We start from the raw sequence: 57671 nt of genomic DNA, 5'->3' as shown, positions 1-57671 counted from the left end.
CTGGTCGAGCCGCCCGCGCCACCAGCGCCGCCCGCGCCGCCAGAACCACCGACGCCGGTGCTCGCGCTGCTCGTGCTGCTGCTCGCGCTGCTTGAGCTGCTGCTCGTGCTGCTCGCGCTGCTTGAGCTGCCCCCCACGACCTTGAACGTGAACTTCTGGTTGTCGCCGTTCGCCCAGCTGTACTGCTGGAGGCCGGCGCCATCTGCGGTCGACCGCCCGACGACGTCGAGCGCCTTGTTGCTGTTTCGGGCCGTGATCCGCTGGGCGTTGTTGCCGACATCCACGAACGAGAATTGCTGGCTCGTGGCGTTGCCGCAGCTGGATTGGACGACGGTGGCACCGTTCGCCGTCGATCCACCGTTGATCCCGAGGCAGAGACCGCTGTTCACGTTCTTCAGCCGGAAGTATCCGCCCCCCGCGGACTCCGCCCGGAACTGCTGTCGCGTGGAGCCATTGCACGTCGCGATCTGCGCAGCTGCCGAGCTCGCCGTGCTGCCCCCGCGTATCTCGACGCACTTGTTGCTCTGCACGCCGACGAGCGTGTAGACCGCGTTCGGATCGATCGTAAGGCTCTCCCCGAGCGCGTCGCCTTCCTCGCTGCCGGTGTCGTCCAGACCAGCGATGCATGAGACGGCGAGAAGGCTCGTCGCGGAGGCAAGCAAGGCGCTCCTTGATGCGAATCTCATGTTGTTCTCCTCTGTCAAGTAAGAATACGGTCTATCTACAGCTCGACGCTGCCCTTGCGCTGGTCAGGGGCTCTCGACACGCGATGCGCGATGGAGGCTCCGGAGGGACGGCCGCGGTGGTCATCGGTCATCGTCCCGCCACGGGATCTCGATCACGAGGTGCGGAGCTGGAGGACTCGTTCGACAGGCGGTCAGGCACCGCTAAGAGGATTACTCTTGTCGCGTATCGGGTTGCGAGTCAAGCCAATCATGCGTCCCGTCGCGTCATTTGCACGTTCGTTTGCATGGTAGTTCGCGTGAACGTTCACATGATCGCTTGCGCGGTCGCTCGCATGAGCGTTCACACGATCGTTTGCGTGGTCGTTTATAAGTCCGCGCAAACACACACAAATCTGCGCTTCTCTGCGCCGGTCTACCGCCGCCGACTCTCTTCACTTTGCCGCGCATCTGTCCATCTCGTCCAATTTGCCGGCATTTATGAACGACTATTTACGAAGCCACGACAACGGCAGTTGCTGGCCAATAGCCTGTGCCGCGATGTCCTACATCGACCGAGACATTTGGCTTCTCGCGCCCTTTTCGCCCGTGTCACTGAACGGGTCGAGTCTCGCCTGAACGAGAGTCGCCGCGGCTCCCTTGGATCATCGGATGACCAGGGCTTCGCCGTGCGTCGATTCCTGCACAAATCCAGGCAGGTCGCTCCCCCGAGGCGGTACCCGGGAGGGGCACGGGGCGAATCGCCGCGAGGCCAGGGCGAGGAGAAGGTCTCGGGCGATGGTCAACATTGACAAGTTCAGAACAATTTGTCAAGTTCAGGCCTTGACGGTCTGCACGCCGATCGCAAAGCTCGTCCGGTGCGTGAGCGAGCCACCCTGGCCGAGCGCGCGCGCCGCCAGGCGGAGCCCACGCCTCCTCCGGCGACCGGGCCGCAGGATGGTCGCCTTCAAGGTCGTGTTCTGTCTCGCCAGGCACCGCGCCTGGCAGGAGGTCGTCCTCTCATGAACGATTCACGGCGTCGCAAAGGGCTGCGGCTCGAGCGGGCGCGCGCTTCAGCTCAGTTCAAGGACGGCAAGTTCGAGAACCCTTCGGGCGCCGGCCCCACCATGACCAAGGGCTCGACGCTTCCCGTGCTCGGCGAGTTCTTCTTCCGCCGCGGCCGGCGGGAGCCGCCCGCGCCGCTGCCCGTCGTGAGGCCCCACGAGACCTGGGCCCGGCAGAGCGACACCGGCCTGCGGGTCACCTGGCTCGGCCACAGCACCGTCCTCCTCGAGCTCGATGGCCGCCGGGTCCTCACCGATCCGGTGTTCGGCGAGCGCGCCTCGCCGGTCTCCTTTGCCGGGCCGCTGCGCTTCCACCCGGTCCCGGCCGCGCTCGACGAGCTGCCGCCGCTCGACGCGGTCCTGCTCTCCCACGACCACTTCGATCACCTCTGCGCTCCGACGATCGAGGCGCTGGCCCGCACGCGCGTCCCCATCGTCACGCCCCTCGGCGTGGGCGCGCTCCTCGAGGCGCTCGGCGTCGACCCGGCGCGGATCACCGAGCTCGACTGGCACGAGCGCGCGGAGATCGGCGGCGTCCGCTTCACCGCGACGCCCTCTCAGCGTGGATTTCGCGCCCAGGGGGGCACGAGCGAGCCGAAGGCGCCGTGCGAGCGGCGCTCGGCCAAGCGCGTGCGGTTTAAACTACAATTGGCTGACGCCCAGAGCGTCACGAAGGCGCACGCCCCCCTTACCCCCCACGATCATTTCGGCTGGTTTCATTTTCAATTGAGCCAGCGGGCGAGCTGCGAGCACGTCGGCACGTGCAGGGTCGTGCCCCGACCCGACCGGGCCAACCTTCCCGGAACGAGGATCAGCGCGCGGCGCAGCCACGGCGTTCGCCAGCTCGCCAGGTGCGGAACGTGCTCCAGCACATAGCGGCGCATCAGGTTGGCCGTCAGCAGCTTCAGCAGCAGCGCGGCATGATTGGCGTTGAAGCAGTGGCTCGGCACGCGACCGCATCCCCACCCGTGCTTGAGCTCGCCAATGAGCGGCTCGATGCCCGCGCGCAGGTCATACCGCGCCGCGACGTCTTCCGGCGCTTCGACCGGCTCGTTGGTCAAAAAGACCTGCACCGTGTAGTCGAGCCCCTCCCAAAGGTTGATCTGCTTGCCATTCTCCCGGTCGCGTGTGCGTACGGCGATGACGCGGACCCCATCGGGCCAATCGCGGCGCCGGAAGAGCACCTCGGTCACCTGCCGTCGAGGACGACCGTCGGCATCTCGGTCGATGGTCCGCCATCCGGTGGCGTACGCGATCCTGCCCACCAGATCGGGGCTCATCCGCGCCTTGGTCAGGAAAAAGCATCCCTTCGCAGCAACGGCGTGCATCAAGGCGCTGCAATCCCCAGCGCCATCGATCCGTACGTAGATGGCTGCACTCGGAGCTGCGGCGCGCGCGCGATCAATGCACTTCTCGACGAAGGGCACATCGGCTTCGCCGAAGCTCGTGTCGCCCGGTCGCAGCTTGGCCCCGACGATGGCGTCAACCTCGGCGATCCGCGCCAGGATCGGATGATAGCTCGGCCGGCCGTGGTAGCGCGGGTTCGGGCCCGGCCGCGCCCCCTCCTGCATTCCGAAGAGCGGCTCCACGGTGGTGTCGACGTCGATATGCACGAATCGGTGCTTTCGGCGAGCAACCAGGGCAAGCCCGTGATCGACGACCATGCTGTGCAGCGCCTCGAGCGCATCGTCGTCGAAGCGGCACAGGTCCCGGTAGACGGTGTCGATGCTCGGGACGACCCCGCCGGCGAGGCGTACGAAGAGCGGATCGACGGCGAGCGCCTCGATGCCGAAGACGCGCTCCTCGCCGGCGAGCGCGCCGTCCATCAGCAGGCGCATCTGCGCGGCCATCGGGTAGATAACCGAGCGACCCGACTTCAGCCGGAAGAACCTGCGGCTCAAGGCCGCGTCGACGCCAAGCTCCCGGATGAAGGCGCCGAATGGGGCAAGCCCTGCGATGCCCGTCAGATTCTTCTCCGTGGGCGCGATGTGAATCATGGCAGGGTTTGGCCGCCGGATTCGCTCCTGGTGCCGCCCGTCGCCTTTCCTCTTGAACCCGAGTTCGCGCCGGCGCACCTTGGAGGTGCTCGGCGTGTGCCTTCGTTTGGTCATAGCAACCCGGACGGGTCGCCACGCCGAGCCTTTCTTTCAAGGCGTTCCTTTTACAGCGCCGGATTTCTCACGCCCCGGATCGGATTTCTGGGCGCGAAATCCACGATTAGTACGCCTATCTACAATAAATCGCCACGCTCACCTCCTTTGCTTGCGCGTGGCGACGCGCGGCGCCAGAGAGTCAACACTGCTCGCGCGCAGCGCGGAGCGACCGCGCAGGGCGGGCCGTGTAGCTGCCCATGGAGCGATTCGTCCGCAGTCTTCGGAAATTCGTCACCCCGGAGGTGATCTTCGGCATCGACGCCCGTCTGCTCGCCGGCCGGTACTGCAAGCACCTCGGCGCGAAGCACGTGCTCCTGGTCACGGATCCCGGCGTGCTCGCTGCCGGATGGGCGACCGACGTCGCCGAGTCGCTGGAGAAGGCGGGCGTCGCGTACTCCATGTTCTCGGACATCCGCGCGAACCCGACCATCGAGGAGGTGATCGCTGGGACCGAGCTTTACCAGGCCCGCGGCTGCGACATCATCGTGGCGGTCGGCGGTGGCAGCCCGACCGACTGCGCCAAGGGCATCGGTCTCGTCAGCTCCAACCATCAGCATATCCTCGAGTTCGTCGGCGCCGATCGGGTCTCCACCCCGATGCCGCCGCTCGTCGCGATCCCCACCACGGCGGGCGCCGCCTCCGATGTCTCTCAGCGTGGATTTCGCGCCCAGAAATCCGATCCGGGGCGTGAGAAATCCGGCGCTGTAAAAGGAACGCCTTGAAAGAAAGGCTCGGCGTGGCGACCCGTCCGGGTTGCTATGACCAAACGAAGGCACACGCCGAGCACCTCCAAGGTGCGCCGGCGCGAACTCGGGTTCAAGAGGAAAGGCGACGGGCGGCACCAGGAGCGAATCCGGCGGCCAAACCCTGCCATGATTCACATCGCGCCTACGGAGAAGAATCTGACGGGCATCGCAGGGCTTGCCCCATTCGGCGCCTTCATCCGGGAGCTTGGCGTCGACGCGGCCTTGAGCCGCAGGTTCTTCCGGCTGAAGTCGGGTCGCTCGGTTATCTACCCGATGGCCGCGCAGATGCGCCTGCTGATGGACGGCGCGCTCGCCGGCGAGGAGCGCGTCTTCGGCATCGAGGCGCTCGCCGTCGATCCGCTCTTCGTACGCCTCGCCGGCGGGGTCGTCCCGAGCATCGACACCGTCTACCGGGACCTGTGCCGCTTCGACGACGATGCGCTCGAGGCGCTGCACAGCATGGTCGTCGATCACGGGCTTGCCCTGGTTGCTCGCCGAAAGCACCGATTCGTGCATATCGACGTCGACACCACCGTGGAGCCGCTCTTCGGAATGCAGGAGGGGGCGCGGCCGGGCCCGAACCCGCGCTACCACGGCCGGCCGAGCTATCATCCGATCCTGGCGCGGATCGCCGAGGTTGACGCCATCGTCGGGGCCAAGCTGCGACCGGGCGACACGAGCTTCGGCGAAGCCGATGTGCCCTTCGTCGAGAAGTGCATTGATCGCGCGCGCGCCGCAGCTCCGAGTGCAGCCATCTACGTACGGATCGATGGCGCTGGGGATTGCAGCGCCTTGATGCACGCCGTTGCTGCGAAGGGATGCTTTTTCCTGACCAAGGCGCGGATGAGCCCCGATCTGGTGGGCAGGATCGCGTACGCCACCGGATGGCGGACCATCGACCGAGATGCCGACGGTCGTCCTCGACGGCAGGTGACCGAGGTGCTCTTCCGGCGCCGCGATTGGCCCGATGGGGTCCGCGTCATCGCCGTACGCACACGCGACCGGGAGAATGGCAAGCAGATCAACCTTTGGGAGGGGCTCGACTACACGGTGCAGGTCTTTTTGACCAACGAGCCGGTCGAAGCGCCGGAAGACGTCGCGGCGCGGTATGACCTGCGCGCGGGCATCGAGCCGCTCATTGGCGAGCTCAAGCACGGGTGGGGATGCGGTCGCGTGCCGAGCCACTGCTTCAACGCCAATCATGCCGCGCTGCTGCTGAAGCTGCTGACGGCCAACCTGATGCGCCGCTATGTGCTGGAGCACGTTCCGCACCTGGCGAGCTGGCGAACGCCGTGGCTGCGCCGCGCGCTGATCCTCGTTCCGGGAAGGTTGGCCCGGTCGGGTCGGGGCACGACCCTGCACGTGCCGACGTGCTCGCAGCTCGCCCGCTGGCTCAATTGAAAATGAAACCAGCCGAAATGATCGTGGGGGGTAAGGGGGGCGTGCGCCTTCGTGACGCTCTGGGCGTCAGCCAATTGTAGTTTAAACCGCACGCGCTTGGCCGAGCGCCGCTCGCACGGCGCCTTCGGCTCGCTCGTGCCCCCCTGGGCGCGAAATCCACGCTCAGTTTGCCATCATCACCGACCCGGCGGCGCGCACGAAGGTCGCCATTATCAGCAAGGCGATCGTGCCGGACGTTTCGCTGGTCGATCCCCGGACGCTCCTGACGATGGATCCCCGCCTTACGGCGTGCACCGGCATCGACGCTCTCAGCGTGGATTTCGCGCCCAGGGGGGCACGAGCGAGCCGAAGGCGCCGTGCGAGCGGCGCTCGGCCAAGCGCGTGCGGTTTAAACTACAATTGGCTGACGCCCAGAGCGTCACGAAGGCGCACGCCCCCCTTACCCCCCACGATCATTTCGGCTGGTTTCATTTTCAATTGAGCCAGCGGGCGAGCTGCGAGCACGTCGGCACGTGCAGGGTCGTGCCCCGACCCGACCGGGCCAACCTTCCCGGAACGAGGATCAGCGCGCGGCGCAGCCACGGCGTTCGCCAGCTCGCCAGGTGCGGAACGTGCTCCAGCACATAGCGGCGCATCAGGTTGGCCGTCAGCAGCTTCAGCAGCAGCGCGGCATGATTGGCGTTGAAGCAGTGGCTCGGCACGCGACCGCATCCCCACCCGTGCTTGAGCTCGCCAATGAGCGGCTCGATGCCCGCGCGCAGGTCATACCGCGCCGCGACGTCTTCCGGCGCTTCGACCGGCTCGTTGGTCAAAAAGACCTGCACCGTGTAGTCGAGCCCCTCCCAAAGGTTGATCTGCTTGCCATTCTCCCGGTCGCGTGTGCGTACGGCGATGACGCGGACCCCATCGGGCCAATCGCGGCGCCGGAAGAGCACCTCGGTCACCTGCCGTCGAGGACGACCGTCGGCATCTCGGTCGATGGTCCGCCATCCGGTGGCGTACGCGATCCTGCCCACCAGATCGGGGCTCATCCGCGCCTTGGTCAGGAAAAAGCATCCCTTCGCAGCAACGGCGTGCATCAAGGCGCTGCAATCCCCAGCGCCATCGATCCGTACGTAGATGGCTGCACTCGGAGCTGCGGCGCGCGCGCGATCAATGCACTTCTCGACGAAGGGCACATCGGCTTCGCCGAAGCTCGTGTCGCCCGGTCGCAGCTTGGCCCCGACGATGGCGTCAACCTCGGCGATCCGCGCCAGGATCGGATGATAGCTCGGCCGGCCGTGGTAGCGCGGGTTCGGGCCCGGCCGCGCCCCCTCCTGCATTCCGAAGAGCGGCTCCACGGTGGTGTCGACGTCGATATGCACGAATCGGTGCTTTCGGCGAGCAACCAGGGCAAGCCCGTGATCGACGACCATGCTGTGCAGCGCCTCGAGCGCATCGTCGTCGAAGCGGCACAGGTCCCGGTAGACGGTGTCGATGCTCGGGACGACCCCGCCGGCGAGGCGTACGAAGAGCGGATCGACGGCGAGCGCCTCGATGCCGAAGACGCGCTCCTCGCCGGCGAGCGCGCCGTCCATCAGCAGGCGCATCTGCGCGGCCATCGGGTAGATAACCGAGCGACCCGACTTCAGCCGGAAGAACCTGCGGCTCAAGGCCGCGTCGACGCCAAGCTCCCGGATGAAGGCGCCGAATGGGGCAAGCCCTGCGATGCCCGTCAGATTCTTCTCCGTGGGCGCGATGTGAATCATGGCAGGGTTTGGCCGCCGGATTCGCTCCTGGTGCCGCCCGTCGCCTTTCCTCTTGAACCCGAGTTCGCGCCGGCGCACCTTGGAGGTGCTCGGCGTGTGCCTTCGTTTGGTCATAGCAACCCGGACGGGTCGCCACGCCGAGCCTTTCTTTCAAGGCGTTCCTTTTACAGCGCCGGATTTCTCACGCCCCGGATCGGATTTCTGGGCGCGAAATCCACGCTCAGCACTTCTCGGGCCGCGGGCCGACCAGCCGCAACGCGACGCTCTGGGCTTCATGGGTCATCGAGACGGAGCGGCGCAAGGTCTTCTTCTCCGGCGACACCGGGCTGTTCCCCGGGTTCGAGGACATCGGCAAGCAACACGGCCCCTTCGACCTGGTGATGCTCGAGGTCGGCGCGTATCACCCTGCGTGGGGGACCATCCACCTCGGCCCCGAGAACGCGCTGACCGCGCTCGAGATGCTCGGCGGCGGCACGCTCCTGCCCGTCCACTGGGGCACCTTCAACCTCGCCCTCCACGACTGGGACGAGCCGGCGGAGACGCTGCTCTCCCTGGCCACCGAGCGCGGCGCGCGCGTCGTGACCCCCCAGATCGGCGCGGCGTTCGAGCCCGAGCGCGTCGGCGCGCCGACCCCGTGGTGGCGATCGGTCGCCGGCCCACGGTGACGGACGGCGGCCAGCCCCGTTCACCCGGAAGGCCGCGTCGCGCCACGTCACGCGCGGTCACGCCGCCCGGGGCCTCGCCTCGGGCGAGGGCGGAGTGAGCTGCTCGACGGTGTACGCGTATTCGTAGGTCTTGCGGAACTCGCGCCAGCTCCGGAGCTGCGGCATCCACTCGTCGTCCCGCAGCGCGCTCAGCAGGAGCAGGATGCGCGACTCGGAGGACAGCCGTACCACGGCGTCGCGCGTCTCCTTCACGGCCATGCAGAGCTCGAGATCGGTCGCCGTGCGGATGCCATGCGCCTTGAGCCTCAAGAGGATGCTCGACGGCGCGTTCCGGGCCGGCTCGGCCTCGTCTCGCGCGTGGAGATACAGGATCGCCTGGTCCACGAGGTCGACAAGGCGCGGGGCCGGGATGCGCGTGCGCAGGATCAGCTCGATGAGGTTGTGGTGCGCGAGGTTCTCGATGTTCTCGATGCCCTCCTCGAGCAGGCGCGCCTTGTCGTAGAGCGTGATGCCCTCGAGGTGGGTCAGCGGGTCGCGGTCCTTCAGGGTAGGGACGAAGAAGGTGACCATGCGCGTCTTGAGCAGGTCATGGAGCACGGCGAGCCCCGTGTCCGGGACGATGCCAATGAAGAAGGCGAGCACGAGCAGATGCCAGGGCGCGTTGTCGATGGGCGCCGCGCCGCCCGAGGGCGAGGCGCCCTCGAACGTCTTGCTCATGACCCAGGCCAGGATCGTCGCGATGATGATGCGCACGGAGATGTGGCTGTACGCCTTGGGCCCGAGATCCGCCCGCACATAGCGGCGAAATACCATGTTGAGCGCGAAGAAATACGTGCCGAGGAACGCGAATGTGAACGCGGTCCGGTTGGGGATGAACAGGGTATGGAGCTCGACCGGCTTGTCGCCCAGCGTCTCGGCCACGGACGCCACCGTCGGCAGCGCCGAGATCACCCAGCCGACCGAGAGGAGGAACGTGCTGAGGATGATCGGGACGAAGAACAGCGGACCGCGCCGGGTGTCCAGCGCGTCCTTCATCAGCGGCGAGTAGGCCCGCTCCGCCTCGTCGATCGTGCGGAGCGCGGGGTCGAGCCGCAGCACGTCCCGGTGGAACTGCTCCTTCACCACGTTCCGGCGCTGCTCCGCGAACAGGAAGAACAGGAGCGCGGGCAACGTCGCCGCGGTGCCGATGAACAGCGCGAAGAGGAGCAGCAATGCCATGCTGCGCATCGATTGCTTGAAGATCTCGTGAAGCTGCTTCTCGGCCTGCAAGAGGACCGTGGCGGCGGGGATGCCGAGCCCCATCAGGCACACCGCCAGCATGCCGATCGCGCGCCAGAACTGATCGCGCAGCATCAGGGCGGTGCTGCGGTGGCGATGCTGGGCCCAGCGCTCCAGCGACGGGAACACGGTGAACGCGATCATCCCGACGCCGACCGCGCCGAAGGTCAAGCGGGCCCAGCCGTCCAGGGTGACCATGAACAGCAACGTCAGGCCCCCGAGGAGCAGCACCCCCGCGATGGCCGCGGCGTCGAGGCTCGGCTCCTCGACATGGAGCGGGGCGCGCTTCTCCACATAACCACGCTCGAGCCAGACGCTGAGATCCAGCCCCTGCGCCGCCGCCTCGGTCGTGCGCACCACGTCGAAAGGCGCCACGACGAGGTCGCTGCCATCGCGCCTGATGCAGATCCGGCGGGCCGTCTTGTTGACGAGCTCGATCTCCTCGGCGGGCGGCGACCGCCGTGGGTCCCCTCGCCCGCAGGGCGGCGGCCGTGCCTTCTCTCGCCTGGAGGGCGGCTGCCCTGCCTCCGGCGAGGTCTCCGTGGGGCCTGACCGCGCCTGCCGCCCGCCGGCCGTCGGACTCACGAGCACCGGCGGAGCGTCGTCGCGCTTCGACTCCGAGCCGCTGTGTTGGCGCGACGGCAGCTGCTGCAGATCCTCGAGTTCCCCATCCGCCATGGCGTTTCCCCCTCGGTCCGCGCGGTCGCCCCTGATCCCTGCGGCGGCGTCTCGCCGGCAGGTTCGGGCCTATTCGAGCTCATCCACATGGAAGCCCATCTGCCATCGCGCGTCCAGGATCGCTGGCGTCGAGGCGAACGCGCGGGAGCGAGCGCGAAGGCGCGCCGGCAGGGGTGCGCCGGCGCAGCCTCAGGGTGCCGCGCAGCCGCGCAGCCGCGGGGTCGTGGGGGCGGGGTGGATCGATCGGATCGGCCAGAAGGCGGCCGCCGCGCTCTGCCGCCGGCGGCCGCGAGGAGCGATCTCCGCTACGGCTTGTGCCAGATGGAGACGAACTTCGTTCCGTTGTCGTAGCCCTGGACGCGGTGGAGACGCCAGCCATCCTCGCTGCGCGTCAGCTGCTCGGCCTTGAACGTCGACTCCGACTGAGCGAACTCGACCTCATACTCGCCGGGGAGCCAGCGCCAGACGCCGGAGAACCGGACGCCGCTCCCCGAGGTGCCCTCCTGGGCGCTGATCGAGTAGGGCTTCCACCCGAGGTCCTGGAGATCATCGTCCGTGTCGCGCAGCTGCGTGCCGGTCATGTCGTAATAGTCATACATGTACGAGACGGCGCTCGTGAGCACGACGTTGTGGCGCCGCCCGCTCGATGAGGTGTGGGTGGAATGGTCCAGGACGTACAGGTTGCCGGGGACGACCTCGTCGTTCCAGAGCTGGGTGTACTGGGCGTCCGTGATGTCGAGATGAACCTCGGAGGTCTCGCCGGGCGCCTTCTTCTCCCAGATGGCGGTGTACCGGGGGGCGCCCGACTCGAGCCGCACCGAGATCTGCCGGACCTTCCACCCCAGGGGGTCGAGCTCGGCGATCTTGTTGTTCATGGAGGTCTTGCTGAGGTTGAACCACCGCGTCGACTGCGACGGCGCGTCGGGGCTGTACCCGAGCGCCACGAAGCGCGCACCATCCTTGTTGTAGATATTGAACGTCTGCGGATACCACCCGGCGTCCGGGTAGTACTTGTCGTGGTTGTTCGCGTACGCGACGGTATCCGGGAGATTGACCGTCTCGGGGTAGTGCGGCGCCATGATGCGCCGGAACGTGCTCGTGTTCGCGGGGTCGTAGCAGCCCTTGCCGTTGAGGGTTCCGCCCAGCTTGGAGTAGACGCCGAACGGATCGACGGCGACGATGTCGTGTCCCTGGGCACCATCCTGATCGGGGACACCGTCGTTGTTGCCGTCCGGGCGCTCCACCCAGGTCGCGAAGTGCAGGTGCGTGTTGCCGGTCGGATCATTCGGAATGCCGTTGGCGTCGATGTTGTCGCGAACGGTGCCCGTGTTGCCGGCATAGCCGAACGCCTCGCCGCGGGCCAGCACGGTCCCCACCGCCGGAAGCGAGTAGCCGGTGAGCCCCCAGAGGTGGTCGTATGTCGGGTTCGCCGCGTACTTGCAGATGGGCTCATTCTGCTGATCCGTTGTGCAGCCGGCCAGCCGGTCCGCCGCCGTCGCGGCGGCGGGATCGATGCAACTGCAGGCAGCCTTCTTGTCGTGGGCGACCCCGCCCCGCACGTGGCGGTACTCGGTGAAGTAATTCTCTCCGTTCGGCGCCGTGTGGCGCAGCATGATCAGGTTGCCTCCTGTCGCTCCCCACCAGCCCGCGAACACGACCACGCTGTCGGCGGGAGCGACGAGCTGGAAGCTGGGCGACTCCCCGGGAGCGAGGTTCGACTTGTAGAAGTCGATGGCACCGGCGTGATCCACGTCGAACCAGGCGACGGCAATGCAGGAGGACAGAGGTCCTCCGGAACACGGCCAGCCCGGACGGTCGCCCCCGGCTCCGCAGGGTTCAGCGGCTCGGGCACGTCGCCGGGCCCCCTGCCTTCTCTCCCCTGCCCGCTCTCCGCTCGCTGGGATACGGCTCCACGCCCGCCCGCGATCTGATAGACCCCTGGCGCGTGCGCTCCCCCGCTCTCCTGCTCTGGGTCCTCCTCGCGTCGGCGCCCGCCGCGGCGCGGGCCGACGCGGCGCCGCCTGGCGCGCCTTCGCAGAAGGCGGAGGCGGCCGCGTCGCGGGTGGTGATCGTCGAGGCCGGCGTGGACGATGCGCTCGTGCTCGAAGCAGCCACGCGGCTGCGGGCCGAGCTCGGCGCGGCGGGGTTCGAGGTGGTGCGCGTCGTGCGAGCGCCCGAGGGCGATCCGCGCGCAGGGCTGGAGCGCGCCGCGAAGGAGGCCGGCGCGTTCGCGGCCGCGACGATCGTCCGCTCGCGGACGGGCGCGACCGCCGACCTCTGGATCGTCGACCGGGTGACGCAGAAGACGGTGGTGCGCGCCGTGGAGGCGGCCGGCGCGTCGGCGCCCTCGGTGATGGCCGTGCGCGCGGTCGAGCTCCTGCAGGCGAGCCTGCTGGAGGCGAGCCTGCAGGAGCCGCACGGGCGCGCCGCGGAGGGCGGCAGCGCCGCCGTTCCCGACGACGTGCGGCGGTGGATGGGGCCGGTCCAGAGGCGGGCCGCCGGGATGACCCCTGCGCCTGGGCGGGCTGGGGTGCTCGCGGGCGTCGGCGTCGAGGCCGGCTTCGCGGCGCTCCTGAGCGTGGATGGCATCGGGCCGGCGCTGGGGCCCGCGCTGCGGCTGTCGTACGGGGTCGGCGCGGACGGCCACGGCGGCGCGCTGCCCGCGGGGCTCGCGGCGCGGCTGACGTTCGCTGGGCCGACGCTGGGGCCCACGCTCGAGGGCGAGCTCGGCACGGTGTCCGTCCGTCAGGAGATGGCCTTTCTGGAGGCGGTATGGGCGCTGGACACGGGGGGCGCGCTCTCGCCTGTGCTCTCGGCCGGCGTGGGCGGAATTCACCTGTTCGTCAGCGGTGATCCCCTGCCGCCGCTGCGGAGCGCGACGGGCGATGTCTGGTCGGTCGCCGCGGCCCTTGGCGGGGGCGCCGGTCTGCGCCTGACCGACCGCGCGACCCTCCTGGTGGATGTACACGCGATCTTCGCCGAGCCCCGCGCCGTCGTGACGCTCGGCGGCGAGCGGCTCGGCACCGCGGGGAGACCGACGTTCGCCGGGTTTCTTGGGCTGCTCGTGCGGCTCTGAGGCGGGGCCGCGCCCGGCTGGCCCGGCACGGGAGGACGGCGGACGCCGGCACAAGGCGGTTTGCCGATGTTGGAGAGGCGCCGATTCCGGTACCGTCTGTGAATCAGTCGATGGCGCGCCCGATGGGGGCGCGGCCTCCTGGTTCGGGTGACAGCGATGAGAGTGCGAAGAATTGCGGCGGCTTTGCTCACCACGGTCGCCGTCTCGACGGGATTTCTCGGCTGCTCTGACGACCCCGACGCAGGCGCGGGAGGAACATCGACGAGCGACGGCGCGGGCGCGGGGAGCGACGGCGCGGGCTCGGCGGGCAATGGCGGCTCCGGCGACGGCGGCTCCGGCGACGGCGGCCCTGGCGACGGCGGCTCCGGCAGCGGCGACGGCGGCTCCAGCGCCCACAGCGGCGCCGGGGGCGGCGACGGCGGCTCCGGCGACGGCGGCTCCGGCGACGGCGGCTCCGGTGAAGCGCGCGGGCTCGGCGCCCGGTGCGCGAAGGACGCGGACTGCGGCCCGCGCGGCCACTGCTTCACGGAATCGGGCGACGACCTCTTCGGCGGAGGCCCGGCGGGCGGGTACTGCACGACCGCGTGCGAACAAGACAGCGACTGCGAGGGCGAAGGCAGCGCGTGCTTCGGCGGCCTCTGCTTTCTGGGCTGCGCCGCGGGCGAGCCCCCGCTCATGAGCATCGTCGACAAGCTCGATCCGGCGAAGTGCCGCGGCCGCGAGGAGCTGCGCTGCGAGGACATCGATGACGTGTACGTGTGCCTGCCGAACTGCGGCTCCGACAGCCAGTGCGGCGGCGGCCGGGTGTGCGACCCCCGGATGAACGTTTGCGTCGACGAGCCCACGCGAGGGCTGCCCACAGGGGCCCAGTGCGCGATCAAGGCCGACGGCACGGATCCCTGCGCGGGGTGGTGCATCGAAGTCGGCACCAACCTGGGCGTGTGCGCCGGCCTGTGCGGGCTCGGCGGGGACATCGCCAACGAGGACTGCGGAGGCCTGGAGAAGGGCCTCTGTGCGTATCCTTTCGCGGACGAGCCCGGGGTCGGCGACGTCGGTATGTGCACCAACGCGTGCACGAGCCACAGCGACTGCTTGCTGCCGACCTCCTCGTGCGTGTTCCTTGGCGTGGAGACCAATGGATTCTGTCTCTTCGGCGTGACGAAGTGCCCGAGAGGCCAGTCGTCCTGCGCGGACGGCGAGGTCTGCACCCTGACGCCCAAGGGCCGTCTGTGCCTCGACGAGAATTACCCCCTGGAGGACCCGGGCACAGGCGGTGCGGGTGGCGGCGGCGGCGCCGGTGGAATGGGCGGCGCGGATGCCGCGAGCAGCACGAGCAGCACGAGCGGCGCGGGCGGCGCAGATGCCGCGAGCAGCACGAGCGGCGCGGGCGGCACGGATGCCGCGAGCAGCACGAGCGGCGCGGGCGGCGCGGATGCCGCGAGCAGCACGAGCGGCGCGGGCGGCACGGATGCCGCGAGCACTACGAGCGGCGCGGGCGGCACGGATGCCGCGAGCAGTACGAGCGGCGCGGGCGGCACGGATGCCGCGAGCACTACGAGCGGCGCGGGTGGCGCAGGCGGCACGGATGCCGCGGGCGGCGCAGGCGGCACCCATGGCGCAGGCGGCACCCATGGCGCAGGCGGCACGGATGGCATCGGCGGCACGGATGCCTCGGGTGGCGCAGGCGGCTCCCTCGATGGGTCGTCGGTGTCTGCCGGGGGCGCCGAGTAGCCTCGGGTTGGGCACTTTTCTCGTGGAGCCTTCCCGCTAGGCGGCCCGGCGAACGCTCGGCCAGCGTGCGTGCGCTGCGCGCAGGCGTTTGTAATTGCTAATTACTTTCATTTGATGCCAGGACCCGGCAGAGAGACGCTCCGTCCTCACGCAGCAGGCGGCGTGGCCCTCGCCAGGGATTTCCCGGGGGAAGCGCGATCAGGGCGCTGGCCGCTCCTGTCCAAGGAGCAGCGTCGTCGCTTCGGGCGCACGCCAGTCCCTCGCGCCCGTGAAGCGGAGGGACATCCTGCCGTCCGCCTCCACCAGGAAGGTGTCGGGCAACGTCGAGACGCCGAACCGCCGCTGCACCGCAGCAGATCCGGCCCGCACGACGCCGGGAGGGACCTCGCCCCCGAAGAAGGCGCGCACGACGTCCCAGTTCTCGTCGACGCTCACGGCCACGAGCTGGAGCCTCCCGGCCTTCTCCAGCTGCCGGCCGAGCTCCAGCAAGCGCGGGAGCTCGGCGCGGCAGGGGGCGCACCACGTGGCCCAGAAGTGGAGCAGCACCGGCCGGCCGCGCAAGGCGGCCGCGCTAAGCAAGGTCCCGTCCGGGTGCTCGAAGGTGGCGTCCGGCATGCGCTGGCCGTCGTGGAGCCGCTCGTGCGCGAAAGGGCGACCTGGCCGCTCGGCGCCGCGGCGACGCTCCACGGCCCAGTAGAGCCCCACCGCGAGCGCCTGGACGAGGACCAGGACGCCCGCGGCGGCGGCGATCGCGCGCAGGCGGGAGCGCGCGCGCATCGGCTACTCCGCCGCAGGCGACAGGGCCGGGCCAGCGGGCCGCGGAGGCTCGGAGGCGCCCGTCTCGCCGGCGGCGTCCGCGCGGAGCCTCCCGCCGACCACGCTGTAGAGCGCCGGCAGGACGAGCAGCGTGAGCAGCGTGGAGGAGATCACGCCGCCGATCACGACGGTCGCCAGCGGGCGCTGGACCTCGGCGCCGACACCCGTGTTCAGCGCCATCGGCACGAAGCCCAGGGAGGCGACCAGCGCCGTCATGAGGACCGGGCGGAGGCGCCGCTCGGCTGCCAGCTCGATGGCGTCCCGCGCCGGCATCCCGGCCGCTGTGAGCTGCCGGATGGTCGAGACGAGCACCATGTCCCCGAGCACCGCGACGCCTGAGAGCGCCACGAACCCGACGCCCGCGGAGATGCTGAAGGGCAGGTCGCAGAGCCAGAGGGCGACGACCCCGCCGATCGCGGCGAACGGGACGCCCGTGAAGACGCGGACCGCATCCAGGAGCCGCCCGTAGGTGAAGTAGAGCAGCAGCAGGATCAGCCCGAGCGCGATGGGCACGACGACGAGCAGGCGCGCCTGCGCCCGCTCGAGGTGCTCGAACTGCCCGCCGAAGCGGACGTAATAGCCGGGCGGGAGCTCGACCTCATCGAGCCTCGCCCTCGCCTCCTCGACGAAGGTGCCCACGTCGCGGCCCCGGACGTTCGCCTGCACGACGATCCGGCGCTTGGCCCACTCGCGGTTGATCGCGGCCGGCCCCTCGGTCGTGCGGATCTTCGCGAGCCGCGCGAGCGGGATGCGCTCGCCGCCGGCCGCGGTGACCAGGATGCGGCCGATGGAGGCGGGGTCCTCCCGGTAGCGATCGTCGATGCGCAGCACCACGGGGAAGCGGCGCTCGCCCTCCTGGAGCTGCCCCACCTCCCGCGCGCCGAGGGCCTCGACGACATCCAGGACGTCGGCGGCCGCGATGCCGTGGCGGGCGATGGCGGCGCGGTCGACCTCGATCTCGAGCACGGGCTGGCCTGTCACCTGCTCGGTCACCACGTCCGCGGCGCCGGGGATCTTCTTGAGGGCGGCCTCGATCTCGCGCGCCTTCTGCTTGAGCGTGTCGAAGTCGTCGCCGAACAGCTTCACCCCCAGATCGGCCCGGATCCCCGCGACCATCTCGTTGACCCGCATCTCGATCGGCTGCGTGTAGATGACGCGCATGCCCGGCATCCCCGAGAGCTCCGACTCCATCGCCTGGACGAGCTCGTCCTGCGTGGCGGCGCGCTTCCATGCCTCCCGCGGCTTGAGCGTGATGAACATGTCCGACAGCTCGAGCCCCATCGGGTCCGTCGCCACCTCCGCCGTGCCCGTGCGCGTCCAGACGCGCTCGATCTCGTCCGGAAACCTGTCGAGGAGGACCCGCTCGAGCTGGGTGCCGTAGCGGATCGACTCGCCAGCCGAGACACCCGAGAGCCGCACGGTGTTGGCGACGATCGTCCCCTCACGGAGCCGCGGCACGAACTCGGCGCCGAGCCGCGTCGCGAGGAAGGCCGCATTGCCGAGGAGCAGCGCGGCCCCGGCGAGCACCGCCCAGCGCCACCGCAGCGCGAGCTGCAGCGCGGGCCGGTAGGCCCGCTTGAGGAGGCGGACGAGCACGTTCTCGCGCTCCTTCATGCGGCGCGGCAGGAGCAGGCTCGCGAGCGCCGGCATGAGCGTGAGCGACAGGATCATCGAGCCGATGAGCGCGAAGATGACGGTGAGCGCCATCGGCCGGAACAGCTTCCCCTCCGCCCCCTCGAGCGCGAGGATCGGCAGGTAGACGATCATGATGATCAGCTCGCCGAACATCGTCGGCTTGCGCACCTCGATCGAGGCGTCGCGCACGACGTCGGTCGTGCTCCGGTCGCTCGTATCCTCCGAGAGCCGCCGGACCGAGTTCTCGACCATGATCACCGAGCTGTCGACGACGAGGCCGAAGTCGATCGCGCCGAGGCTCATCAGGCTCCCCGCGACGCCCGCGCGCAGCATCAGATCGAAGGCGAAGAGCATCGACAGCGGGATGGCCGAGGCCACGATGAGCCCGGCGCGGAGGTCGCCGAGGAAGGCGAAGAGCACCGCGACGACGAGGAGCGCGCCCTCGAGCAGGTTCTTCTCCACGGTGCCGAGCACCTTGTCGATGAGCTCGGTGCGGTCGTAGACGACGGCGACGTCGACGCCTCTCGGGAGGCTCTTCTTGACCTCCTCCAGGCGCGCCTTGAGCCGCGTCGTGACCTCGTGGCTGTTCTCGCCCATCAGCATGAAGCCGAGGCCGAGCACGACCTCCCCCTGGCCGTCGGCGGTGACCGCGCCCCGCCGGATCTCGCGCCCCTCGACCACCCGGGCGACGTCGCGCACGCGGATGGGCGCCCCGCCCTTGGCGGCGACCACGATGTCCTCGATGTCGCTCACGCGCGTGGCGATGCCGATGCCCTGGATCAGGCTGGATTCGCCGGCCTGATCCAGGTTGCCCCCGCCCACGTTGGCGTTGTTGCGCTCCAGGGCCTCGGAGAGGTCGTGGAGCGAGAGCCCTCGCGCTGTGAGCTCCGCCGGGTCGACGAGCACCTGGATCTGCCGCTCATCGCCGCCCCACGCGTTGACCTCGGCCACGCCGCGCACCGAGCGGAGCTGCGGCGCGATGACCCAGTCGTGGACCGTCCGCAGCTCGCTCAGCGACTTGCCCTTGCCCGTGACCACGTAGTGGAACACCTCGCCGAGCCCTGTGGCGACCGGGCCGAGCTCAGGGCGATGGATCCCCGGCGGCAGCGTCACGGTCTGGAGCCGCTCCATGACGACCTGGCGGGCCAGGTAGATGTCCGTGTCGTCCTCGAAGCGGGCGGTGACCTGGGAGAGGCCGAAGCGAGAGAGCGAGCGGGCCTCTTCGAGCCTGGGCAGGCCCGAGATCGCCTGCTCGACGGGGGCGGTGATCTGGCGCTCGATCTCGACGGGGGAGAGGGCAGGCGCGACCGTGTTGATCTGCACCTGCACAGGCGTCGTGTCGGGGAAGGCGTCGATCGGCAGGCGGCGGAAGGCGAGGATGCCCGCCAGGGAGAGGCCGATCGAGGCAAGGATCACGAGGAACCGGTGGCGGAGCGACCAGGTGATGACGGCGTTCAGCATGGCCCGCGCCTCAGTCCTCGCCGCAGCAGCCGGCGCCGATGCTCTCCTTCAGGGTCTCGGTCTTGAGCAGGAAGCTCCCCTCGGTCGCGACCTCCTCGCCCGGGCGCACGCCCTTGGTCACCTCGACCAGGTCGCCCTCGGTCGCCCCGATCTCGACCCGCCGCGCCTCGAACTGGTCGTCCGCGAGCCGCACGAACACGAGCTTCACGGTCTTCGCGCGCTGCACCGCGGCGCGGGGCACCACGACCGCCGCGCGGGATGGGGCGAGGATGCGCGCCCGGCCGAACATGTTGGCCCGCAGCGCGCCGCCCGGGTTCGCGAGCGGGACGCGCGCCTTGGCCGTGCGCGTGGCCGGATCGATGGCCGGGGCCACGTACGTGATCTCCCCTCTGAGCTCGCGCCCCTCGATGCCGTCGACCTCGATGACCACCGGCTGCTTCAGCGAGACGGCCGGTAGATCGGTCTCGGGGACGTCGAGCTCGGCCCACATGCTCGAGACGTCGACCACCTCGAACAGGGTCTCCTCGACGCCGACGAGCCTGCCCACGGTCGCCTTCCGCTGCGTCACGACGCCGGCGAGCGGGGTGGTGAGCGTGTAGCCCCCGCCCCCGCCCGCGCTCGCGCCCACGACGGCCAGCGAGGCCGCGAAGGAGGCGCGCTCGGCGCGGGCGGCGTCGAGCTCCTGCTGCGCGGCGAGGACGCTCCGGCGCGACGAGATCCCCTCCTTTTCGAGCTGCTCCTCGCGCTTCAGGTTCTCCTCGGCGATCGTGAGGCGCGACTGCGCGCTGGCCAGCCGCGAGCGATCGGCGCCCACGTCGGCGCTGTCGATGATCGCGAGCGGCGCCCCCTTCTTGACCTCCGCGCCCACGTCCACGTGGAGCTGCCGGACGACCCCCGGGGCGCGGGCGTTGACCTCCGCCACCTTGAGCGCGTCGTAGACGATCCTGGCGGTCACGGGGACGCCGCCGCCGCCCTGACGCTCGACGGCCTTCGCGGTGAGGATCCCGGCGAGCCGGGCCGTGTCCTTGGTCTTGAACTTGACCTTCGTCCCGTCCGCCGGCGCGCCGTCGCTCGCCACGTCGGCCGCCGGCTTGCCTCCGCGCTCGGGGTGGCAGATGGGACAGATGGACTCCGGGAGCTCGTGCTCCTTGCACCAGTCTCCCTTGGCCTGGAAGACGGGGACGAGCTTCGGATTGCACTTCGTGCAGAGGGCTTCCAGCACGCCGTGCTCCTTGCACATGGCGCCCTCGACGGCCGACGCCGCGCTCCGCTTCGCCCCGGCCTTCTCCGCCGCGGCGTTGTCGGTCGCCTTGCCTCCGCAGCCCGGGAGCGCGGCGAGGAGCAGGAGCACCGCGATGCCAGCGCGGCCTGGCACGTCAGCTCTCCTTCGGCGGCCGGACGATCTTCAGATCGGGATTGCACTTGAGGCACTGCGACTCGGGCAGGCCGTGCTCGGCGCACCAGTCCCCCGTGGCCTTGAAGGCCGGGATCAGATCCGGGTTGCAGCGGGTGCACTGCGACTCGGGCACCTGGTGCTCTCCGCACCAGTCCTCGTGGGAGCCGGGCTTGACGTCCGCGGGGGCGTGCGCCGCGTTCGCCTGCGTCTGCTCAGGCGCGGCCTTGCCGGCGTTCGGCGCCTCCTTCGAGCACGACGCGGCGCCGAGGGCGAAGACGCAGATCAGGACCGAGATGGAACGAAGCTTCATGGGCCTTTTCTCTTGGTTGTTCGCGACGTCACGCGACGGAAGCGTCTCGGGCGCGCGCCGGCGCACCGCCACCACCGTTACCGCCGCTGACCCTGGCCGCAAGCGTAGAGCGCGAGGCGGGGACGAGGTCCGGCCATCCCTGGCCGGATCACTGGCGGGCAGAGCCATCGCCGGAGGGCGGCTCCCCACCGCCCGCCGCCTTCACACCCCTGCAGCCTTGTCCGAGAGCGATTGGATGCACATCCGCAGCCCCTCGCGGAGGTTCCGCAGCGTGGTCACGGCGGACAGCTCCAGGCCGAGCGACGTGATCAGCGCGGCCACCGCGGGGCGCACGCCGGTGATGACCCCCTTGGCGCCGAGCAGCTCGACCGCGCGGATGATCCGGATCACGTGATCGGCGGTCTCGCCGTCGATGCTGTCCACGCCGGTCATGTCGAGGATCGCGTAGCGGGAGCCCGTCCTGACGATGGCGTCGAGCAGCTCCTCGGTGATCACCCCGGCCCTCACGCCGTCGAGCGTGCCGATCAACGGGAGCGTCAGCACGCCGTCCCACACCTGGATGATCGGCGTGGCGAGCGCGCGGAGCTCGTGCTGCTGCCGCTCGATCAACGACAGCTTGTCGCGGAGCTCCTGCTCGGTCCTCTGGAGCTCCTCGGCGATGCGGGCGCGCTCCTCGACCTCGCGCTTCAGCTTGTGCAGCGCGATGGCCAGATCCGTCTTCGTCGCCCGCTCCTCGTCGAGCAGGCTCTGCAGCCGGTCCTCCAGGCTTGTCGTGGAGGGGCGCACCGTGAACTCATCGTGGGCGTCGCCCCGCGCGGCGAACGACGTCTGCTCGACGTCGCACTCCTCCCCGAAGAGCCGGGTGCAGAACCCGGCCAGCTTGCCCGCGATCATGCTGCTGCCCCAGCAGACATCGAGCTCCTTCTGGTAGACCGACTCCCACCCGTTCACCACGCGGAAGCGGGCCTCCTTCCGCTCCCGGTCCAGGGAGAGCACGTGCCACACGCCCCAGCCCGCCGTGGCCGCGCCGAGGCCGAGCGCCTTGAAGCCCTCCTCGAACGTCGGATAACCGGAGATGTATTTCCAGTCGTCATCGATGCTGAGCCGCCCCCCGCTCTCCACGGCGAGGTTGAAGCGCTCGGTCCCCGCCATCCGCTGGAAGCCGGACATCAGGCCAACCACGCTGCTCGGCAGGAACATCGACACCGAGGGGACGCCGGCCCAGGTGCACTGCCCGTTCTCGAGATCCCACTCGATCGCCATCCCCTCGACGACGACGCGGATCCTCTTGTCCAGAAGCTCAGAGCTTGTGCTCATAAATTCTCCGAGTCCACGAGCGCGCCCGCGCGCCCGCCGCAGTGTACCGGCTCAGCCCGGCCCGCGTCGCCCTCGACGGGCGAGCCACGGCTGGCCTCGATCCGGCCAAGACGGCGCTCTGGGGCTCGGGACGCGCTGCCGCCGCCCCCACGTGCTCGTCCCGCGGAACCCGCCGCTCGTGGCCGAGAACCTGGCGCTCGTCGATTCGTCCCTGATCTTCGCGAGCTCGGCTGGCAGCCTGGCGCGGCATGAAACCAATCTCGCAATGGCTGATGGCAGCCGGCCTTGTCACGCTGGCTGTCCCACAAACTGGGTGCAGCGGGGAGTCGCCCGCACTTCCCGAGCGGGACGAGCTCCGCGAGGAGCTCGAGCGTCGCCTCTCGGACGCGGCCGCGGCCGGGTTCTCCGGGTCGGTGTTGGTCACCGTCGACGGGGCCGAGGTGCTCGCGCGCGGCTACGGCTTGGCGGATCGAGACCACGACATCCCCAATGTCGCCGGCACGGCGTACGACTTCGGCTCCGTGATGAAGGACCTGACCGCGACGGCCATCTTCAAGCTCGAAGGCGACCACAAGCTCGCCGTTACCGACTCGCTCGCGACCCTCTTCGATGACGTGCCGGCCGACAAGGCCGAGATCACGCTCGTTCAGATCCTCCAGCACCGCGCCGGGTTCGACGAGTACCACGACACGGAGGGTGACTTCGAGCCGATGACGCGGCTCGAAGCGCGCCAGCGGATCTTCGCGCAGGAGCTGCTGTTCGAGCCGGGGAGCGACGAGGAATACTCCAACTCCGGCTACACGCTGCTCGCCGACGTCGTGGAGACCGTCTCGGGGCGAGCGTTCACGGACTACGTGCGCGACGAGCTCTTCGCTCCCGCCCACATGCAACAGAGCGGGTTCTTCGGTGACCCGCTCTGGGAGCGGGTCGACACCGCGATCGGATACGACGCCTCGACCTTCGGGGAGAACGACCCCGCCGGATGGCCGTACACCTGGTCGCTCGTCGGCAATGGCGGGCTGGTGACGACCGTCTCCGACCTCGAGCGCTGGCTGGTCGCCGTCTGGAAGGGGGAGGTGCTCGGTCCGGCCGCGTTCGAGTCGTACGAGGCGCATTACCTCTCGGGCGGCGCCCACGACCTCGAGGGCAAGACGGTCTACGCCGCGGCCGGAGCCGGCGACTATGGCCTTGGAGGGGTCGCGATCGACTGCCCGGCGGCGAACACGCGCGTGATCCTCGGGACGAACACGTACGAGGTGTTCGACATCGAGGGCTTCGGGCTCGAGCTGGGGAAGCTGGTCCTCTCGGCCGAGTGAGGCGAGCTCAGTCGGGCAGAGTGATGCCGACGGTGTTCTCCAGGAGCCGCTGCCGGACCTCTCGCGCGCGATCGCGCGAGACGGGCACGCGGAGCCGTGGACCGACCTCGAGGACCAGCTCCCCGTCGAGCCGGCCGAGCCCGTGCACGTGCGCCGGGGCGACGAGCCAGTTGCGGTGCACGCGAAGCACACGATCGCCCAGCGTGGCCCCGAGCGCGTTGAGCGAGAGGTCCACCGAGAACACGCCATCGACGTGGTGGAGAGAGGTGAGCCGCTCCGCCGCCTGAAACGCCAGCATGCCGTCGAGGTCCAGGAAGACCAGGCGGTTGTCGTGTCGCGCGACCAGGCGCGGCTCTCCCGCGCTCGGGGACGGCGCCCGGCGTCGCTCGAGGAGCCGCGCCACACACGTGGTGACGCGGTCGAGCGTGAACGGCTTGAGCAGATAGTCGACAGCGCCCATCTCGAACCCATCGAGCGCGTGATGCGCCAGCGCGGTGGCCAGCACCACCGCCGGCGGGCTCGCGAGATCCGCGAGGGAGCGGGCGAAGTCGAGGCCCGACGTGTCCCCAGGGCGATCGACGAGCCGGATATCGACGAAGACGGCGTCGATGCCGAGCTCGACGCGATCGAGCGCCTCTCGAGCAGCCTCGACGTTCGTCACCGCGGCGATGGTCCCGAATCTCCCGGTATCGCGCAGCAGCTCCACGAGGAAGTTGCGGGCCGGCCACTCGTCCTCGACGACGAGAGCAGAGAGCAGCTTCATGCGGTCCTCCTGGGCAGCGTGACCTCCAGGCGCGTCCGGCCGGGCTTCGAGTCGATGCGCAGCGACGCGTCGGCCGATTCCAGGGCGACGCGGCGCCGCACCAGCGCGAGCCCCCGCCCCTCCTTCGGGACAGCGGCCAGGTCGAAGCCGGGGCCCTCGTCCTCGACGGCGCAGCGCAGGTGTCCTGCCTCCCCGGTGATCTGCAGGACGACACGGCCGCGCTCCCGTCGGCGCAGCGCGCCGTGGTGCACCGCATTCTCCAGCAGGGGCTGAAGGAGCATCACCGGGAGCACGCAGTCCTCCACCGAGGCGTCCACGTCCCATTCGAACGCGAGCCGCCCGAAGTGCCGAGACTCCAGGATGCGCGCGAAGCCCCGCAGCCAGCTCACTTCCTCGCGGACCGTGTGATGGGATCGCCGCGATCCCTGCATGATGTCCCGCAGCAGGTCGCCGAGCGTCGCGATCAGGGTGCGCGCCTCGGCCGGCTCCTCGGTCACCAGGCCGGCGATCGTGTTGAGCGTGTTCAACACGAAGTGAGGCTCGAGCGCGGCGCGGATGTGCGCGAGCTCGACCTCCTGGCGCAGCGCGCGCCGCTCGTGCTCGAGCCGCCGCTCGGCGCCGATCTGTCGAGGTAGCTCGATCAGGAGGGCCCAGAAGCCGAACAGGGCGTCGCCGTCGAAGAAGCCCACGACGGCGGTGGCCACGAGCGGCCGTCGCGGTCCCTCTGGAAACACCTCGGGCAGCGCCGTGGCGACGAGGAAGAAGCAGGTGTTGGCGATGGAGCTGGCGATCCCGGCGGTGAACGCGAGCACGACGAGCTGAAGCCAGATCGGCGCGCGCTGCGGTCCGATGCGGCGCGCCACCAGCGTGAGCGCGCCGAGGACCGCCGCCACCCACACCGCGATGCCCAGCCCGCGCCAGGGTTCGAAGCTTCCCTGGTCGATCCAGCCGAGGAGCCAGAGCACGGCCGTGGTGATCACCACGGCCTTGCCGACGTGGGCCTTTCCCTCGCTTGCGGGCTCCTGCGTCACCCGTTCAACACTAGCGTAGACTGCGGCCCCCGATGCTCCTCACGCTCACCACCACGCACAGGCCGGCGACAGATCTCGGCTACCTGCTCGTCAAGAACCCTGCGTACACGCAGTCGTTCCCGCTGTCGTTCGGCAAGGCGCACGTGTTCTATCCCGAGGCGACCGAGGAGCGGTGCACCGCGGCGCTGCTGCTCGACGTCGACCCCGTGGACCTCGTGCGCGGGCGCGGCGCGGGCGAGCCCGGGACGCTCGCGCAGTACGTGAACGACCGGCCCTACGTCGCCTCGTCGTTCCTCTCGGTGGCGATCGCGCAGGTCTTCGGCTCGGCGCTCGGCGGCAAGTGCCGCGACCGCCCGGAGCTCGCCGACGCGCCGATCCCCCTCTCCGCCACGATCGAGGCGCTGCCGTGCCGCGGCGGCGAGGCGCTGCTCCGGCGGCTCTTCGAGCCGCTCGGCTACGAGGTCGCGGCCGAGCGCCTCCCGCTCGACGAGACGTTCCCGGAGTGGGGCCAGAGCGCCTACCTGCGCGTCTCGCTCGCGAGGACGTGCCGGCTCAGGGAGCTGCTCGCGCACCTCTACGTGCTCGTGCCCGTGCTCGACGACAAGAAGCACTACTACGTGGGCGACGCCGAGGTCGACAACCTCCTCGCCAAGGGCAAGGGGTGGCTCGCGGAGCACCCGGAGCGCGAGGCGATCGCGCTCCGCTACCTGAAGCACAGCCGGCCGCTCTTCCGGGCCGCGCTCGCGCGGCTCGTGGCCGACGACGAGGCGAGCCCCGAGGAGGCCGAGGACGAGAAGGCCGCGCCCGAGGACCGGGGCGAGGCGCGTATGAGCCTCGACGAGGCGCGGCGCGAGGCCGTGGTCGCGGCGCTCCGCCGGGCCGAGGCGAGGAGCGTGCTCGACCTCGGCTGCGGCGAGGGCAAGCTGCTGAAGCGCCTCGTCGACGAGCGCGTCTTCGAGCGCGTGGCGGGCGCCGACGTCTCCATGCGCAGCCTCGAGATCGCCAGGAACCGGCTGCGCCTCGACGACCTGCCCGACAAGCAGCGGCGGCGCATCCAGCTCTTCCAGGCGTCGGTCACCTACCGCGACGCGCGCTTCTCGGGCTACGACGCCGCGACCCTCGTCGAGGTCATCGAGCACGTGGACCTCTCGCGGCTCGGCGCGCTCACGCGCAGCGTCTTCGAGCACGCGCGGCCGCGCGTCGTCCTCGTGACCACCCCGAACGCCGAGTACAACGCGCTGTTCGAGGGGCTCCCGCGCGGCGCGCTCCGCCACGGCGACCACCGCTTCGAGTGGACGCGCGCCGAGTTCCACGCCTTCTGCGAGGGGGTCGCGGCCGCGCACGGCTACGCCGTCGAGCACCTGCCCGTCGGCCCGATGGATCCCTCGCTCGGCGCGCCGACGCAGATGGCGATCTTCACGCGCGAGGGCGGCGGGGGCAGCGCGGGCGGCGCCAGCAGCACCAACGGCGCGGGCGGCGGAGAGGCCCAGGGCGGCGGCGCGGGCGGCGCGGGCGGCGCCCTCGCGCAGGCGACGGAGGTGGCGTCGTGAGCGAGCAGGCCCCCCTCATCGTCCCTTCCCTCTCGCTGGTCGTGCTCGTCGGCGCGTCCGGCTCCGGCAAGAGCACGTTCGCGAGGGCGCACTTCAAGCCGACCGAGATCCTCTCGTCGGACCACTACCGCGGCGTCGTGTCCGACGACGAGAACGATCAGTCCGCCAGCGCGGCCGCCTTCGAGGTCCTGCACTTCATCGCGGGCAAGCGGCTCGCGTCGGGGCGGCTCGCCGTTGTCGACGCGACCAACGTGCAGGCGGACGCGCGCAGGCCGCTCGTCGCGCTCGCGCGCGAGCACCACGTGCGGCCGGTGGCCATCGTGCTCGACATGCCGGAGAAGCTCTGCCACGCGCGCAACGCCGGCCGGCCGGACCGGCAGTTCGGCCCGCACGTCGTGCGGGGCCAGAGCCGCGAGCTGCGCCGCTCGCTCAAGGAGCTCCGGCGCGAGGGCTTCCGCTACGTGCACGTGCTCTCCTCGCCCGAGGAGGTGGCGGCGGCCACGATCGAGCGGCAGCGCCTGTGGACCGACCGCCGCGACGAGCGCGGGCCGTTCGACATCATCGGCGACGTCCACGGCTGCTTCGACGAGCTGGTCGAGCTGCTCGAGGCGCTCGGCTACAAGCTGGAGGGGCTGCCGGACGCGCCGCGCGCGTCGCACCCCGAGGGCCGGCGCGCGATCTTCCTCGGCGACCTCGTGGACCGCGGGCCGCGCTCGCCCGACGTGCTGCGCCTCGCGATGGCGATGGTCGAGTCGGGCGCCGCGCTCTGCGTGCCCGGCAACCACGACGTGAAGCTGCTGAAGAAGCTGCGCGGGCGCGACGTGAAGCCGACGCACGGGCTCGAGCGGACGCTCGAGCAGCTCGAGGCGGAGACGGACGCGTTCAGGGCGAAGGCGGCGGACTTCATCGACGGGCTCGTCAGCCACTACGTGCTCGACGACGGCAACCTCGCGGTCGCGCACGCGGGGGTGAAGGAGGCGTTCCAGGGCCGGGGCTCGGGCGCGGTGCGAGAGTTCTGCCTGTACGGCGAGACCACGGGCGAGACCGACGAGTACGGCCTGCCCGTGCGGTACAACTGGGCCTCGGAGTACCGCGGCAAGGCGATGGTGGTCTACGGCCACACGCCGACGACGGTGGCCGAGTGGGAGAACCGCACGATCTGCATCGACACGGGGTGCGTGTTCGGCGGGGCGCTCACGGCGCTCCGCTACCCGGAGCGCGAGCTCGTCGAGGTAAAGGCGCGCCGCGTGTACTACGAGCCCGCGAAACCGCTCGCGCCGCTCGCGGGCGAGCCGAAGGCCGGATCGCGCGGGCAGGCCTACGACGTGCTCGACATCGACGACGTGCGCGGCCGGCGCGCGATCCGGACGCGGGTGCACGGCATGGTGACGATCCGCGAGGAGAACGCGGCGGCGGCGCTCGAGGCGATGAGCCGCTTCGCCGTGGATCCTCGGTGGCTCATCTACCTGCCGCCGACGATGTCGCCGAGCGAGACGTCGAAGGACGGGGGCCTGCTCGAGCACCCGCGCGAGGCGTTCGCGTACTTCCGGCAGAACGGCGTTGGCCGCGTCGTCTGCGAGGAGAAGCACATGGGGTCGCGCGCGGTGCTCGTCGTGTGCCGCGACGAGGCCGCGCGGCGGCGGCGGTTCCGCCTCGACGAGGGGCCGCTCGGCGTGTGCACGACGCGCACGGGCAGGCCGTTCTTCTCGGACGAGGCGCGGAGCCGGGAGCTCATCGACCGGGTGCGGGCGGCGATGGATCGGGCGGATCTGTGGGCCGAGCTGCGCACGGACTGGGTCTGCCTCGACGCGGAGCTCCTGCCCTGGTCGGCGAAGGCCCAGGATCTCCTGCGCGGCCAGTACGCCGCCGTGGGCTCGTCGGGCCGCGCGTCGCTCGACGCGACGGTGCGGGCGCTGGAGAAGGCCGCCGCGCGCGACGAGAGCGCGCGGGTGCTGCTCGAGCGCCACGCGGCCCGGAAGGCGGCGATGGACGGGTACGTGGCGGCCTACCGGCGCTACTGCTGGCCGGTGCGGTCGCTTTCGGACATCCGTCTGGCGCCGTTCCACCTGCTCGCGAGCGAGGGCGCGGTGCACGCGGCGCGGGACCACGGCTTCCACCTGCGGCAGCTCGCGCGGCTCGCCGAGGTCGATCCGGCGTTCTTCGTGGAGACCCCGCACCGCGTGGTCGACCTCTCGGACCCGCAGAGCGAGGCGCAGGCGGTGGCCTTCTGGACGGAGATGGTCGAGCGCGGCGGCGAGGGCATGGTGGTGAAGTCGTGGGAGTGGGTCGTGCGCGGCCCGCGCGGGCTCGTCCAGCCGGCGATCAAGTGCCGGGGGCCGGAGTATTTGCGGATTATTTATGGACCGGAGTACCTGATGCCGCAGCACCTTGCGCGGCTGCGGAACCGCAGCGTGTCGGGGAAGCGCGCGCTCGCGCTGCGGGAGTACGCGCTCGGCCTGGAGGCGCTCCACCGCTTCGTGGAGGGCGAGCCGCTCCATCGCGTGCATGAGTGTGTGTTCGGGGTGCTGGCGCTGGAGAGCGAGCCGATCGATCCGCGGCTGTGATGAGCGGCTGAGCATCGCCGTGGCCAGACGTCTGGCTGCCCGTGGCCAGACGTCTCTGGCTGTGATGTGGTCGCGCCCGGATCAGGTCAATCGCCCTTCAGGCACCCCGCGCATCGCGCCGCGTCATGACGGAGCGACGTCGGTCAATGCATCTGCTGGCCGGCCACAGGGCCGGCCGTGGCCGCGTCCGGTCTCCGGTCGCGCATGCAAAATCCCGTAAACCAACGCCGTCTTGTGGAGTATACGCCGTCCGCAGGATGGCACTGTTCGTGCTGGAGCGCGACCAGCCGTCGACCGCCGCTCTCAGGTCAAGCCCGGTGCAAGGCTAGCACCTGCGCGCGCTCGATATCGGCAGTGGCTTCAATGTGGTCAGCGAAGGAGCATGTTCTGTATGGCGGATTCTAGGGCTCGGAGCACCCGATGGCCCCTCGTGGTGGTCTGGTCGTGGGCGTTCGTCGCCGCGCTCGTGACGATGGGCTGTGGTGATCCAGTCGATGCGAAGCCGTGCGCACCGGGTGAGGTAGCGCGCGAAGACGGACAGTGCGAGCCGAAGCCATGCGGCCCGGACGAGATCACCCTGCCAACGGGCCAATGTCAGCCAGCGGGGCTCCCGCCGGACATGCCGTGTCCGCCGGGCGAGCTTGCGCTGGAGGACGGCCGATGCCAGCCGGCGGGGGTGCCGCCGGAGGCGTGCGGAGAAGGGTTCGTCGCCGATGGCCGCGGCGGCTGCTCGGCGATCCTCCCGGAAGAAACGTGTCCGAAGGGGCAGATGGCCATCCCCGGGGAAACCCGTTGTCGCGAGGTCGCCCCCTGCGGCGAAGGACCGTGGGGCGACATCCCGGTCGAGGCGAACACCCAGTTCGTCGACCAAAGCTACGCGGGCGACGACAGCGACGGCACGAAGGATAAGCCGTGGACGACGATCCAGCGGGCGATCAACAAAGCCGATGGCGGCGCCATCGTCGCCGTGGCGGCGGGCACGTACGTCGAAGACGTGTTGGTCACGGGCAAGGCGGTGCGCCTATGGGGCCGATGTCCTGGACTTGTGGAGATCCAAGGCGCAGGGACGCGGGGCGCTGCCGTTCGGGTGATCAGAACGAAAGCGAGCGGGACCGAGATCCGAAGCGTCGCCGTGACCGGGCCGAGCATCGGGCTCATCATCCTGGGTGCGCACGACATCAGCGTAGGCCAGGTGTGGGTGCACGACGCGGGGGATCATGGAATCTCGATCGCATATACGGACGGCCCGGCGAACGTAGCGCTGAAGGCTTCCCTCATCGAGGAGAACCATCGTGCCGGTGTGTCCGTGTACAGCTCGCGCGCGACGCTCGAAGGCACCGTCATCCGCTCCACCAAGCCCAACGCCGATGGAGTAGGAGGACTGGGCATCGACATCGCAGATGCCGATGTCACAAGCGAATCAGACTGGCCACCCCAGCGAATCGAGCGCGCAAGCGTGAGCGTACGCGCATGCGTAATCGAGCATAGCCACGACTTCGGCATACTCGTCAACGGATCGGATACGGAGCTCGAGACAACCGTGATCCGGGACACCCAGCCAAACGAAGACAAGTGGAGAGGATGGGGGATCGGCGTCATGGATGCGGTCTATATAGACGAACCAGGCCAGCGCGCGAACGTGAACCTACGCGCATGCGTTATTGAGAGAAACCATAACGCCGGCGTGTTCGTGCTCGACTCGGACGCAAAACTCAACGCAACCATGGTCCGTGACACTCGGTCCAGCACAGAGGCGGAGGGAGGGCGGGGAATCGTCATCCAGTCCGACCACAACAGCGGCGAACGCGCGAGAGCGACTATCCACGGGTGCCTCGTCGAGCACAATCACACGGCAGGAATATCCATCTCTGGATCGGATGCGACTTTGGAGGCAACCATAATCCGCGGCACGCAACCCGGCCCCAATGGGGAGGAAGGGCGTGGAGTCGACGTCCAGTCTGACGTCGACTCCCACGAGCGCGCGAGCATGATCATGCACGCATGCATCATCGAGGAAAACCGCAAGGCTGGCGTGTCCGTCACCGGCTCAGATGCGACAATCGAGGATACCGTAGTTCGAGCTACCCGGCCCAGCGAGGATGGGATGGGAGGGGCGGGGATCTACGTCCACGATGACTTCGAGGCAGGCGGGCGCGCGAACCTGACTGTCCGCACATCCCTCGTCGAAGGGAATAGCGATATTGGCGTGACCGCTTTTGGCTCGGCGGTTACAATTGAGACCAGTAAGATCAGCAGCACCCAGCCCAGCGAAGATGGGATGGGTGGACGAGGTATCGGCGCCCAGAACAGCGAAACTGGCGAGCGCGCGAGCTTGCTCGTACGTTCATGCATTATTGAGCGAAACCATGAGGTTGGCATGGCCGTCTTTGGATCGGATGCGACCGTCGAGACCACCGTGGTCCGCAGCACCCAGCCCAGCAAAGATGGTGCACTAGGACGGGGCATCAATCTCCAGGACGCATTCGACACAAATGACCGGGCGAACGTGACCATAGACACATGCGTCATTGATCAGAACCATGAGATCGGCGTGTACGTCGGCAACTCGGACGTGACGTTCGACACCTCGCTCGTGCGGGCAACGGAGGCTCGCCACGACGAGAAGTTCGGGGATGGAGTTGTCATTTTAGGAGACAGCACGGCAACGATCCAAAATTCCACGATTACCGACAATGACCGCGCCGGGGTCGCAAACTTCGGCTCCAAGGTCAAGATCCTCGATACGATCCTTACCTGCAACGGATTTGATCTCAACGGCGAGACCTTGCTCGAATCCCGCGCCGACTTCCACGGCAGCGACGGCTGGCAGTGCACCCCCGACGGTGCCAAGGACTGTACCGAGACGGACGACCACTGCAAGGTGGTGTCTGGCAACCTGGAGCCCCCGCCCGAGGTGGAGCCGCTCCCGCCGCTCTCGCAGCCTTGACCCCACGGCGCCTCGCCGTGCCTGGCTTGGCAGCGCGCGCAGCGGCCCGGCGCGGCTCGCCAGGGAGGGTGCAGCGCGCAGCCCGAGCCGTTATCGGTGCTCCCGCGCCTGGCCTGCAGCGCCGGGGTCCGCCGAGAGCGCCGCCGCGCTCGCTCGGAGGCTACCACCGCAGCCGGACTGCACTTTCGCGAGGGGGAGCTCCGCCAGAAAGCCGAGGCGTGCCGCGCGTTCCTCGCCGATGCCGCGAGCCGTGACTCGGGACGGTGAGCGGCTCCGGGGAGCAGTCCAGAGGACATGGTAGCCCCCGCGGGCTTGGTACCCTCCGTGCTTGAGCGCGTTCAGCCGGCGCCCGTCGCTCGCGGGGAGAATCAGCGCATGGCCAGTACGTGCGCGTGTTCGAAATCATCATCAGTAGCCGTCTTATGACTGGCGAATTGAAAGGAGTGTGCTTCGTATGGTCAGCTTTCGGCAACGGATCGTCCGATGGCCCCTCGCGGTGGCGTGGACGTGGGCGATCGTCACCACGCTCGCGGTGATGGGTTGTGGTAATCAGTTAGACGCGGGCGCGAAGGGATGCGCGCCCGGCGAGGTGGCGCGGGAGGATGGAGTTTGCGAGCCGAAGCCGTGCGGCCCAGGGGAGAACACGCTGGAGACGGGCGCGTGTCAGCCGGCGGGGCTTCCGCCGGACATGGCGTGCCCGCCGGGCGAGCTTGCGATGGAGAGCGGCGAATGCCAGCCGGCGGGGCTTCCGCCGGACATGGCGTGCCCGCCGGGCGAGCTTGCGATAGAGAGCGGCGAATGCCAGCCGGCCGGGGTGCCTCCTGAGGCGTGTGGAGAGGGGTTCGCTGGCGATGGCAACGGCGGCTGCAAGGCGATCCTCCCGGAAGACAAGTGTCCCGAGGGGCAGATGGCCATCCCCGGAGAAACGGGCTGCCGTGAGGTCGCCTCCTGCGGCGATGAGCCGTGGGGCACCATTCCGGTCAGGGCGAACACGCAGTTCGTCGACCAGGCCTATGCGGGCGGGGACAGCGACGGGACGATGACGAAACCGTGGACGACGATCCAGAGGGCGATTGACGAAGCGGTCGACGGTGCCATCGTCGCGGTGACGGACGGCTCCTATGCCGAATACGTGGTGATCCGGGGCAAGGCGGTGCGCCTGTGGGGACGATGTCCTGCGTTGGTGGAGATCCGCGGGACGGACCCGAGTGCCCCGGCCATTCTGGTGGACGGAAACGCCGCGACAGGGACCGAGATCCGAAGCCTTGCCGTGACCGGTGAGGGCGCCGGACTGTTCCTGTCGAGTGCGCTCGACGTCACGATCGAGCAGGTACGAGTGCACGATACGGGGGACCATGGGATTGCTGCCGTAAAGGCGTTGCGTGGCCAGACGCGCATGGTGCTGCGGGGCTCCCTCATTGAGCAAAACCGCAACACAGGCGTGCTCGTCCATGGCTCGGACGCGACGATTGAGGCCAGCGTGGTCCGCGCTACCCAGCCGAGCGCAGATGGGGAGTTTGGATGGGGCATCGGCGTCCTGGACGCCCGTGGCAGAGGAGCGCGTGCGCGCGCGTTCGTCCGCGCGTGCCTCATCGAGCAGAACCATGATGTGGGCGTGTTGGTCGCTGGTTCGGACACGACGATCGAATCGACCGTGGTCCGCTCCACCCAGCCGAACGCAGATGGGATAGGAGGACGGGGCATCGGCGTCCAGGAGAACTCTGACACAGGTGAGCGCGCGGGCGTAACCGTCCGCGCCAGCCTCGTCGAGCAGAACCATGATGAGGGCGTGGCGGTCTTTGGCTCGGACGCGACGATCGAATCGACCGTGGTCCGCTCCACCCAGCCAAGCGCAGATGGGACGGGAGGATGGGGGATCGGCGTCCAGGAGAACCCTGACACAGGCGAGCACGCGAGCGTGACCGTCCGCGCCAGCCTCGTTGAGCAGAACCATGACGTCGGTGTGTTTGTCGAAGCCTCGGACGCGACGATCGAATCGACCGTGGTCCGCTCCACCCAGCCGAGCGCAGATGGGACGGGAGGAAGGGGGATCGGCGTCCAGGAGAACTCTGACACAGGCGAGCGCGCGGGCGTGATCGTCCGCGCCAGCCTCGTTGAGCAGAACCATGAGATGGGAGTGTTTGTCAGTGGTTCGGACACGACGATCGAATCCACCGTGGTCCGCGCCACCCAGCCGAGCGTAGGTAGGACGTTCGGGCGGGGCATCCACGTCCAGGATAACCCCGACACAGGCGGGCGCGCGAGCGTGACCGTCCACGCCAGCCTCGTTGAACAGAACCATGAGGTGGGCGTGTTTGTCGTTGGCTCGGACGCGACGATCGAATCCACCGTGGTACGCGCCACCCAGCCGAGAGCAGATGGGACGGGAGGAGTTGGGATCGGCGTCCAGGATGACCGAGGCAGAGGCGAGCGCGCGAGTGTGACCGTCCGCGCCTGCGTCGTCGAGCAGAACCATGACGTGGGCGTGTTTGTCCTTGGCTCGGACGCGACGATCAAGGCCGCCGTGGTTCGTGCCACCCAGCCGAGAGCAGATGGGACGGGAGGATGGGGGATCGACGTCGCGAGCAACCCTGAAACAGGCGAGAGCGCGAGCGTGTCCGTCCGCACCAGCCTCGTTGAGCAGAACCATGACGTGGGCGTGCTCGTCCTCAACTCTGACGCGATGATCGAGGCCACCGTGGTCCGCGTCACCCAGCCGAGAGCAGATGGGACGGGAGGATGGGGTATCGGCGTCCAGGAGACCCCTGAAACAGGCGAGAGCGCGAGCGTGTCCGTCCGCACCAGCCTCGTTGAGCAGAACCATGAGGTGGGCGTGCTCGTCCTCAACTCTGACGCGACGATCGAGGCCACGGTTGTGCGCACCACGAAGGCACGCGACAACAACACCTTTGGGGATGGGATTGCGGTAGAGAAGGGCACAGCCAGGATCCAAAACGCCACGATCACCGACAACGCCCGCGCCGGGGTCGCCAATTTCGGCTCCGAGGTCACGATTCTCGCCACGACCCTCGCCTGCAACGCCTTCGATCTCAACGGCGAGACCGTTGACGGATCCCGCGCCTCCTTCAATGGCAGCAGCAGCTGGCAGTGCACCCGCCGCGACACCGAGGACTGCGGCGAGACCGACGACCGCTGCCATGTGGAAACTGCCAACCTGGAGCCTCCGCCCCCGGTGGAGCCGCTCCCGCCGCTCCCGCTGCCTTGACGCCATGGCGCGCGGCCGTCCACGCTGGCGGTATTATACACGCTCACTGACTGCGTGCACTTCCGCGCTGCTATACCCCGGCACACTCCCGCCGTTAGCTTGCCCGCACTCCAGCATCTGAGGCGGACGCGGCCGCCTTCTCGCCCGGCCGACCTCCCGTACGTTGACGCTCGTGCGTCGCCGGCCCGTTCAGGCTGGGTCGGCTCGGGCCTTGATGGCCGGCTCAGCGGCGAGGCGTTCGTCGAGAAATGCACCTGCGGAGTCGGAACGTCGTGCTCGCCCTCGCCGAGGGGAGATCGCAGGTGATCGAGGAATTGCGCTATCTGCTTGTGGAGGCGGAGGCCGGCGCGAGCGAGGCGCGGAAGAACCATGTATAGGAGCGGCGCGAGGGAGGCCGGTGGGGGCGCTGCATCTGCCCACGACGGCTCAGGGATGGTGCATACGTAGCGTGACCCGCTCGTCCCGAATCTCCCCGAAGTGCATCGTCGCGCAGCCGTCGTCGCGCGGACGCTCTGGCTGGTGCCGTCGGCCAGCTGCTGCAGGCGGGCACATCGCGCTGGGATCGCGAGGTCCATCCCGGAGGCAACGATCCTCGCTACGACCTCAATGTAACGCCTCTGCTCTCCACGGCGAGCCTTGCATCCGTGGTCCGCGGCGCTGCATCCGTTCGCGCTGCTCTCGCCGCGCTGACTCCGGCTAGAGCGAGGCAGGCGACTGCGGAATCGTGAACGTGCGCTCGGTGATGGTCGGCGGCGCCATGCCTGCGGGCTGAGCATCCCCATCCGTGAAATTCTGCTGCACGGGGGCCGTGTCCGCGTCCCCCGTGAAGCGGAGCTTCTCGATTCTACCTGCCGCAGGACCATCGATCAATAGGCTCTGCCGCGCATTGCCGCTCAGGGTCAGTTCTTCGAGTATCACCTCCGAGCCGCCGAGCCAGTCGACGCCGTCGCCCACGTAGTCGACCGACGGCTCATTCATCCCGTCAAAGACAGGCAGCCGCTCGCGCGCGGTCTCCGTGATCGCGGACCTGCACAGGATGATGCTCCTCGACTGGCCCGTGATACCGATGCCCACGCCGATGTTGCCGTCCAGCTTCCCGTTGTGCAGCGTAACGCAACCCGCGCCGCCGCCCCTACAGACGTTCTGGATCCACAGCCCCCGCGTGTTGCGGCTGATCTCGATGGAGTCTTCCTCCCCCTCATCCCCCAGCGCTGCCGTCGATCGGTCGACGAGGATGCCAAAGGACTCGCTGTCGAGCACCCGCACCTTCCTTGCGCTTGAAACGCTCGAGCACTCCGCCGCCGAGATGCCGCCTCCAAAGTAGCCCGTCTCGAAGGCGTCGCCAACCTTTGTGTCGTTCACGTCCACGCTATCCAGGCTGGCGGTGGCGCCCCGCAGCGAGACGCCGATGATGTGGTTGCTACGGATGATACTGCTCCTCACCTCCAGCACAGGACGGTTCGCGCAGGTGCAGTTCGAATCGCAGTCATCCTCCGGGATCCCCTCGATCACGATCCCGCCGCGCTGGGCGCCCGAGACGACGCTCTGCTGCAGGGTCACGTTGGCATTCTCGGCGAAGACGCCAATGTATCCAGAGTCGGAGATTTCCGAGTCCACAATCGTGACGCTGGAGCCCGGATAGAGCTCGACGCCAGCGCGCTCATCGTATCCCCTCTCCCCGACGACGCGGACTGACTCGATACGCACGCCCTTCGCCCCCTGTACGCTCACGCCCTCTCGGCCGACCTTGAGCCCGCGCACCACAGCTCCCTCGCCCGCCGCGAGCACGATCCCCTCAACCTGCACCGCGGCCGCCGAGCGCCCGAGGAGGCTCACGCCGCCGGGGACGCGGACCACGCCGTACCGGCCCGAGCGGAGCGCGATGCAGGTCCCGGGTGAGGCTCCTTGAGCCGCGGACGTGAGCTCATCACCGCTCGTGACGTCGACCACCTCGGCGCACTCGGGCCCCTCGGGGCAGCTCTCGCCGACACAGAGATCCCCTGCCGGAACACCGACGCAGACACCCCGGACCTGGTTCTCCTCGGGGCATGTCGCGGGGGTGAGCTCATCGCTGCCGCATCCGGCGACGGTTGCGCACGCGGCACCGCCCACGAACACCACCGACAAACAGGTCCAGAACCGATTCGACATGATTTTTCCTCCAGAATTCGCCGCAAACCCTAGCTTGCCGACACGCAGCGCGGACATGCAAAAATGGGCGCACCGATGAACCGCTGCCCGTCGACGCAGTGCGACGTCGTTCAGCGTGGATTTCGCGCCCAGAAATCCGATCCGGGGCGTGAGAAATCCGGCGCTGTAAAAGGAACGCCTTGAAAGAAAGGCTCGGCGTGGCGACCCGTCCGGGTTGCTATGACCAAACGAAGGCACACGCCGAGCACCTCCAAGGTGCGCCGGCGCGAACTCGGGTTCAAGAGGAAAGGCGACGGGCGGCACCAGGAGCGAATCCGGCGGCCAAACCCTGCCATGATTCACATCGCGCCTACGGAGAAGAATCTGACGGGCATCGCAGGGCTTGCCCCATTCGGCGCCTTCATCCGGGAGCTTGGCGTCGACGCGGCCTTGAGCCGCAGGTTCTTCCGGCTGAAGTCGGGTCGCTCGGTTATCTACCCGATGGCCGCGCAGATGCGCCTGCTGATGGACGGCGCGCTCGCCGGCGAGGAGCGCGTCTTCGGCATCGAGGCGCTCGCCGTCGATCCGCTCTTCGTACGCCTCGCCGGCGGGGTCGTCCCGAGCATCGACACCGTCTACCGGGACCTGTGCCGCTTCGACGACGATGCGCTCGAGGCGCTGCACAGCATGGTCGTCGATCACGGGCTTGCCCTGGTTGCTCGCCGAAAGCACCGATTCGTGCATATCGACGTCGACACCACCGTGGAGCCGCTCTTCGGAATGCAGGAGGGGGCGCGGCCGGGCCCGAACCCGCGCTACCACGGCCGGCCGAGCTATCATCCGATCCTGGCGCGGATCGCCGAGGTTGACGCCATCGTCGGGGCCAAGCTGCGACCGGGCGACACGAGCTTCGGCGAAGCCGATGTGCCCTTCGTCGAGAAGTGCATTGATCGCGCGCGCGCCGCAGCTCCGAGTGCAGCCATCTACGTACGGATCGATGGCGCTGGGGATTGCAGCGCCTTGATGCACGCCGTTGCTGCGAAGGGATGCTTTTTCCTGACCAAGGCGCGGATGAGCCCCGATCTGGTGGGCAGGATCGCGTACGCCACCGGATGGCGGACCATCGACCGAGATGCCGACGGTCGTCCTCGACGGCAGGTGACCGAGGTGCTCTTCCGGCGCCGCGATTGGCCCGATGGGGTCCGCGTCATCGCCGTACGCACACGCGACCGGGAGAATGGCAAGCAGATCAACCTTTGGGAGGGGCTCGACTACACGGTGCAGGTCTTTTTGACCAACGAGCCGGTCGAAGCGCCGGAAGACGTCGCGGCGCGGTATGACCTGCGCGCGGGCATCGAGCCGCTCATTGGCGAGCTCAAGCACGGGTGGGGATGCGGTCGCGTGCCGAGCCACTGCTTCAACGCCAATCATGCCGCGCTGCTGCTGAAGCTGCTGACGGCCAACCTGATGCGCCGCTATGTGCTGGAGCACGTTCCGCACCTGGCGAGCTGGCGAACGCCGTGGCTGCGCCGCGCGCTGATCCTCGTTCCGGGAAGGTTGGCCCGGTCGGGTCGGGGCACGACCCTGCACGTGCCGACGTGCTCGCAGCTCGCCCGCTGGCTCAATTGAAAATGAAACCAGCCGAAATGATCGTGGGGGGTAAGGGGGGCGTGCGCCTTCGTGACGCTCTGGGCGTCAGCCAATTGTAGTTTAAACCGCACGCGCTTGGCCGAGCGCCGCTCGCACGGCGCCTTCGGCTCGCTCGTGCCCCCCTGGGCGCGAAATCCACGTTCAGAGGCGACCGCGACCTCGCGCTCCTCGAATTTCACCGGATCGGACGCCCGCCCGCACGGCGTCCCGCGTTGAGATCGAGAGCTGCCCGGACCGCCCTCGTCATGCTGCCGGCCCGCGGCCGGCCACTCGGCCGGCCAGGCGGCAGGCTTTCGCTCGAGCCGAACCCCGCTCTCGTCGCATCGGTCCCCACGGCGGTCAACCCGACATGGCGGCAGCGTCCTCTCGGACAAAACGCCCTCTTCTCACGGCATCCGGCAGCCGGTACCCTCGCCTGCGATGACGTTGACGGACCCCTTCGGCTGGGTGGGCGCGACGCTCGACGGCCAGTTCGCCATCGAGGCGGTGGTCGGCGAGGGTGGGTTCGGCGTCGTCTACCGCGGCGTGCACCTCGGGCTCGACGTCCCTGTCGCGATCAAGTGCCTCCAGATGCAGCGCAGCATGCCGCCCTCCGGGCAGGACGGCTTCCTCGCGATGCTCCGGGCCGAAGGGAAGCTTCTCCACCAGCTCTCGCGGCAGACAGCCAACATCGTCCAGGCCCTCGATATCGGCGCCTCCACCTCTCCGCGCGGCGTCTGGACACCCTACCTGGTCATGGAGTGGCTCGAGGGAGAGACGCTCGCCGCGGCGCTCTCGACGCGCCACGCCCGAGGGTCCCGGCCCATGGATCTCGACGAGGCGATAACGCTCCTCTCCCCGGCTGCCGAGGCGCTCGCCATCGCCCACGAGAACCGCGTGTCGCATCGGGACCTCAAGCCCGCCAATCTGTTCTGTGTACGCTTTCGCGGCGGCGCCGGGCTCAAGGTCCTTGACTTCGGCATCGCGAAGGTCTTCGAGGAGACAACACCGTTCGCCGCCGCCTGCGCCGGAAATAGCGGTAGCCAGCGCGTGTTCACCCCCATCTACGCGGCCCCGGAGCAGTTTGTCCGGGAGTACGGCGCCACCGGGCCGTGGACCGACGTCTTCGCCATGGCGCTCATCCTCATCGAGGTCGCCTCGGGCCGACGTGTGCTTCGAGGCGAATCCCTCATCGAGCTCTTCACGTCCACGCTCGACGCGTGGCGGCGTCCGGACTTGCTCTCCGGCATCACCCCGGAACACCACGGCGTGGCGTTCGTCCTTCGCCGCGCGCTCACGATCGAGTCAGGCGCCCGCTTTCTCACGATGAGAGAATTCTGGTCGAGCCTGGTAAAGGCACGCTCCGCCCCCCCGGAGATTTCGCTCACCGCGACGGGGCGCGCGCCCGATCAGAACGTCTATCCGGCAGCCACCGCGCCCATGTCTCAGGACCGGCGCGCCTCCAGCCCGCCGAACGCAGCGCAGAGCTCGCTCCCTCCGCCCTCTGCGCCGACGAGCGCCTCGCTCCAACCGTCGGGAGAGAACCGCGTCTGCACCGTCCTGTGCGTCGACCTCTCCAGCCTCGCCGCGCGCTCTTCACACCTCGACGACGAGGAGATCGCCGAGCTCACCGATCGCAGCCGCGACGTGGTCGTCAAGGAGATCGAGCGCACGGGGGGCGTGATCACGCGCTCCGGCGACGAGCGCGTGATCGCCGTCTTCGGCGTGCCGCGTGCGACCGACAACGACGCGGAGCGCGCCGTCGTCGCCGCGCTCCGCACCGCGGCCGTGCGCGTGAGCTCCGCTCCTCGGCGCTCGGCGCCCCCCGCGCCCCTCGCCGCGTCGTTCGGGATCGCGACGGGACGGGTCTTCACGCGAACGAGCGGCGATCCGCAGCGCCCGGAGCTCCTCGTGACCGGAGAGGTCGTGCGGGTCGCCGCCGCGCTGCAGGCGGCCGCGCCCGCCGGGGCCATCGCCGTCGCGCGGGACACGTACCGGCAGATAGCGGGCCGGTTCAACGTGGTGCCGCTCGCCCCCATCGACCTCCCTGGCCGGCGCGAGCCGCTCTCCTGCTACCGCGTCACGGGCGCGCTCAACGGCCATGTCGCGTTCGCCCGGACCGACTTCCTCGGCCTCGCGACGCGGGTCGTGGGGCGCGGCGCCGAGACCCAACGGATGCTCGACGCGCTCGAGACCGTGCTCTCCGAGGGCCGGGCCCAGCTCCTGTCGCTCGTCGGTCCGCCCGGCGCCGGGCGGAGCCGGCTGCTCGCCGAGCTCTTCGCGCACCTCGCGGCCGGGCCCAGCAAGGTCCTCGTGCTGACCGCGCAGTGCTCGCCGCTCACCACCGACGTCACCTACGGCCTCGCCGCCGCGCTCCTCCGCCAGCGCTTCCGGATCCGCCCGCGCGACGGCCAGCGCGGGATCCGCCGGAAGCTGCGCTTCGGCCTGCGCTGGCTCCACGCGCGCCGCGCCGCTGACGCGCCGCCCACGGACGACGATCGCTGGATGGGCTACGCGACCGGCGAGGAGCTCGATGCCGCGGACATCGACGCGGCGCTGCTCCAGATCGAGGCGCTCCTCGGCGGGACGGCTGGGACGGGCGCCACCTGCGACTCGCTCGGGCCCGAAGAGGCCGGGGCGCTCGTGAAGCAGCGGATCGTCGCCGCCTTGATGCGCCTCGCCCGCCTCGCCGCTCGGCAGCTCCCGATCGTGGTGCTCTGCGACGACCTCCAGTGGGCCGACGACGCCAGCCTCGATCTGCTGGAGAGCCTCGTCGAGGGCATGGCGGACCTGCCGCTGCTGCTCGTGTGCAGCGCGCGGACCGAGCTGATCGAGCGCCGCTCCGGCTTCGGCGTCGACGCCGAGGCGCACCACCGCCAGGAGGTCGCGCCGCTCGCGCGCCGTCACATCGAGGACATGATCAAGGACCGCCTACGCCGCGTGCCGGGTCTGTCCGCCGACGTCGTGCGGACGCTCGCCGACCGCGCCGAGGGGAGCCCCCTCGTCGTCGAGGAGCTGCTCCACCTGCTCGTCGATGCGGGCGCGATCGAGGCGCGAGGGCGGGAGGCGTGGGTGCTCCACGAGGAGCGGCTCGGCGCGCTGCGGCTGCCCACGACGATCCAGGGGATCGTGCAGACACGGCTGGACCGGCTCGAGCCCAAGGTCCGCGAGGTGCTCATGCACGCAGCCGTCGTCGGGCGGACGTTCTGGCAAGGGGCCGTCGAGCACCTGCAGCAGGCGGGCACGACGGTCGACACGGGCATCCCGGTGGAAGCAGCGCTCGGACAGCTCCGGCAACGGCGGCTCATCCGCACACGCGAGCCGTCCACGCTGCAGGGCGAGCGCGAGATGGCCTTCGCCGACGCGGCGACCCACGAGGTGGCGTACGAGATGCTGAGCGCGAAGATCCGCCGCGCGCTGCACCTCGAGGCGGCCGCCTGGCTCGATCGGCAGGGGGAGACAGGGGTCGCCGTGGCGCTCCTGGCCGCGCAGTACGACCGGGCGGGCGACGCGGCGCGCGCGGCCTCGGCGTACGCGCGGGCGGCGGTGCGGGCCATGTCCTTCGGCGAAAACGCGGAGGCGATCCGCCATCTCGAGCGGGCGCGCGCCCTGCAAGACCAGGACGAGGAGGCCAGCGGCGGCGACGACGAGCAGGAGCAGCGCAGCGCCGCCGCCCGGGAGCGCCTTCGCGTGCGCTTCGACCTCGGCGATGCGCTCCGCCGTGTCGGCCGGCTCGACGACGCCGAGCGCGAGTACGAGGAAGCGCGAGCGCTGATCCGCGGCGGGGAGCGCCGCGGGAGCGCGAGGGAAGCTCGGCCCGAGGCGCTCAGCTGGGACGCGCGCATCGACGCGCGGCTCGCGCTGATAGCCAAGGTGCGCGGCGCGCTGCCGGAGGCCCGGGCGCTCGCCGAGCGGGCGATCGCCCGGGCCACGGAGGCGGGGGAGCTCCGCGAGACGCTGGCGATGTACGCGCTGCTCACGTTCCTGCATCGCCGCGAAGGGCGGCGCGAAGCGAGCTGGCAGGCCGCTCGGACCGGGCTCCGGATCTGCCGGACCCTGCGCCGGAACGACGAGCGCTGGCGGGAGGACGTCGCATCGACCCTGCTCGGCGTGGCGCTCGCGCTGGCGGCGCGTGGTCGGACGGTCAGCGCGGAGCGGACCTACCGCCAGGTCACCCGCGCGGTCTCGGACTCCTCCCATCCTCACCTCATCAGCCTGGCCCTGAACGGCGTCGCGGGGATGCGCCTCCGCATGGGTGATCTCCCGGGGGCGCGCGAGACGTTCCTGCGCGCGATCCGCCTCAAGGAGCGCTCGGGTGATCTGCATCAGATCGCGATCGGGTACAGCAACCTGGCCGAGACCGAGCTCGCCATGAAGGAGCTCGCCGCGGCGCGAGATCACGCTCGGCGGGCGGTGCGGATCGGGGAGCAGAGCCGCGCCGGCTCGGACCTGGCGAAGATGTACCGGAACCTGGCTGAAGCGGAGCTCGGAACGGGAGATCTCGGCGCGGCGCTCGCGGCGGGCCAGAAGGCGCTCGCGATCGCAGAGACGCGCGGGCAGGTCTACCTCGGCGACGTCGCGGGGACGCTGGCGCGGACGATCGCGCAGGCGGCGCCGTCTGCAGACGAGGCGCTGCGCGCGGCCGCTCTGGGTGCGACGGCGGTGCTCGACGCATCGCTCGGAGCGCACTTTCGCGATGGAGAGCTGCACCAGAGGGCCGAGGCGTGCCGCGCGCTGCTCGCCAGCGCCTGGGGCCTGCGTCAGCAACGGTGAGCGGCACAGGGGGTTCTGCGCTCAGCCGCATCTCGGCGAGCAGATTGCGCATGATGCCGTCGATGATCTGCGGCGCCTCGTCTACACCGAGCGCGTGGTGCTCGAGGCGATGCGCCTGTACCCGCCGGCGTGGAGCATCGGGCGCGAGGCGATAAGGCGCCGGCCTCGGCGACGGCCTGGTGGTCCGCCGCGGCGAGCAGGTGTGGATCCTCCAGTGGGCGTCGCACCGCGACGCGCGCCACTTCCCGCGCCCGCCGGCGTTCGAGCCCGGGCGGTGGGAGAACGACCTGCAGCGCCGGCTGCCGCGCTGCGCGTATTTCCCGTTCGGCGGCGGGCCGCGGCTGTGCATCGGCAACAACTTCGCGATGATGGAGGCGGTGCTCGACAAGTGGACGTATTTCTTCCGTACGGCGCCGAGCCTGGAGCGGGTGCCGCCGGAGCTGCCGGAGGAGCCGTTCGCGGAGGCGCTGGAGGTGGCGCGGGTCGCGAACCTGACCGAAGACGAGTCGAGCGAATACGAGCGCGAGAAGATGACCGGGCAGGGCTTCCGCGGCGGCCTGTCGCTCGCCGAGCAGCGCGGCGCGCTGCTGCTCCGGGAGGCGATCCGGGATCTCTGCGAGCTCCTCGGCATCCCGCTGCCCCCTGAGCGCGCGGCGGAGCTGGAGGAGATGCCGCTCGCAGACCTGGATGCGCTACGCCAGCACATCGAGCAGGCACGTGGCTGGCCCGCTGTCTGACGGCGCGGCCGATCCTATCGCGCCCGCAGCCGCCCTGTCGCCGCCATGGCCGACCCACGCACTTCCTGCTCGGTGATGCTCGCCGGGAGCCTCCGCTCATCGCCCGCGGTCGCGCAGCACCCCGCGCCGCCGGTCGAGCGGCGCGGGGTGCCAGCGCTCCTCACTGCTTACTAACAGGTATAATAAAAGCAAACCGTGGAGTTATAGACGCATTGGGTGACGCACGTGCCGTTGATGCACAGGGTCGTGCAGTCGTAGACGGCGTAGCAGGTCCTACACGTCGCGCTCGGGGCGCGCTCGCTCGGATCACCTTCGGGGTCGCCGACGGTCAGGACGCCCTCCGGGAGCTCGCCAGTCCCATTGACCGTCTGCTGGGCCATCTCGGTGAGGAACGCAGTGACCGCCTCCTCGCCGTGGAGACCTTTGAACCCCGCATCGAGGAGGTGCGCGCGGAGTCCGACCGTCGCCTGCGCCTGCACGGTCGTCGTCTCACCGTCGAACTCGACGCCCACCTCGTAGATGGGCGCTTGCTCGGCGGCCTCGATCACCGACGTCGGCACATCGTCGTTGCCGGCCAGCAGATCGCCGGCCGGCTCATCCGGTGCGGCGCAGCCCAGGGCGGCGGTCGCAGAGACGAAGAAAGCCATCACGAACCACGTAAGCTTGTTCCTCTTCATGAATGCTCCTGATCGATGGTTGAGCGCCTCGTGAACACATGTCCCGGAGGCGGTGCCGATATGAAATGAGTGCCCGCGCCTCATGATTGCGGTGCAAACGGCAAACTCCCTGCTGTCGGGCTACCGCGCCGCGAGCCTCTCGCCGTCGCCGAGCCTTCCAGCCATCATCTGCCGCGTCCGAGCATCAGCAATCGCTGTTCCATGATGTCGCTCGGGCGCGTCGAACACCAGATTCGGCGCAAAATCGTGCGAACACAGGGCGCTCAGAAGCTTCGTTGCTAGGTTCGTGCGCTGATGGCTTTGCGTTGGCGGTTGTGCTGATCCGCAAGCGCTTGCGCTGGTGCGCAAGCATGTGGTTTGGTGAGCGGCCTTGGTGCTGGCGCGCCGAGATGCAATGGACCTCATGCTGAGCGACGCCCGGCCGCCGGGAGCTGCACGACCATCCGGGGTCACCTATGCGGCTACCTGCCAACCTGTAGCTTCGCCGAGGGAGGCGCCGCGACGGCGAGGCTCAGGGCACGGCCATCTCGAACGCCACCGCGTAGTTCGGCTGCGCGGTCCCCGTCATCGATCCGACGAAGGGATCGGAGTCGCGCAGCTGGCCCGAGCGCCACGTCCGGCCGGAGAACGCCGTGCCGTCGCTGGTCATGGCGTAGCCGACCCAGACGCCCGTCGCGGGGAGATCGTTGCCGACCGTGATGCGCACGGTGTCGCCCGAGATCGCGACGGAGCTGATCGGGATCCTTGTGCTCGCCGTGCGGACCTCGAAGCCGCGTCCCTGCGCCCACTCGGTGAGCGCGCTCTGGTGCGGCGCCGGGAGCGAGCTGTCCCAGGCGAGCGGCGGCACGGGCACGTGGAAGTGCACCGTGATGACGCGACCGCTGCGCTCGACCCGCGTCGGCTGGAGCGGCTGCCAGTCGCGGCCCTGCACGACCTTCTCGCTATAGATCTGCCCGAGCTTCTCGCCGAGCCGCTCGTACCCGATCGCGGTCATGTGGATGTTGTCGCTCGCGTACGGGTACTGGTACTTCGGCCCGGAGCAGAGGATGTCGCCGGGGCGGTCGATCCCGGCCTGCCACTGCGCGAGCGTTGCCGCCGACCGCTGGTTCGAGCCGCTCGGATAGGCGTGCTGCTGCGACACGAACATCGGGATCGACCGGGTCTGCCCGGTCAACGGCTTGAGATCGGCGTTGTAGTCCGACCAGAGCTTGATGAGGTCGTTCTTGTAGCTGGAGCTGCCGGCGTCCGACTCGCCGTGGGTGAGGACGATCGCGCCGACGCCGTACGTCTTGCCCGCCGCGCCGGCGAGGCGGGCGATCGCAGCGGCCTCGAACAGCGACGCCGCGTAGGCCCGACCCGTCGAGCCGGTGTCGGTGGCGCCCTTCCGGATGACCGACATGGCCTGTCCGCTCTCGCCGACGACCGTGTGAACGCTGATGTAATCGCCGCCCGTCGCCGCCTGCACGAGCGCCGTGATCTGGTCCCCCATGGCCGTATGCGGCGACTCGCCATAGATGTTGCGCGGATAGGCGCTCGGGTAGCCCGTGGCCAGCGCGCGGATGGGCTCGACCAGCGGCACCATCGAGAGCGAGCCGTTCTTCGGATCGAAGGGCGGCACCGAGGCGTTGCCCAGCGAGAGCTTGAGGTTGTGACGGCGCTGGGTGGTCGCCCTGGCCGGCGAGGCCTGCGCCCCGACCGACAGGCTCTGACCGGTCCCGATGATGCCGGCCCAGTCCCAGCCAGGGCCCGCGCCTCCGCCGCCGCCTGAACCGCCGTTGCCGCCCGAGCCGCCGCTGCCACCTGCGCCTCCGCTGCCGCCTGCGCCGCCTCCACCAGAGCTGGCCGAGGTGCTGCTGCTGGAGCTACTCGAAGCGCTGCTGCTCGAGCTGCTAGAAGCGCTGCTGGAGCTGCTCGAAGCGCTGCTGCTGGAGCTCACCGACGTCGAGCCGCCGTTCCCGTTGCCGTTGACCGCCGTGATCGAGGGCTTCCCCGTGCCGTTCGCGCAGAACCCCCAGGTCGTCGATGCTCCCGCTCCCAGCGAGCCGTTGTAGCTCTCGTTGGTCGCGTTCAGCGTCCCGTTCGACTGCGTGATCCGCGCGTTCCACGAGTTGGCCAGCGTCGCGCCGCTGAGCCCGATCGCCACTCCCCACGACGTGCTCGCCTTCGAGCTCGCGTTCTTCACGGTCACGTTGGCGCAGTACCCCGTCGGCCACTGCGACTGGTACGACAGCTCCGCCGACATCGTCCCGTCCGAGCTGAGCAGCTCGCCCTCCAGCGACAGGATCTCTTCGTCGTCGGAAGACGCGCCGATGCAGGCGGCCAGGCAGCAAGCGATCGAGACTGAGCCCCAGCTCAGCAAGCTAGCAAAGCGCATAAAATTTCTCCTGAAAGCGGCCGAGCGGGCCGCAAGCAAACTCCATGAGATGCCACGTTGGACCCGCGGAGGACACAGAGCTCCTTCGCGGGGAGGCGGGTGAACTCCCCTACCATGCCGGAGCGATGAAACCGCCAAGACGCCAAAAGACGCCAAGATTCTTAAGATTTTTGTTCGCGTCTTTTGGCGTCTTGGCGGTTCAACATCCCCACCTTCGGCCAAAGCCCCCGCCACCCCTGCGCGCTCTCGTCCGTGCCCTCTGTGCCTCGTCGATTCCTTCTCTCACGAGGCCAGGAGCGAGCTGCAGCCGCTCGGCGACAGAGCGCTCCGCGGCTGACTCGGGTCCGGGTTGCTCGGGCCGCGTCGCGGCGGGAGGGGGCCCGCCGGGCGCGGGCCCGCTTCGTCACGGCGACAGCGTCACGGACTTCGCGTCGAGCGCCACTTCGTAGTAGCCGTGCGGATCCCAGCTCAGCGGAACGCCGTTCTGCTTGAGCGTGCCGCCGTTGACCGTCACGCGCAGGTACCTGCCCGGCGGGAAGTGGTCGGGCAGCTGCCACGTGTAGGTCGTCGCGCCGCCGGACGTCGACGAGGTGGCGGAGGAGACCGCCTTCTGGCCGCGCCAGTAAGCGCCGACGTTGACCACGCTGTCGAGCCACATGTCGCCGAGCGCCTTGGAGTGCTTGACGTGATCGACGAAGGCCTGGAGCTGTACGGGCTGATAGGCGCCATCGGAGCCGCCGGTGAAGCCGTGCACCAGGACGGTGCGCCACTTCTTGGCGTCCCGCGCGCTCGTGACCTGCTGATCCAGCGTCGCCGTGGAGGCGCCGGTCGGCGGGATGTAGCAGGGCAGCGTGAACGGATCGGTCGAGTCGTTCGGGCCGATGAGGTTGTTGGCCACGCCGCGGTTGATGAGGAAGCGCGTCCTGGCGATGCTCGAGTACACGGACGCGCCGTTCGGAGCCGCCATCGTCCACACCTTGGTGCCGAACCTGCTCTCGATGAACTGCGTCGCGGCGTCCGTATCGGCGCCGCTGTCGTTGCTCGAATGGCTCTTCGTGTGGTTGCCGAGCTCGTGCCCGTCGTTCAGCGCCCTTTGCCACACCGAATTCGTCGATTCGGTCTTGCCGGTCTGGAGGTAGAAGGTGAACGGAACGTCGAGCGCGTTCAGCGTGTCGTAGTTCTGGATCTGGCTCGAGTTCGAGTCGTCGAACGTATACGACACGGCGCCCGTGAAGCCGGCCCAGTTGATGACCCTGAACCCGCCGGCCGCGCCCGACGGCTTCGCCACGTTGCTGGGGCCTGGGGGTGTCGGAAGGCCGGAATTGACCACCGGGCCTCCACCGCTCCCGCCCGAGCCGCCGCTCCCGCCCGCGCCGCCGCTGCCCCCTGCGCCAGAGCTGGCCGAGGTGCTGCTGCTGGAGCTGCTCGAAGCGCTGCTGGAGCTGCTCGAAGCGCTGCTGCTCGAGCTCACCGACGTGGAGCCGCCGTTCCCGTTGCCGTTGACCGACGTGATCGAGGGCTTCCCCGTGCCGTTCGCGCAGAACCCCCAGGTCGTCGACGCTCCTGCTCCCAGCGAGCCGTTGTAGCTCTCGTTGGTCGCGTTCAGCGTCCCGTTCGATTGTGTGATCCGCGCGTTCCACGAGTTGGCCAGCGTCGCGCCGTTGAGCCCGATCGCCACTCCCCACGAGGTGCTCGCCTTCGAGCTCGCGTTCTTCACGGTCACGTTGGCGCAGTACCCCGTCGGCCACTGCGACTGGTACGACAGCTCCGCCGACATCGTCCCGTCCGAGCTGAGCAGCTCGCCCTCCAGCGACAGGATCTCCTCGTCGTCTGGAGACGCAGCGATGCAGGCAGCCAGGCAGCAAGCGATCGAAACCAAGCCGAAGCTCAGCGAGCTAGCAAAGCGCATAAATTTTCTCCTAGGAGCGGCCGGACGGCCGCAAGCAAGTGCCGTAAGATGCCACGCCGACGCGCCGCGCGCAAAGCAGATGACACGGCGCGCTCAACCTATCTTTGTTTCGCAGCCCCCGATTTCCAGATTCCCGACGAGAGACCCTTCGATCACACCACGTACCGAGTCAAGCACAATTGCTCTCTCAAGCAGGCGACGCGTCAATACCATGCTGTGGTTCGATGTAACGAAGAAGCACAGTGCACATCGGAGGCCTTGAAGCCCATCAGTAGCAACAAAACTGTTCATCGACGCGATTCACCAACATCGCGTCTCCCACGCTCATCCAGGTTCCTTCGAGAGAAACTATTTGAACCATGGGTGCACAGAGCACGCGGGTGCACCTCTCTGTGCCCTCACGGCCTCTGTGGCTCGTGCTCGAAATCAGGGCCGCGCTCGAGCGACGCGGTAACAGAGCGCCTCTCAGCTGAATCGCCTCATCGCCCAGGCTCACCCCATGCCATCCCACATCCCGTAGGCCCCCGTGGCGTGTGGTCGTCGCGCGCGGTACGGACGGGCTGATGTTTGAGCCCAAATGACGTCCTGTGTCCGGCGTGCGCAGCACGTCGGGCACAGGACGTCCCAGGCGAGTTCAGCCCGTCCGTGCCGCGCGCGACGACCACACGCCACGCCGGGCGGTTCGCCGAGGCCTCCCGCGCCACCGGGGCCGAGCCCCTACCAGCTCTGCGTGGACGATGCTCGGCGCTTAGGAGCTGAAATGGCAGGTATATGACGGAGACAAGGTGAGCGCGGAAATTCGAGGAGGAGCCTCAGCTCTACAGGCTCATCCGCGTCGTTCGGCTCGCGGCGGCGTACCTTCGTATGCCTCGCTCCGGAGCCTGACGGCTGAGCCCGTATCTCACGGATCTGCAAGGAGCGGGAGGCGGCGGACGGTGCGCGAGCGGCGCTCCGTCCGCCGGGAGATCGCGGTCAAGCCGCGCGATCGAGCTCGTCCCAGAGGCGCACGTCGCTGCGCTCTTTCAGGAAGATCCCGCCGACGACCACGGTGATGAGCGCCACCGCGATCGGATAGAGGAGCCCCGCGTAGATGTTGCCCGTCGCGACCGTCACCGACGAGGCGATGAGCGGCAAGAGCCCGCCGAACACGCCGTTGCCGACGTGGTACGGGATCGAGAGCGACGTGTAACGCACCTTCGCGGGGAAGGCCTCGACAAGGTAGGCCGCGATCGGGCCGTAGACCATCGTGACGAACAGCACGAGCACGAACACGAGCGCGGTGAGCACGACCGGGTTGTCCGCGTTCTGCTTCATCGCCCAGAACACGGGGAAGAAGCCGATCGCGCCGCACAGGTTGCCCGCGAGCATGATCTTCTTGCGGCCGATGCGGTCCGAGAGCGCGCCGAAGAACACGAAGAACGGCATGCCGAGGGCAAGCGCGGAGGCGATCACGATGGTGGCCGTGATGAACGGGACCTTCAGCGTGTTCTGCAGGAAGTAGAGGGCATAGAACTGCCCCGTGTACCAGACCACACCCTGGCCGGCCGTGGCGCCGAAGAGGGCGACCAGGATGACCTTCCAGTTGCGCTTGTTGCCGAGGCTGTCCTTGATGGGAGCGGTCGACGTCTTCCCCTCGGCCTTGAGCTTGCTGAAGATCGGCGACTCCTTGAGGCGGGAACGCACGTAGAAGGACACGCCGACGAGGAGGACCGACAGGAGGAACGGGATGCGCCAGCCCCATTCCTTGAAGGCCTCCTCGCCCACGAGGAGGCGGGTGCTGAGGATCACCGCCAGCGAGATGAACAGACCGAGCGTCGCCGTGATCTGGATGAACGAGGTGTAGAAGCCGCGCTTCTCGTCGGGCGCGTGCTCGGCGACGTACACCGCCGCGCCGCCGTACTCGCCGCCGAGCGCGAGGCCCTGAACGAGACGTATCAGGACGAGCGCGATCGGGGCGAGGAGCCCGATCTTGTCGTACGTCGGCAAGAAGCCGATGAGCGCCGTCGCGCCGCCCATGAGCAGCAGCGTCACGAGGAACGCGTACTTCCGACCGACGATATCGCCGATGCGCCCGAACACGAGCGCGCCGAACGGGCGGACGACGAAGCCCGTTGCGAACGTGCCGAGCGTCAAGAGGAAGCTCGCGGTCGGGTTGTCCTTCGGGAAGAAGTGGGTCGAGATGATCGCGGCGAGACTCCCGAAGATATAGAAGTCGTACCACTCGATCATCGTGCCGCCAGCGGACGCGAAGATGACCTTCCAGAGCGTGGAGCTGCTGACAACCTCACGCCCGGCCGCGGGGGCATTGCTCGTGGGGGTCACGGCGAAGGTTTGGGGAGACGTCTGTGCCATGAGAACGGTTCCTCGGAGGAGTTCCAGCGCTTGTCGAGAGGGCCGGAGACGGGCTTACAGGCGCGCCGAGCGGAAAGAGGCAGCCAGAGTGTTGTTCATGACCCGTCCTCCCTCGCACACGAAGGAGGAGGAGGGGCCGGGCAGCGCGTGGGGCGATGCCCCTGTCACCCCCAGCTCGCGGAATGCTGCTCTCTTTGATCTGAGTACCACGCAAGCAGCCTTGAGAATACCTGTTCGTCCACGGGGCAAGCACGCGGGCGGGCTCGCTCGGCGACGTCTCGTTACGATCGGTAACACCCGACGTCGCGCGCCGACCGCTTCACCCCGCGCCCGCGAGCGGCAGCCGGACGACGACCGTCGTCCCCCGCCCCACTGCGCTCCGCAGCGCGAGGGTCCCGCCGTGATCCTCGACGATCGAGCGCGAGAGCGGCAGGCCGAGCCCCGTGCCGCTCGGGTCGCGCTTCGTCGTCACGAACGGCTCCAGCACCGCGGCGAGGAGCTCCTCGGGGATGCCGCTGCCGTGGTCCTCGACCTCGACAACGATCTGGCTGGCCGCGATCCACCCTCGGACGGCGATGAGCGCGCCGGCCTCGGACGCGTCGCGGGCGTTCGCGAGCAGGTTGACGAAGACCTGGACGAGCTCGCGCCGATCGCCGATGACGACGAGCGAGTCGGGACAGGCCTGGTCCACCCGGACGTGGGGCGCCGCGCGGTCGAGCCGGATGAGCCGCACGGCCTCGGCGACCACCTCGGAGAGCGCCACCCGCCCGACCCGCGCGCGCGCGCCCTCGCCGGGCTTCGGCACGGCGCCGGTGCGGCTGTGGTCGAGCAGGGAGCGCAGGATGGCCTCGATGCGCGCCGCCTCGCCGAGGATGAGGCCCGCCCGCGCGCGGATCTCGTCGCTGTCGGACTCGGCGCGGAGGTTCTGCGCGAGGCAGGCGATGCCGGTGAGCGGGTTGCCGACCTCGTGGGCCACGCCGGCGGCGAGGCGGCCGAGCTGGGCGAGGCGGTCGCGGTGGGCGAGCTGCGCCTCGAGCGCGCGCTGCTCGGTGCGGTCCTCCACGAGGAGGACCACGCCCCCCGAGGCGGCGCGCGCGTCGAGCGGGTCGAGCGCGGCGCGGTGGACGCGCAGCGAGCGCGCGCGGCCGGCCACGTGCGCCTCGATCTCGTCCGCGCCGCCCTCGCCCGCGGAGGCGGCGCGGGCGGCGCGCGCGAACAGCTCCGCGAACGGGGCCGGCAGCCGGTCGAGCGGCGCCCCGACGAGGTCGCGCTCCTCGGCGCCGACGAGCGCCTCGAGGCGGCGGTTCACGAGGCTGATCGCGCCGTCGGAGCCGACGGCGCAGACGCCGAGGGGGAGCTGCGCGAGCACGGAGCGGAGCCAGCGCCGCAGGAGGTCGAGCTCCTTCGCGGCGCCGACGAACGTCGTCGTGGCCTCCCCGCGCGCGAGGCGCCGCTCCAGCCACCGGAGCTCCTCGGTGAGCGCGCCGCTCGCCGCTCGACTGCCGAACGCCGCGGGGGCGGCCTGCGCGTCCGCCTCCGCGACGGTCCTCGCGAGCACCGGGCCGACGAGCGGCGACAGGTTGCGGTGCAGGCGCTCCTGGAGCGCGTGGAGCTCCGTGGACCGCGTCTCGTCGCGCGGGATGTCGAGCTCGATCCGGGCGCGCGTGACCTCGAGCGCGGCCGCCTCGCGGCCGAGCAGCCGCGCGAGCCGCTCCTCCAGCGCGCCAACGCTCGAGGCCACGGTCGCGCGCTCGACCGACGGGCCGATCTCGCGGCGCGTGCACAGGCGCGCCGCCTCGCGCTCCTCCTCGGCCGGGGGGCGCAGGAGCGAGACGAGCCCGAGCGTGGCGCCGTTGACGGCGAGCGACACGAACGTGGGCAGCGACCAGGTGTCCGTGACCGTCACGTACACGGCGGGGTCGGCCCGGCCCGCGCCCTCGCGCAGGAGATCGAGCCACCCCGGGTCGAGCCCGGACAGCTCGGGCAGGAAGGGCGCGAGGCAGGTGGCGGTCCAGGTGCCGATGCCGGCCACGAGCCCGGCGAGGAACCCGGCGCGCGTCGCGCGCTCCCAGAAGAGCGCGGCGAAGAGCCCCGGCAGGAACTGCGCGAAGGCGACGAACGACACGATGCCGCTCTCGACGAGCAGCCCGCGGTGCGGCTGCGCGCGGTGGAAGAGCCACCCGCCGGCGAGGATGACGATCAGGAGCCCGCGGCGGAGCCACAGCACGCGCGCGTAGACGTTGCGGCGCAGCGTCCTCCGGGCGAGCGGCAGGAGCAGGTGCGTGGCGCTGGCGCTCGCGAGGGCGACGGCCGTGACCATGACCATGGCGCTCGCCGCGGAGATGCCGCCGATGAACGCGGCGAGCGCGAGCCAGCCCTGGCCGAGCAGCTGCGGCACGAGCAGCACGTAGCTGTCGGCGGGCTCGGCCGGCGCGAGGCGGGTCCCGGCCCAGAGGACGGGCAGGACGGGCAGGTTGAGGGCGAGCAGGAAGAGCGGGAAGGCCCAGGCCGCCTTGGCGAGCGCGCGGTCGCCGGCGCCGCTGGCGAACGCCATGTGCCACTGCCTCGGCAGCAGGAAGGCGGCGGCGAAGCTGATGACGAGCATCGACGTCCAGCCGCTGTCCTCGCGCACGGGGCGGCCGAGCGCCTCGACCTCGGCGGCGTGCTCGCCGAGCCAGCCCGCGAGCCCGCCCGCCCCGCCGAACACCCCGAGCACGGCGACGAGGCCCACCGCCGCGAGCACGGCGAGCTTCGCCGCCGACTCGAACGCGACCGCCGCCGCGAGGCCGTCCTCGCGCCCCTGCTCGGCGGCCGGGCGGGCGCCGAAGAACGCCGTGAAGAGCGTGAGCAGCGCCCAGAAGACGGCGCCCACGGCCTCCTCGTGCCCGGGCCCGGAGAGCACGCGGACCGACTGCTCGGTCGCGCGGAACTGCTGCGCGATGTAGGGCACGCTGGCGACGACGGAGAAGGCGGCGACGACCGCCCCCGCCGCGGGGCTCTGGAAGCGGAAGGCGAAGAGGTCTGCGAGCGAGGAGAGGCGCTGCTCGCGCGTGATCCGCAGGACGCGCGACCAGAGGAGCGGGGTGGCGATGCACGCGAGCGTCGGGCCGAGGTAGACAGCGAGGAAGACGAGGCCGTGGCGCTGCGCGAAGCCGACGCCGCCGTAGTAGGTCCACGACGAGGCGTAGACGCCGAGCGAGAGGGCGAGGACGAGCGGGTGACGCGCGAGCGCGCGGGGGATCCGCTCGCGCTGCGCGGCGAGCGCGATCGCGGCCAGCACGGCGAGCCAGGCCACCGTGGCGAAGAGGAGGACGCCGACGTCGATCACGGCGGCCCTCGATCACGGTCACCGGGCGCGGAGCCGCCGCGCTCGCGCTCGTCGCGGGGGGGCTCGCCGCGATCGCGGTCGGCGCGGTCGGCGCGTGTCGCGAGCACGGCGAGCGCGATCAGCGCCGCCCACACCGCGAAGACGGCGGCGACCGCGAGCAGGCCGCGGGCCCAGAGCAGCCGCGCCGGCGATACGAGGAGCACCGTGCCCAGCAGCATGAGCACGAGCGCGCGATCCGCGGCACCGGTATCCGCGCCGTGTCCTCCGCTCATGCGGAGAGGCTACCCAGGGCCGCAGCGGCTGAACATGCGCGGGCTCACAACGCAGCGCATTATTTCAGTGGTTGATGGGGGCGCGTCGCGCGCGCCGGCGCTCACCCGCTCTCGGCCGCGATCCCGGCGAGCAGGTTGCGCGCGTGCTCGATGACGCCCTCGTTGCCCGAGTCGGCGCCCCACTTCGCCGCCAGCGGGGGCCACGCCGCCCAGCGCTCGGCGGCGTGGGCCGCGAGGCCGGGCCACGTGGCGCCGCCGGCCGCCTCGAAGCGCGCGATGAGCGCGTCGAGCACCCCCTTGCCGAAGGCGCCGGCGAAGAGCGCGAAGTCGCCCGAGGGGTCGCCGAGGTGGGCCTCGGTCCAGTCGAGGATCCCGGTGAGCCGGCCGCCCTCGTCGACGAGCATGTGCCCGGGGTGCAGGTCGCCGTGCACGAGGGCGAGCTCGCGCGGCCAGATGGCGTCGTTCGCGAGCCAGCGCTGCCAGCGCGCCCACAGGACGTCCGGCGGCGCCAGCACGGCGCGCGTCTCGTCCATGGCGCGCGCGAGGGCCTGGCGCGCGCCGTCGATCGGCTTCACGGGGACGCCCGCCGCCTCGACCTCCGCCGCATCGGTGCGCTGCAGCGCGGCCAGGGCCTCCGCGACGGACGCGATGAACGCCGCCGAGGGCGCCGCCGGGTCGACGCGGTTCCAGCGCACGCCCGCCTCGGGATCCACGGTCACCGCGGGTACGTCGACGAGCCGCGGATACGCGATCACCTGATCGGTGTGCACGCGCCAGTCGGGCACGGCGACCGGCAGGCGCCTGCGCACGAGGGCCAGCACGCGGGCCTCCACGCGGGCAGACGCGACCACCGCGAGGCGGCGCGGCGTGCGCACGACCCATGGAACGCCGTCCTCGTCGCGGGCGTGCACGACGAGGAAATCGAGCCCGCTCGTGTCGAAGCCGGCGTGGGACGTGACGAGACGGAGCCCCTCGCGGCGCGCCGCATCGAGGAGCGCAGCGACGGAGTCGATGGGCGCAAAGGACGAAGGAGACGTGGACGGGGTACTGGTACGTTCGGTCATGAGAGCGAGCCTCTTCGCGCGCCACCTTTCCAGGGCGGCGCGCGTGAATGGGGAAGACTCGCGGCGCGAGCTCACGACCGGCCAGGCGTGCGTGGCATGCTCCTTCCGGGCTGCCGGGCGTGAGGCTCCGCGCCCCGGTCTTCCGCGTGATGAGGGAAGACAGGGCACGGACGGGCACCCGCGCGCTCGCCACGCCGACCCGGCCATGCCGGGGCTACGGGGAGGACGAGGATGCCGGGCTCAGCGCAGCCGGATGAATGCCACGGCCGGAGCATCTCACGCGGCGCCCCGGGCCGCAACGGCGTTCAGGGCGCTTGGCTCGACGCTGGCCCAGCGGCACGGCGGCGCCGCGAGATCCCGGCTCGGCCTCGAGCCAGGCGGCGAGGGTCCGCCTCCGCCTGGCTTACCCCCTCGCCTCTCTCCCCGAGAGCTTCGCCTTCATCAGGAAGTGCGAGAACGCCCCGAGGAACTCGCTCACCGACACACTGCCGTTCCTGTCGAGGTCGCAGACCTGCAAAAACTCGTCAACTTCGCTGTCGTGGAAGCCCTTCTCGCGAAACTTCGCCATGATCTCGGCCACGTCCAGGGCGCCGTCCCGATTCGTGTCGATCTCCTCGAAGGCCTGGAGCATCGAGTCCCGCATCATCGCTTTGAAGATCGCATCGCGAAGCTCGAGCTCCAGCACATCCAGGATGCTCCCCTCAGGCGACTCCAGGAGCCAGGGCGCCATCATCGTGGACCTCAGCACCGTCACCGTCGAGCCCAACGACGCCGAGACCCCGAGGCGCCGCTTGTAGTCCTCGATGAAGACGTTGCCGTAGTGCTCCTCGCTGAAGTCCGTCGTGCTCACGATCATCCGATAGTGATAGATGTCGTCCCCGGGGGCGATGCT

General features: G+C 69.8%; 34 protein-coding genes and 3 pseudogenes (2 of these 37 running past the window's edge). 16 read left to right on the top strand and 21 right to left on the bottom strand.

Going from position 1 to position 57671, the window contains the following annotated elements; translation table 11 throughout:
• A protein-coding gene (locus WMF14_RS15800; protein WP_437801847.1) for an RICIN domain-containing protein crosses the window boundary here: on the bottom strand, positions 1-686 show its 5' portion. 2107 nt of this gene lie to the left of the window's left edge; the window shows 686 of its 2793 coding nt (coding positions 1-686); the start codon lies at positions 684-686; the stop codon falls past the left edge of the window.
• Between the two features lie 998 nt (positions 687-1684).
• On the opposite strand from WMF14_RS15800, the pseudogene WMF14_RS15795 reads away from it, so the two are divergent.
• Positions 1685-2278: pseudogene (locus WMF14_RS15795) on the top strand (MBL fold metallo-hydrolase); the annotation flags it as partial.
• Positions 2279-2448: 170 nt separating this feature from the next.
• Here the strand turns inward: WMF14_RS15795 and WMF14_RS15790 are convergent.
• Positions 2449-3837: an IS1380 family transposase gene (locus WMF14_RS15790; protein WP_437789980.1), complete on the bottom strand. Its 1389-nt coding sequence runs from the start codon at positions 3835-3837 to the stop codon at positions 2449-2451.
• Between the two features lie 239 nt (positions 3838-4076).
• On the opposite strand from WMF14_RS15790, the gene WMF14_RS15785 reads away from it, so the two are divergent.
• From WMF14_RS15785 to WMF14_RS15775, 3 genes and pseudogenes are all read left to right on the top strand, one after another.
• A complete protein-coding gene (locus WMF14_RS15785; protein ID WP_437801723.1) occupies positions 4077-4601 on the top strand; it encodes an iron-containing alcohol dehydrogenase in 525 nt (174 codons plus the stop codon).
• A 36-nt stretch (positions 4602-4637) separates the two neighbouring features.
• Complete coding sequence (locus WMF14_RS15780; RefSeq protein WP_437789980.1) at positions 4638-6026, top strand: IS1380 family transposase; 1389 nt, start codon at positions 4638-4640, stop codon at positions 6024-6026.
• 160 nt (positions 6027-6186) lie between these two features.
• A pseudogene (locus WMF14_RS15775) lies at positions 6187-6336 on the top strand (alcohol dehydrogenase); the annotation flags it as partial.
• Positions 6337-6499: 163 nt separating this feature from the next.
• Here the strand turns inward: WMF14_RS15775 and WMF14_RS15770 are convergent.
• Entirely contained in the window at positions 6500-7888 is a 1389-nt protein-coding gene (locus tag WMF14_RS15770) for an IS1380 family transposase (protein WP_437789980.1), read from the bottom strand.
• Positions 7889-7992: 104 nt separating this feature from the next.
• Here WMF14_RS15770 and WMF14_RS15765 point away from each other — a divergent pair.
• Positions 7993-8439 (top strand): annotated as a pseudogene (locus WMF14_RS15765) (MBL fold metallo-hydrolase); the annotation flags it as partial.
• A gap of 57 nt (positions 8440-8496) precedes the next feature.
• On the opposite strand, the gene WMF14_RS15760 reads toward WMF14_RS15765, so the two are convergent.
• Together WMF14_RS15760 and WMF14_RS15755 are read right to left on the bottom strand one after the other, a co-directional pair.
• Positions 8497-10395 carry a hypothetical protein gene (locus WMF14_RS15760; protein ID WP_437801846.1) on the bottom strand — a complete coding sequence of 633 codons (1899 nt, stop codon included), beginning with the start codon at positions 10393-10395 and terminating at the stop codon, positions 8497-8499.
• A 305-nt stretch (positions 10396-10700) separates the two neighbouring features.
• Positions 10701-12146 (bottom strand): hypothetical protein, encoded by a 1446-nt coding sequence (locus WMF14_RS15755; RefSeq protein ID WP_437801844.1) that lies wholly within the window; start codon positions 12144-12146, stop codon positions 10701-10703.
• A 194-nt stretch (positions 12147-12340) separates the two neighbouring features.
• Here WMF14_RS15755 and WMF14_RS15750 point away from each other — a divergent pair, with 194 nt between their 5' ends.
• Positions 12341-13471, top strand: coding sequence for a hypothetical protein (locus tag WMF14_RS15750; RefSeq protein WP_437801842.1), 1131 nt, complete (start codon positions 12341-12343; stop codon positions 13469-13471).
• Positions 13472-13654: 183 nt separating this feature from the next.
• Positions 13655-15202, top strand: coding sequence for a hypothetical protein (locus WMF14_RS15745; RefSeq protein ID WP_437801840.1), 1548 nt, complete (start codon positions 13655-13657; stop codon positions 15200-15202).
• 198 nt (positions 15203-15400) lie between these two features.
• Here WMF14_RS15745 and WMF14_RS15740 read toward each other — a convergent pair whose 3' ends face one another.
• The 5 genes from WMF14_RS15740 to WMF14_RS15720 form a co-directional block, all read right to left on the bottom strand.
• Positions 15401-15979 (bottom strand): TlpA family protein disulfide reductase, encoded by a 579-nt coding sequence (locus WMF14_RS15740; RefSeq protein WP_437801838.1) that lies wholly within the window; start codon positions 15977-15979, stop codon positions 15401-15403.
• A 3-nt stretch (positions 15980-15982) separates the two neighbouring features.
• The gene (locus tag WMF14_RS15735; protein ID WP_437801836.1) at positions 15983-19114 is read right to left on the bottom strand and encodes an efflux RND transporter permease subunit; all 3132 of its coding nucleotides are present in this window, start codon (positions 19112-19114) and stop codon (positions 15983-15985) included.
• A 10-nt stretch (positions 19115-19124) separates the two neighbouring features.
• Positions 19125-20489 (bottom strand): efflux RND transporter periplasmic adaptor subunit, encoded by a 1365-nt coding sequence (locus WMF14_RS15730; protein ID WP_437801834.1) that lies wholly within the window; start codon positions 20487-20489, stop codon positions 19125-19127.
• 1 nt (position 20490) lies between these two features.
• Positions 20491-20820: a hypothetical protein gene (locus WMF14_RS15725; RefSeq protein WP_437801832.1), complete on the bottom strand. Its 330-nt coding sequence runs from the start codon at positions 20818-20820 to the stop codon at positions 20491-20493.
• Between the two features lie 201 nt (positions 20821-21021).
• Complete coding sequence (locus WMF14_RS15720; RefSeq protein ID WP_272103814.1) at positions 21022-22137, bottom strand: STAS domain-containing protein; 1116 nt, start codon at positions 22135-22137, stop codon at positions 21022-21024.
• Between the two features lie 272 nt (positions 22138-22409).
• Here WMF14_RS15720 and WMF14_RS15715 point away from each other — a divergent pair, with 272 nt between their 5' ends.
• Positions 22410-23453, top strand: a complete 1044-nt coding sequence (locus tag WMF14_RS15715; protein ID WP_437801830.1) for a serine hydrolase domain-containing protein — start codon at positions 22410-22412, stop codon at positions 23451-23453.
• A gap of 7 nt (positions 23454-23460) precedes the next feature.
• Here the strand turns inward: WMF14_RS15715 and WMF14_RS15710 are convergent, their stop codons facing one another.
• Together WMF14_RS15710 and WMF14_RS15705 are read right to left on the bottom strand one after the other, a co-directional pair.
• Positions 23461-24216, bottom strand: a complete 756-nt coding sequence (locus WMF14_RS15710; protein ID WP_437801829.1) for a LytR/AlgR family response regulator transcription factor — start codon at positions 24214-24216, stop codon at positions 23461-23463.
• The gene (locus WMF14_RS15705; RefSeq protein WP_437801827.1) at positions 24213-25247 is read right to left on the bottom strand and encodes a sensor histidine kinase; all 1035 of its coding nucleotides are present in this window, start codon (positions 25245-25247) and stop codon (positions 24213-24215) included. Before WMF14_RS15705 ends, WMF14_RS15710 begins: the two co-directional genes overlap by 4 nt.
• Before the next feature lie 32 nt (positions 25248-25279).
• Between WMF14_RS15705 and WMF14_RS15700 the strand changes: the two genes are divergently transcribed.
• The 5 genes from WMF14_RS15700 to WMF14_RS15680 all read left to right on the top strand — a co-directional run bounded on the left by WMF14_RS15700 (position 25280) and on the right by WMF14_RS15680 (position 35911).
• Entirely contained in the window at positions 25280-26797 is a 1518-nt protein-coding gene (locus WMF14_RS15700) for a 3' terminal RNA ribose 2'-O-methyltransferase Hen1 (protein WP_437801825.1), read from the top strand.
• Entirely contained in the window at positions 26794-29361 is a 2568-nt protein-coding gene (locus WMF14_RS15695; RefSeq protein WP_437801823.1) for a polynucleotide kinase-phosphatase, read from the top strand. The genes WMF14_RS15700 and WMF14_RS15695 overlap by 4 nt, the downstream gene beginning before the upstream one ends.
• Positions 29362-29752: 391 nt before the next feature.
• A complete protein-coding gene (locus WMF14_RS15690; protein ID WP_437801821.1) occupies positions 29753-32308 on the top strand; it encodes a right-handed parallel beta-helix repeat-containing protein in 2556 nt (851 codons plus the stop codon).
• 454 nt (positions 32309-32762) lie between these two features.
• Positions 32763-35534 (top strand): right-handed parallel beta-helix repeat-containing protein, encoded by a 2772-nt coding sequence (locus WMF14_RS15685; RefSeq protein ID WP_437801820.1) that lies wholly within the window; start codon positions 32763-32765, stop codon positions 35532-35534.
• Positions 35535-35782: 248 nt separating this feature from the next.
• Positions 35783-35911 (top strand): hypothetical protein, encoded by a 129-nt coding sequence (locus WMF14_RS15680; RefSeq protein ID WP_437801818.1) that lies wholly within the window; start codon positions 35783-35785, stop codon positions 35909-35911.
• Positions 35912-36230: 319 nt separating this feature from the next.
• Here the strand turns inward: WMF14_RS15680 and WMF14_RS15675 are convergent, their stop codons facing one another.
• On the bottom strand, positions 36231-37685 hold the full coding sequence (locus WMF14_RS15675) for a right-handed parallel beta-helix repeat-containing protein (RefSeq protein WP_437804221.1): 1455 nt from the start codon (positions 37683-37685) through the stop codon (positions 36231-36233).
• A gap of 219 nt (positions 37686-37904) precedes the next feature.
• Between WMF14_RS15675 and WMF14_RS15670 the strand changes: the two genes are divergently transcribed.
• The 3 genes from WMF14_RS15670 (at position 37905) to WMF14_RS15660 (ending at position 44803) form a co-directional block, all read left to right on the top strand.
• Positions 37905-39293 (top strand): IS1380 family transposase, encoded by a 1389-nt coding sequence (locus tag WMF14_RS15670; RefSeq protein WP_437789980.1) that lies wholly within the window; start codon positions 37905-37907, stop codon positions 39291-39293.
• Between the two features lie 441 nt (positions 39294-39734).
• Positions 39735-44066: a protein kinase domain-containing protein gene (locus WMF14_RS15665; RefSeq protein ID WP_437801816.1), complete on the top strand. Its 4332-nt coding sequence runs from the start codon at positions 39735-39737 to the stop codon at positions 44064-44066.
• A gap of 179 nt (positions 44067-44245) precedes the next feature.
• Complete coding sequence (locus tag WMF14_RS15660; protein ID WP_437801814.1) at positions 44246-44803, top strand: cytochrome P450; 558 nt, start codon at positions 44246-44248, stop codon at positions 44801-44803.
• A gap of 170 nt (positions 44804-44973) precedes the next feature.
• Here the strand turns inward: WMF14_RS15660 and WMF14_RS15655 are convergent, their stop codons facing one another.
• From WMF14_RS15655 to WMF14_RS15620, 8 genes are all read right to left on the bottom strand, one after another.
• On the bottom strand, positions 44974-45480 hold the full coding sequence (locus WMF14_RS15655) for a hypothetical protein (protein WP_437801812.1): 507 nt from the start codon (positions 45478-45480) through the stop codon (positions 44974-44976).
• A 511-nt stretch (positions 45481-45991) separates the two neighbouring features.
• Complete coding sequence (locus tag WMF14_RS15650) at positions 45992-47854, bottom strand: cellulose binding domain-containing protein (RefSeq protein ID WP_437801810.1); 1863 nt, start codon at positions 47852-47854, stop codon at positions 45992-45994.
• 403 nt (positions 47855-48257) lie between these two features.
• On the bottom strand, positions 48258-49763 hold the full coding sequence (locus WMF14_RS15645; RefSeq protein ID WP_437801808.1) for a cellulose binding domain-containing protein: 1506 nt from the start codon (positions 49761-49763) through the stop codon (positions 48258-48260).
• A gap of 972 nt (positions 49764-50735) precedes the next feature.
• Positions 50736-52115, bottom strand: a complete 1380-nt coding sequence (locus WMF14_RS15640) for an MFS transporter (RefSeq protein WP_272103787.1) — start codon at positions 52113-52115, stop codon at positions 50736-50738.
• A 319-nt stretch (positions 52116-52434) separates the two neighbouring features.
• On the bottom strand, positions 52435-55443 hold the full coding sequence (locus WMF14_RS15635; RefSeq protein WP_437801806.1) for an ATP-binding protein: 3009 nt from the start codon (positions 55441-55443) through the stop codon (positions 52435-52437).
• Positions 55440-55715, bottom strand: coding sequence for a hypothetical protein (locus WMF14_RS15630; protein ID WP_437329499.1), 276 nt, complete (start codon positions 55713-55715; stop codon positions 55440-55442). The genes WMF14_RS15635 and WMF14_RS15630 overlap by 4 nt, the downstream gene beginning before the upstream one ends.
• A gap of 101 nt (positions 55716-55816) precedes the next feature.
• The gene (locus WMF14_RS15625) at positions 55817-56779 is read right to left on the bottom strand and encodes a macrolide 2'-phosphotransferase (RefSeq protein WP_437801804.1); all 963 of its coding nucleotides are present in this window, start codon (positions 56777-56779) and stop codon (positions 55817-55819) included.
• Between the two features lie 403 nt (positions 56780-57182).
• Positions 57183-57671, bottom strand: partial view of a pyridoxal-dependent decarboxylase gene (locus WMF14_RS15620; RefSeq protein WP_437801802.1) — the final stretch only. 1866 nt of this gene lie beyond the right edge of the window; only the last 489 of its 2355 coding nucleotides appear in the window; the start codon falls outside the window, past its right edge; its stop codon occupies positions 57183-57185.

Source organism: Sorangium sp. So ce693 (assembly GCF_051521375.1).
Lineage (GTDB): Bacteria > Myxococcota_A > Polyangia > Polyangiales > Polyangiaceae > Sorangium > Sorangium atrum.
The sequence above is the reverse complement of the archived record's forward strand: the minus strand, read 5'-3'. Positions and strand labels throughout refer to the sequence as shown.

Excerpts from the sequence above, each read along its gene's own strand:
- WMF14_RS15665 (WP_437801816.1), top strand. The coding sequence starts at position 39,735 with ATGACGTTGACGGACCCCTTCGGCTGGGTGGGCGCGACGCTCGACGGC.
- WMF14_RS15710 (WP_437801829.1), bottom strand. The coding sequence starts at position 24,216 with ATGAAGCTGCTCTCTGCTCTCGTCGTCGAGGACGAGTGGCCGGCCCGC.
- WMF14_RS15690 (WP_437801821.1), top strand. The coding sequence starts at position 29,753 with ATGGCGGATTCTAGGGCTCGGAGCACCCGATGGCCCCTCGTGGTGGTC.
- WMF14_RS15770 (WP_437789980.1), bottom strand. The coding sequence starts at position 7,888 with ATGACCAAACGAAGGCACACGCCGAGCACCTCCAAGGTGCGCCGGCGC.
- WMF14_RS15685 (WP_437801820.1), top strand. The coding sequence starts at position 32,763 with ATGGTCAGCTTTCGGCAACGGATCGTCCGATGGCCCCTCGCGGTGGCG.
- WMF14_RS15715 (WP_437801830.1), top strand. The coding sequence starts at position 22,410 with ATGGCAGCCGGCCTTGTCACGCTGGCTGTCCCACAAACTGGGTGCAGC.
- WMF14_RS15630 (WP_437329499.1), bottom strand. The coding sequence starts at position 55,715 with ATGAGCGGAGGACACGGCGCGGATACCGGTGCCGCGGATCGCGCGCTC.
- WMF14_RS15680 (WP_437801818.1), top strand. The coding sequence starts at position 35,783 with ATGCACCTGCGGAGTCGGAACGTCGTGCTCGCCCTCGCCGAGGGGAGA.
- WMF14_RS15725 (WP_437801832.1), bottom strand. The coding sequence starts at position 20,820 with ATGAAGCTTCGTTCCATCTCGGTCCTGATCTGCGTCTTCGCCCTCGGC.
- WMF14_RS15740 (WP_437801838.1), bottom strand. The coding sequence starts at position 15,979 with ATGCGCGCGCGCTCCCGCCTGCGCGCGATCGCCGCCGCCGCGGGCGTC.
- WMF14_RS15640 (WP_272103787.1), bottom strand. The coding sequence starts at position 52,115 with ATGGCACAGACGTCTCCCCAAACCTTCGCCGTGACCCCCACGAGCAAT.
- WMF14_RS15780 (WP_437789980.1), top strand. The coding sequence starts at position 4,638 with ATGACCAAACGAAGGCACACGCCGAGCACCTCCAAGGTGCGCCGGCGC.
- WMF14_RS15700 (WP_437801825.1), top strand. The coding sequence starts at position 25,280 with ATGCTCCTCACGCTCACCACCACGCACAGGCCGGCGACAGATCTCGGC.
- WMF14_RS15720 (WP_272103814.1), bottom strand. The coding sequence starts at position 22,137 with ATGAGCACAAGCTCTGAGCTTCTGGACAAGAGGATCCGCGTCGTCGTC.
- WMF14_RS15790 (WP_437789980.1), bottom strand. The coding sequence starts at position 3,837 with ATGACCAAACGAAGGCACACGCCGAGCACCTCCAAGGTGCGCCGGCGC.
- WMF14_RS15675 (WP_437804221.1), bottom strand. The coding sequence starts at position 37,685 with ATGTCGAATCGGTTCTGGACCTGTTTGTCGGTGGTGTTCGTGGGCGGT.
- WMF14_RS15625 (WP_437801804.1), bottom strand. The coding sequence starts at position 56,779 with ATGACCGAACGTACCAGTACCCCGTCCACGTCTCCTTCGTCCTTTGCG.
- WMF14_RS15760 (WP_437801846.1), bottom strand. The coding sequence starts at position 10,395 with ATGGCGGATGGGGAACTCGAGGATCTGCAGCAGCTGCCGTCGCGCCAA.
- WMF14_RS15670 (WP_437789980.1), top strand. The coding sequence starts at position 37,905 with ATGACCAAACGAAGGCACACGCCGAGCACCTCCAAGGTGCGCCGGCGC.
- WMF14_RS15645 (WP_437801808.1), bottom strand. The coding sequence starts at position 49,763 with ATGCGCTTTGCTAGCTCGCTGAGCTTCGGCTTGGTTTCGATCGCTTGC.
- WMF14_RS15650 (WP_437801810.1), bottom strand. The coding sequence starts at position 47,854 with ATGCGCTTTGCTAGCTTGCTGAGCTGGGGCTCAGTCTCGATCGCTTGC.
- WMF14_RS15785 (WP_437801723.1), top strand. The coding sequence starts at position 4,077 with ATGGAGCGATTCGTCCGCAGTCTTCGGAAATTCGTCACCCCGGAGGTG.
- WMF14_RS15655 (WP_437801812.1), bottom strand. The coding sequence starts at position 45,480 with ATGAAGAGGAACAAGCTTACGTGGTTCGTGATGGCTTTCTTCGTCTCT.
- WMF14_RS15735 (WP_437801836.1), bottom strand. The coding sequence starts at position 19,114 with ATGCTGAACGCCGTCATCACCTGGTCGCTCCGCCACCGGTTCCTCGTG.